Raw genomic sequence first — 41,018 nt, forward strand, 5'->3', positions numbered from 1 at the left:
TGTAAGGATACGACAGAGTCGAATGGTATTTATCCCGTCAAGATCCCTCAGTAATGACAATTAAAGCTTTAACCGACCGCAAAAATGTAAAGCGATAAACCTCTCACTCGTTAACAATCAAAACATTATAAACGGCATATAAATGTGATGACGATTGCATATTGTGTCCTTGTTTGATTTTTTCCATGTAAACGAGTTTTAACACACCAATGAACTGTGATATTCGTACGCCGATTTATTAAAGGCAAACAGGGCATTTAGGTAATTATATGGATACTGTCTCAACAGCAGAGAGTCAAAACAAATTATCTCTCCTACAACTCACCCGCTCAACAGGCCCGGGCATTATAATGGCGACTGCTGCTGTTGGGGGATCTCATTTGGTGGCTTCCACTCAAGCGGGCGCCACCTATGGCTGGCAGATCGCGATAGTCATCTTGCTGATTAACCTGCTAAAATACCCCTTTTTTCGCGCCAGCATCCAATATACCGCAGCAACTGGCGAAAGTTTGGTCGAAGGCTATGCAAAACTTGGCCAAGCGTTTCTTTGGTTATTTTTAGGTGTATGCACTATATCTGGCATAGTAACTGCCTCAGCCTTGGTGTTATTTAGTGCCAATTTACTTGGCCATCTTTTACCTTTCGAATTATCATTAAGCAGCCTATCCATCATCATTGTGCTCGCCTGTCTAATCGCGCTGTCTTCTGGGCGCTATCGTGTGCTCAATACAATATCCAAAGTCATTATGCTTGTTCTAATACTGTCATTGGTCGCGGCACTGGCGTTAGCGGCAACTCAAACTCTTGATCACCCCGCTAGGGTGCAAGAGCAGACACCATGGTCTATAACAGCGATAGGCTTTATTATCGCCGCCATGGTATGGATGCCAGCCCCAATAGAAATATCCAGCGTAACTTCAGTATGGTTAAAAGACCAACTATCTGAGAATAAGGTTAGCACTAACTTCGCTTTACGGGATTTTAATGTTCATTATCTAGTTACCCTAGTATTAGCACTGGCGTTTTTGGCGCTTGGGGTTATGGTGTTTTACGGTAGTGGGCTGGAGTTTTCTCAATCCGGCGTTGAGTTTTCTAATCAATTGATTGAGGTTTATACATCCAGAGTTGGGCAATGGACCTATTGTATTATCGCAGCGGCGGCCTTTTTTTGTATCTTTGGTAGCACAATTACCGTTATCGATGGTTATGCACGCACTATTGCGGAGGCTCAGCGTTTATTGCAAGAGCGCGAAGAAATCAATCACAAGACGTCGGTGATCTGGATGGTATTAATTGCCTTTGCGGCACTGGCTCTCATTTTGTTCTGGTTTTCTTCGGTATTGTCGATTCTCTATTTCAGCTTAACTCTTGCCTTTATTACCACGCCATTTTTTGCCCTACTGAACTTTATTCTGGTATCCAAAACAAATTTACCCAAACCTTTTGCATTAACTAAACCGATGAAATGGCTCTCGATAGCAGGGCTTATCTATTTGTTTGGCTTTTTGGCGATCTACTTTTGGTGGAATTGGTTGATATAACAGAATTAAACACAAAAGGCCTGATTCGAGACAATATCAAAATCAGGCCTTGTTTTTTTGTATAGGAAAAGCGCTTAGTTATGCGACACCACAATTAAGCGCAATGAATCAAGTTGATATTGAGCTTTAGCAATATAGGCTTCTAACTGAGTTATTTGCTCTTCTATCGCGCTTAGTTCCTCATCACGGATATTTGGATTGACGGCTTTTAAGGCCTGCAAACGTTCAAGCTCGGCATTCAAACTGGCTTTCATTTCAGTTTGCGCCTGATTGCGTATCGCAGTGACCTTATCAACCACGATGGATTCACCTGCTGTGATCATTTGGTGTATCTGCGGCTGAACAGATGACACCAACTTGGTCGCCATATGGCGCCCCACAGGACTAAGCTGACGGTTGAAACTTTCAAACTCAACCTGCTCAGACAAATCACTGCCCTTACCATCTAACATTAAACGAATCGGAGTGGCAGGCAAAAATCGGCTAATGCCACTGCGCTTTGGTGCTTGCGCATCCACTTTGTAAATCAGCTCAAGTAACATGGTGCCAACCGGCAATGCCTTGTTCTTAAGCAAAGAAACCGCTGCTGTGCCCACCCCTTCGCTCATCAGGAGATCAATTCCCCCTTGGATCATGGGGTGCTCCCAACTGATAAAGTTCATATCTTCGCGAGATAACGCCGTATTACGATCAAAAGTGATCGTCGCCCCTTCATAGGGTAGGCCAGGGTAACTTGGCACCATCATGTGCTCAGATGGCGTAACCACTATGGCGTTTTCACCTTTATCGTCCTGATTAAGGCCGATAGTATCAAACAGACTTAACGCAAAGGTGACCAGATTGGTATCCCCATCTGTTGCCGCAATGTTATCGACAATTTGCTGCGCTTTCTCACCACCATTTGAGTGCATTTCAAGTAAACGGTCGCGGCCTTGTTCAAGTTGTGACTTTAAGGTTTGATTCATGGCCGCAGATTGGCTGATCACGTCATCGAGTTCTGTGATATCACCTGATGCTAACATGTCAATTAAGCGACCTGAAAACTCATCATATACCGCTCGGCCAGTTGGACAAGTATCGGCAAACGCATTCAAACCTTCATCAAACCAGCGCGCTAAAATTGCTTGTGATGTTTGCTCCAAATAGGGAACGTGAATATCAATATCTCTGCTTTGACCAATGCGGTCAAGACGACCGATACGCTGCTCAAGCAAATCAGGATTAAACGGTAAATCAAACATCACCAGTTGGTTAGCAAACTGGAAGTTGCGCCCTTCAGAACCGATTTCACTGCAAATCAGCACCTGAGCTCCGCCCTCTTCCTGAGCAAAATACGCCGCTGCTTTGTCTCGTTCAAGAATCGACATGCCCTCATGAAACACGGTAGCACGAATACCTTCACGTTCACGTAGCGCCTGTTCCAGTTGCAGAGCCGTTGTCGCTCGCGAAGCAATCACTAGAATTTTTTCACTGCGCTTTTGCTTAATTTTTTCAATCAGCCAATTGACTCGCGAATCAAATTGCCACCAGCTGGCTTCTTCCCCTTCAAATTCTTGAAAAATTTCTTCAGGGTAGAGATTTTTCACAGCGCGCGCTTCTGGGCTTATTTTCCCGCCAATTAAACCAGAAACACGCATTGAAGTGGTGTATTGAGTCGGTATTGGCATTGGCAGTAAGTGGACATTGCGAACAGGGAAGCCCTTTATCGCTGCACGAGTATTACGAAACAGAACTCGACCTGTACCATGGCGATCCATAAGGTTATCGATCAGCTCTTGGCGCGCCTTGGCTTTTTCTGCTTCTTCAGTATCACTTTCAATAATACGGAATAACGGCTCCACATCTTGCTCTGTCAGCAGTTCAGTGATCTGATTTTTGGCGTCATTGGATAAAGACTCTCCAGAGAACAAGGCACTCACAGAATCCGCGACAGGGGCATATTGCTCCTCTTCCTCAACAAAAGCTTGGTAATCGTAAAATCGGTCAGGGTCGAGTAAGCGCAGACGCGCAAAATGGCTTTCGCGGCCAAGCTGCTCTGGGGTTGCCGTCAGCAATAACACTCCGGGTGTATTTTCAGCCAAGCCTTCAATTACTTGGTACTCGCGGCTTGGTTTTTCCGGACTCCATTCGAGATGATGAGCTTCATCGACAACCAGTAAATCCCACTCCCCTTCTAATGCCTGCTCAAAACGCTGGCGACTCTTGCGCAGAAAATCTAATGAACACAATACATATTGCTGGGTATCAAATGGATTGTCAGCATCAGCAAATGCTTCAATGCAGCGCTCTTCATCAAAAATAGAAAAATGCAAATTGAAACGACGCATCATCTCCACTAACCATTGATGCTGCAGTGTTTCCGGTACCACAATCAAAATACGTTCAGCTCGTCCAGCCAACACTTGCTGATGGATAATCATCCCAGCTTCAATGGTTTTACCTAAACCAACTTCATCTGCAAGCAGGACGCGCGGCGCATGTCGACGTCCTACTTCATGGGCAATATATAACTGGTGTGGAATCAAGCCAGCGCGCATACCACACAATCCGCGCATCGGACTCTTGTGCTGCTGATACTGATTTAGTAATGCTCGATAGCGCAACACAAAATTGTCCATTCGATCAATTTGGCCTGCGAACAATTTATCTTGTGGTTTGTTAAAACGAATTTGGTTGCTGAGCATAATCTCGCGCAGAGCAACCTCTTTTTCACCTGTATCTTCACGCGTTCCAAAGTAGGTATACAAACCTTGCTCTTCAACAACCCGCCCAACGTTAAGTGACCATCCTTCTTGACTATCTACAAGGTCACCCGTGTTAAATGTCACACGGGTGACAGGCGCATCGTTACGAGAGTAAACCCGGTTTTCTTCGGACGCTGCAAACATAAGTGTTACAGTACGATTGTCCAATGCAACCACAGTTCCTAAACCTAAATCGCTTTCCGTATCGCTGATCCAGCGCTGGCCCAAAGCAAATGTCATGAATCGACTACCTCACCTGTTGAATTCAAAAAATGGGTCTAATTATCTTAGTTATTCTTGCGCGACGTGACCGTTTGATAACAGGAAAATGATAACCCGTCATCACGCAAAAAAGGCCGCTAATATTACTTTAAGCTGTGATATTGGTCACGTACAAACACCTCAAAAAACAACAATTTTTTCTCCATCTTTTGCATGACATCAAACTGTAAGAAAAGAGTGGCAGTTCTGGAAGGGAGAGTTGCAGATCTGGATTATACTCAGAATTGATAGTGCAAAATTTGGCGTCAATTTTTCGACTGGCATAATAAATGCATTATTGATATGACGATCAACACGGGTTTGTAGCATAACAGCTAACCGACAGCGATCTCTAAGCGACTTAGCGTCTTGCTACAAGCCAACGCAAGTAAGCCAAAAAACAAGCGATTGTGATTGGCATTTTAGCCGTATCTCGGCAAGGAGACGCTTATGGGTGACACGGATCGGAAACTTTTTGTCCTAGACACCAACATCCTTCTTCATGAACCTTTAGCTATTTATTCCTTTCAAGAACACGATGTTGTCATACCTATGACAGTCCTTGAAGAACTCGACCGAATCAAGGACAGTAAACGCGATGTTGCTCGCGATGCCCGTGTGGCCATCAGAGCAATGGAAGCCATGTTCAAAGATGCCACCCCTGACGAAATTTCCGAAGGGATTCCAATTAACCGAGATAAAGAACGCACGGGACATATCTCCATTCTTGCCGACTTTGAATTACAGGAAACCGTCAAAGCCTTTGCCGATAAAGCCGGTGACAATCGTATCCTCAATGCGGTTTTGTACTTACAAAATAAACGAGCACCGCGAGAAGTGATTTTAATCACCAAAGACATCAATATGCGCTTGCGTGCTAAGGGCGCTGGCGTTCGTTTTGTGGAAGATTATCGTACCGACCAACTGATTGATGATGTCCAATACCTAACCAAAGGATTCCAACAAATTGAAGGCGATTTTTGGAGCAACGTTGATCAAGTTGAAAGCAAAACGCTTGCTGGTCACACCTATCACATACTCGACCGAGAACCCTTCGAACCAACCTACATTAATCAATACGTTATCGATGAGAACAGTGATTTTGCAGGACGTGTTGAAGATATAAAACCCGATAAGATCACCATCAAAGATCTGAGTCGAGAGCGAATGTTGAACCGCCGAGCATGGGATATTACGCCAAAAAATATTTACCAAGGGATGGCACTAGACGCTCTGCTTGATCCCGACATTGATCTCGTCATCATGACCGGTGCAGCAGGAAGTGGTAAAACTCTGCTTGCTCTCGCATCCGCCCTTGAACAAACCATAGAAAAAGGGATGTTCGATAAAATCATAGTCACTCGAAACACACCAGACATTGGTGAGTCCATCGGTTTCTTACCCGGCACCGAGGAAGAAAAAATGCTGCCTTGGCTTGCCGCCGTCACCGACACTTTAGAGGCCTTACATAAAAACGATCATTGTACGGAAGGGTCGCTAAAGTACATTTGCGATAAAGCCAACATACAGTTTAAATCGATTAACTTTATGCGTGGACGCTCAATTCAAAATGCTTTTGTACTGCTTGATGAGTGCCAAAATTTAACTGCTTCACAGATTAAAACCATTATTACTCGCTGCGGCGAAGGGACTAAAATCGTCTGCTCGGGTAACTTAGCGCAGATCGACTCTCACTACCTTACTCCAGTTACATCGGGGTTAACCTACATGGTTGAACGCTTCAAAAACTTTGAAGGAAGCGCTAATGTCCACCTCAACGGGGTGGTTAGAAGCCGCTTAGCGGAGTTTGCTGAAGAAAATTTATAACCTTCCATCGCGGGATACTCTAAGTATCCCGCAAATAATTATTCACAAATAGAACATATTTAGTTATAAATAGCCTTAGCGAATTTTACACTCTGGGGTTACCATGGCTTTCAACCTACGCAATAGAAATTTTCTCAAATTACTCGACTTCTCACCAAAAGAGATTCAGTTTTTAATCGATTTGGCCGCCGATCTTAAAAAGGCTAAGTATGCAGGCACTGAACAAAAAAAACTCAGCGGAAAAAACATCGCTTTGATTTTTGAAAAGGCCTCAACTCGAACTCGCTGTGCTTTTGAAGTCGCAGCCTTTGATCAAGGGGCTCAAGTCTCTTACATTGGACCATCTGGCTCTCAAATTGGTCATAAAGAATCGATGAAAGACACCGCTCGAGTACTGGGAAGAATGTATGATGGTATTGAGTACCGGGGTTTTGAACAAAACATTGTTGAAGAGTTAGGGCAATATGCGGGAGTTCCTGTCTGGAATGGTTTAACCAATGAGTTTCATCCTACCCAAATTCTCGCCGATTTGCTGACAATGATGGAACACAGTAGAGGTAAGCAACTGCATGAAATTAGCTTCGCTTATTTAGGCGATGCGCGCAATAACATGGGGAACTCATTACTGGTCGGCGCCGCTAAAATGGGGATGAACATTAGACTTGTTGCACCTAAAGCCTATTGGCCAGAAAACGATCTTGTGCAAACCTGTCAGCTGCTTGCTTTACAAACTGGCGGAAAAATCACCCTTACCGAAAACGTCGATGAGGGCGTAAAGGGTTGCGATTTTCTCTACACCGATGTTTGGGTCTCTATGGGCGAAGCACCACAGGCTTGGGATGAGCGAGTCACCCAACTGAAACCTTATCAGGTCAATATGGATGTCATAGAAAAGACTGGTAACCCAAATGTGAAATTTATGCACTGCCTACCGGCTTTTCATAATGACGAAACGACAATAGGTAAAGAAGTTGCCGAAAAATATGGTATGAGCGGGTTAGAAGTCACAGAGGAAGTCTTTGAATCCACATATTCCATCGTCTTTGATGAAGCAGAAAACCGCATGCACACGATTAAAGCTGTGATGGTTGCCACCTTGGGTTCGTAATCTCTACAATATTTGCACTTTCAGGCTTCGACGTAAACGCTTGCGTTGGTCTCTCTTCAGCGTATAATGCTGAGCAATTTGTCTGGAGGTAGTGACCAAATGCCACGTAAAGGTGCTCAACAAAGCGATTTACATAGGGTAAGCCCAAACGCTTACTGGTCTGGTCTTTTTGCTATTTCCACTGATTTTTAAAGCCTCCCTTTAGGGGGGCTTTTTTATTGCCTAACATGCAGATGGGACGATGATTATGACCAATACGCTTTACAACAAGCACATTATCTCAATTCCAGAACTTTCTCGTAATGAGCTGGAACTGATTGTCAAAACCGCAGGTCAACTCAAAGCAGAGCCAAACCCGACTCTGATTAAGGACAAAGTGATCGCAAGCTGCTTTTTTGAACCATCAACCCGCACTCGCCTCTCTTTTGAAACAGCAATACAACGTATAGGTGGTAGCGTTATTGGTTTTGATAACGGCGGTAATACTTCTTTAGCGAAAAAAGGCGAAACCCTATCAGACTCCGTTCAGGTTATCTCCTCTTACGTTGACGCCTTTGTTATGCGCCATCCACAAGAAGGTGCTGCACGCCTAGCTTCTGAGTTCTCCCATGGAGTTCCGGTTATTAATGCAGGTGACGGAGCAAATCAACACCCGACTCAAACTCTGCTCGATTTGTTCTCCATTGCAGAAACGCAAGGCAGACTAGACAACCTCAACGTTGCCTTTGTGGGCGATCTCAAATACGGTCGCACTGTGCATTCATTGACACAAGCTTTAGCAAAGTTCAATCATGTTCGATTCTACTTCATTGCTCCCGATGCCCTAGCCATGCCAGATTATATTTGTGAAGAGCTGGATGAAGCGGGCATCCAGTACAGTATGCATACCGATATGGAAAGTGTTATTCCTGAACTGGATATTTTGTATATGACTCGGGTGCAAAAAGAACGCTTCGATGAATCAGAATATGCCCATATTAAATCGGCCTACATTCTAACCTCATCATTGCTTGAAGGAGCAAGGGAGAACCTTAAAGTCCTTCATCCACTGCCACGCGTTGATGAGATTACAGTCGATGTGGACAAAACGCCACACGCCTATTACTTCGAACAAGCAGAAAACGGTGTTTATGCTCGTGAAGCATTACTTGCTCTTGTCCTCAACAAAACGCTGTAATCGGGAGAATTATCATGACAAAAGAAACTCAATTGCAGGTTGAAGCCATTAAGAACGGCACGGTTATCGACCATATCCCTGCTCAAATTGGTATCAAAGTACTCAAATTGTTTTCCATGCACAAATCTAAGCAGCGCGTCACTATCGGCTTGAACTTACCTTCGTCTGCTCTTGGACACAAAGATTTACTTAAAATCGAAAACGTCTTTATCAGCGAAGAACAAGCGAGCAAACTGGCTCTATATGCCCCTCATGCGACGGTAAATCAAATTGAAAACTACGAGGTAGTGAAGAAGTTGGCGCTCGATTTACCCGAACAAATTAACAACGTATTTGAATGCCCCAATAGCAACTGCATTACTCACAATGAACCCGTGGAAAGCAGCTTTAAGGTGTTTGAGAAAAAAGACGACATCCGTCTTAAATGTAAGTATTGCGAAAAAGTATTCTCTCGCGAGATAGTGACAGAGCGTTAATGTTCTTAACTGTCTGATGGCTTCACATCCCTGCTTTTTCGAGCAGGGATTTTTCTTTACGCCGTGATGCTTTCACGGCAGACTAAGTTTTTCAAACACGTTACACCCCTTCACAGATGGAATATAACAATGACTAAAGTACTTCATACAAATTCTGCCCCTGCCGCGATTGGCCCATATGTCCAAGGCGTTGATTTAGGTAGCATGGTCCTGACGTCGGGCCAAATCCCCGTTGATCCTGCAAACGGTGAAGTGTCTTCCGATATTGCACAGCAAGCTCTACAATCTTTGAATAACGTTAAAGCCGTTGTAGAAGCTTCCGGTTTGACTGTGTCTGATATCGTCAAAATGACGGTATTCGTTAAAGACCTTAATGATTTCGGAACCGTGAATGAAGTGTACGGTAAATTCTTTGACGACCACGACGTCGCGCACTACCCAGCTCGCTCCTGTGTCGAAGTCGCTCGTTTACCAAAAGATGTCGGCATTGAGATTGAAGCCATTGCAGTTCGCAAGTAAGCGATAGCATCAAACGCGAGCCAAATGGCTCGCTCTATTGACTAACCGTATTTGCTGCATCCTGCTTGGATCTGTAGTTCATCGATCAACTCACTGATCTCGGCCGAAAATTGGTAGTGAGAGGTCCGCTCTTCAAGTAACACTGTGTTGTTTTGCGCATCAATCGCTAGCACTTTGCCCACGCCTTGCGCAAACCCTACCCACATCCCTTTCTCAATGTCACCTATGTCCATACTTGTATCTCCTTATTCACTGACTTTTATACAGTTCAATAAATAATAAAGATCAAAAAAGGCCGACGAATGTCAGCCTTTGTCAGCGAAAATTGGGGCTCGCTTATTTAGCGAAATCAACACCAATTTGAATATCACCATTGAGTGTATCTAGCATGCCGTCAAGCGCACTTTTTTCAAACGCGCTCAATTCACCATAGCTCAATACCTCTTCTACGCCATTTTTGCCTAACTTGACTGGCTGAGCAAAGAATGTAGCATGTTCACCATTACCCTCAACGTACGCATAATCGATGACTTCTTCACCTTGAAGTGCCTTGACGAGAGAAAGACCAAATCGGCATGCCGCTTGTCCCATAGACAGAGTTGCAGAACCGCCACCAGCTTTAGCTTCAACCACTTCTGTTCCTGCATTCTGGATACGTTTTGTTAATGCTTCCACTTCGTCTGAACTAAATTCAACACCCTTAACTTGAGAAAGAAGAGGCAAAATAGTCACGCCTGAATGACCACCAATAACAGGTACTTTTACATCACTTGGTGCCTTACCTTTCAGTTCAGCAACAAATGTTTCTGAGCGAATAACATCAAGTGTAGTCACACCAAACAAACGTCTCTTGTCATAAACGCCTGCTTTTTTGAGTACTTCTGCTGCGATTGGAACAGTTGTATTAACAGGGTTAGTAATAATACCAACCAGAGCGTTAGGACAAACCTTGGCAATTCTTTCTGCAAGAGATTTAACAATACCCGCATTGACATTAAACAAGTCGGCGCGATCCATACCTGGTTTGCGAGCAACGCCTGCTGAAATAAGGACAATATCTGCACCTTCAAGTGCTGGCGTTGGATCTTCACCTGAATAGCCTTTTATGGAAACAGGTGTTGGGATATGACTTAAGTCAGCAGCAACACCTGGTGTAACAGGCGCAATATCATACAGAGCAAGATCTGAACCAGCAGGAAGATGGTTTTTCAGTAAAAGGGCTAAGGCTTGACCGATGCCACCAGCGGCACCAATAACGGCTACTTTCATCGTAGTTCTCCTTGAGATGGGATCTCTTTATAAGTCTTAAGATGCGTTGAAATCAATGCTGTCCAAAACTATAGCAATCACATACTGATTACAATCAATTAACGTCAGCTTTGCGACCTTGCGCAACACTGTCAAAGCCCGCTTGACACAAGCATTTTTGAGCTCCAGCTGCATTCTAAATCCTTGTATATAAATCTGAATTATACTCGCTGTAAATTACGCCAGTTTACAGTGATAGCTCAGACATAATTCAGTCTCAATATTGGCACATGGTGAATAGCTATGCGAGAATATGCACTTAATCTTTGTAATAACTAAGGCTGGATAAAAAATGCGCCACTCAGAAAAACAAGATAATCTCGTGCGAGCCTTCAAAGCCCTATTAAAGGAAGAACGTTTTGGATCACAAGGCGATATTGTGGAAGCACTTAAAAATGAGGGCTTTGATAATATCAATCAATCCAAAGTTTCGCGAATGCTAACAAAGTTTGGTGCCGTGCGTACCCGCAATGCAAAAATGGAAATGGTTTATTGCTTGCCAGCAGAACTTGGCGTTCCAACTGTGTCTAGCTCATTACGTGAGTTGGTGTTGGATATTGACCACAACATCGCACTTGTTGTTATTCATACTGGCCCCGGTGCGGCTCAATTGATCGCGCGTCTTCTCGATTCTCTCGGTAAATCTGAAGGTATCTTAGGCGTAGTTGCCGGAGACGATACTATCTTTATTACTCCAACGCTCAACATCACCACAGAACAGCTATTTAGATCTGTGTGTGAATTATTTGAATATAAAGGCTAAAAATTTTCATAAGAAAAAAATATGAGTCGCAAAGGCATATAACTGGCGTGACTCCAATCACATCTTAGGAAAATCTATTCTCATCAAAAAAAACCAATAAATATATGTTTTATATAGAAAAAAATATAAATAAAAAGCAAAAATATTGGGTGACAAAAATATAAACACACCATATTTTTTAACAATTATTAAATTGAAGACAAAATATTTGATATTATTTTGCCACTTTTTCAACACACGGATTGAAAAAGATGCCGTTTTCGTGACTCGAAAACTTCCGCGGCAATTTACCCTGCTGTAGGACAAATAATGTATAAAGGAAGGGAAATTCATGGCATTAAATAAATTGATTAAAGTTGGTGCAATCGCAGCAGCCGTAATCGGAACTGGTACTGTTAGCGCTCAAGAGTTTATCACTATCGGAACGGGCTCAGTGACAGGAGTTTACTACCCCACTGGCGGTGCTATTTGTAAACTCGTTAATAAGGGCCGCAAAGAGCATAATATTCGTTGCTCAGTAGAATCGACAGGTGGCTCAATATACAACGTCAATACCATTCGAGCAGGTGAACTTGACTTTGGTATTGTTCAGTCTGACTGGCAGTATCACGGCTATAATGGGACCAGTAAGTTTGCTGAGCAAGGCCCATACAAGAAGCTGCGCGCAGTGTTTTCTTTGCATACAGAACCTTTTAATATCATTGCGCGTTCAGATTCTAAAATTGACAACATTTCCGATCTCAAAGGTAAGCGCGTCAATATTGGCAACCCAGGCTCTGGCGACCGTGCCACTATGGGCGTTGTTATGCAGGCTATGGGATGGACAAATGATAGCTTTAAGCTTGCTTCTGAGCTAAAAGGATCTGAGCGTTCACAAGCATTGTGTGACAACAAGATCGACGCGTTCGTGTACGTAGTTGGACACCCAAACGGTTCTATAAAAGAAGCAACGACGTCTTGTGATGCAAAACTGATTTCTGTAACAGGCCCCGAGATCGACAAAATTGTTGCCGATAATCCATATTATGCCTTTAGCTCAGTACCTGCTGGTATGTATCGCGGTACAGACAAAGACGTCAACAGCTTTGGCGTTGCAGCAACTATGGTAACCACTTCTGATGTCTCGGATGAAGTTGCATACAACGTTGCTAAGTCTGTGTTTGAAAACTTTGATACATTCAAACGTCTGCATCCTGCATTTGCTAACCTGAAAAAAGAGGAAATGGTAAAAGCGGGGCTTTCTATCCCTCTTCACCCTGGTGCTGAAAAATACTACAAAGAAGTGGGTTTGTTGAAGTAACCGTTATGCTCAGCTAACAGCAAGTGTCTAGGACAAGACGTGACTTATCCCTAGGTACTGGTTCAACAAGAGGAGTTTCATATTTTTGAAACTCCTTCCTACTCTTACCTATCACAGCATAATATTCAGCACGTAAAAGTTGCTTAGCGTGCAAAAATAACAATACCAATTCAAACTCTTAATAATCATAAACAGACAGGCCATATATAATAAGGATTTAGTACATGTCGAAGACCTCTTCTCCGACTCAAGATGTGCAAGAAATGGTGGCTCAAGCCGATACTGGAGCTCGCTCTCCTAAAGGAATTTCGGCGCGCATCCTGTGGTTTACACCTCTATGTTGGTCATTATTCCAACTTTGGTACGCATCTCCTCTACCCTTCATCTTTGATTTTGGCGTACTCAATGACACCGAAGCACGTTCAATACATTTAATGTTCGCCATATTTTTGGCTTTTACCGCTTATCCGGCGATGAAAAGCTCTCCTCGCAACAGAATTCCGGTAACTGATTGGCTTTTGGCCTTGATCAGCAGTTTCTCAGCGGGATATATCTACATTTTTTATACCGAACTGGCTGGTCGTTCAGGTGCACCAACCACAGCCGATATCGTTATTGCCGTAGTCGGGATGATTCTGCTGCTTGAGGCTACTCGTCGGGCTCTCGGCCCTCCACTAATGGTGGTTGCCGCTGTATTTTTATTGTATGTCTTTGGCGGACCTTATATGCCAGATGTGATAGCGCATAAAGGTGCAAGTCTTAGTAAAGCCATGTCTCATCTATGGCTCACTACTGAGGGAGTATTTGGGGTTGCGCTGGGCGTTTCATCGTCTTTCGTCTTTCTATTCGTTCTTTTCGGCGCCATGTTAGAGCGCGCAGGCGCAGGTGCTTATTTCATCAAGGTTGCCTTTTCTTTACTCGGTCACATGAGAGGGGGACCAGCCAAAGCGGCTGTGGTCGCCTCTGGTCTATCAGGCATAGTATCAGGCTCATCAATCGCCAATGTCGTGACGACAGGTACATTCACTATCCCATTGATGAAAAAGGTAGGCTTTCCAGGAACTAAGGCAGGGGCCGTTGAAGTTGCCGCCTCAACCAATGGCCAGCTTACGCCTCCAATCATGGGTGCCGCTGCATTTCTGATGGTAGAATATGTTGGCATTTCTTACGTGGAAGTCATCAAAGCAGCCATTCTTCCAGCCTTAATTTCCTATATCGCACTTATCTACATTGTCCACTTGGAAGCTTGCAAGGCTGGTATGCAAGGTCTCCCGCGGCGTCACACACCAACCATAGTTCAAAGTCTACTGTCTTTCACTGGAACTATTTTGGGTCTATGTGTAATCAGCGCAGCCGTTTACTACGGGGTAGGATGGACGAAAAACGTATTTGGAGAGGCTGCAACTCCTATCGTCGTATTCATCTTAATTCTCACCTACATTGTGCTTATTAGTATTTCAGCCAAGAATGCCCATGAAGGAGAGCTGGACGTTAATGCAGAGCTAACCGAAGTTCCAGATCCTGGGCCAACCATTAAGTCTGGCCTCCACTATCTGTTACCCATTGTCGTTTTAGTTTGGTGCTTGACAGTAGAGCGCTTTTCACCGGGATTATCAGCATTCTGGGCAACGGTGTTTATGATCTTTATTATCATCACTCAACGCCCTCTCATGTCACTCATATCAAAACAAGGAAATGCAGTTGCAGAGACACGCGCAGGCTTTGTAGATTTATTAGAAAGCTTGGTATCCGGCGCTCGCAATATGATAGGGATCAGTGTCGCCACAGCTGCTGCTGGAACGGTGGTTGGTGCAGTAACACTTACCGGTATTGGCCTCGTCATGACTGACTTCGTCGAATTTATATCCGGCGGTAATATAATTTTGATGTTACTGTTTACCGCGGTCATTAGCTTGATTCTCGGTATGGGCTTACCAACAACCGCAAATTATATTGTTGTATCCACTCTTATGGCTCCGGTTATCGTCACATTGGGAGCGCAAAGCGGAGTCATCATTCCACTGATTGCGGTGCACTTATTTGTCTTTTATTTCGGGATCTTAGCGGATGACACACCGCCTGTTGGACTGGCCGCTTTTGCCGCTGCTGCAATCGCAAAATCCGACCCAATCAGAACGGGTATTCAAGGGTTCACTTACGATATTCGTACCGCCATTTTACCTTTTATGTTCATTTTCAATACTCAACTACTCTTGCTAGGTATTGATACATGGTGGCATCTGTTGCTGACCATAGCATCATCTATTGCAGCCATGCTTATTTTCTCAGCAGCAACTCAAGGCTGGTGGTTTACCAAAAATAAATGGTGGGAAACCATTCTATTACTGCTGCTCACCTTTACTTTCTTCCGCCCCGGTTATTGGTGGGATCACATTTATCCCGCCAAAGAAAGTCACCCTGGCACGGATATCCGACAAATTGCCCAAAAGCTACCTATCGGACAAGATATGGAGATTTTGGTTTCCGGGCAAAACCTCGAAGGTGAATCGGTGGCTAAAACAGTCCGTCTACCTTTTGATGATCAAGCTCAATCCGCAGATGATCGTATTCGCTCTATGGGACTTGTATTAAAACAAGTTGAAGATAAAGTCGTGGTTGATATGGTCGAGTTTGGTAGCCCAGCAGAAGCAGCTGGCGTTGACTTTGATTGGGAAGTACGTTCTGTCATCACAACAGCAGATCGACCAATGAAAGAATGGGTATTCGTCCCGGCACTATTGCTGCTTATTGGTTTGGCAATCAACCAAAAACGGCGCATACGCAAAGATGCACTTGCCCAAAGCGCGTGTTAAATAGGACGTCACATAATAATAATAACTTAAGCTACACTTACTACCGAGCCAAAGTAAACTCTTCGTTGGCTCGGTTTACATGAGAGAATACCCAATGTACAAACATGTTCTTGTTCCTGTCGACTTAAACGACAATGGTTTCTCAGATAAAGCACTTGAGGTTGCTATCTGGCACGCCAAACATTCTCCAGCAAAACTTCACTTACTTAATGTGTTGCCTGGCATTCACATGTCGATGGTGGCGACTTACTTTCCAAAAGATGCGGCAGCGAAAATGAAGCAAGATGTAGAAAAACAGCTTGAACAATTCGCCAGTACCCATATTCCAGAACATATTTCATATCAAACCCATGTGGTTGAAGGAAAGCCTTACTCCGCTATTATTGATTGCGCCAAGAAAGTTCAGGCTGAGCTCATTGTTATGCCAAGCCATAAACGTTCCAAATTAGACAAAGTGATGTTAGGTTCTGTCGCAAGCAAAGTTGTTGAAAACTCGCCAATCAACGTGCTTGTGATAAAACCACAGGGCTAAATAGCTTATTGAGCATGACGCTGACACACTTCATTTAATAGTTAATAACGATTAATAATATAGTTTCAATCAATTTTAACTAGTGAAAATAATAATCAATAATGATTCTATCGAAACCATGATGGGATCATTTGATGAAAAAAACATTAACTTTTGCCTCAATTCATTTCACCATCGCGTTTAGCGTCGCTTACGTTCTTACTGGTGATATTCTTATTGGCAGCCTAATTGCGATGATCGAACCCATGGTCAACACTGTAGCCTTTTACTTCCATGAGCGTCTGTGGCAGACAGTGAGCTATCTTAAGAAAAAGAACAGTGCGACAGGATTAAAAACAACCAGTTTTGCAGTCGTTCATTTTAGTGTCGCATTCACTGTTGCCTATTTGTTATCAGGAAGCTGGTTAGTAGGAGGCTTGATGGCTGCCGTTGAGCCAAGCATCAATACTCTGGCTTATTATTTCCACGAACGTGTATGGACTCGTAAACAAAGTCTTGTGAGCGCTAAGCAAGCTCTACAAGTGTAAACGTATTTAGACGGGAAAATGCGTTACGCAAAGATCTTCACTCAGCCCGATAGAAAATTTTTGCGTTTGTCCATCAAGAATGACTTCTAGAGAATACAGGTTATTCGACTGCGGATGATTAGCGTCAAAGTATATTGGCGCTTCAACCTGAAAAAGAGCACTCACATGGTTATTACGAACATCGATGGGCAATTGATAGCTCATGCCGTTGAATTTCACCATAGCGGATAACAATCCCGGAGCATAAGTTGTATAGTGTAAGTCAACCATAAATTCACAGCCTCCTCCGTGATGCCATATCTGCTCTGTGACCACATGTTCAAGACGAACATGGCGAATAAACTGCAAATAGGGTGCTTTCCAAATGCCAACTCTTGGATCACACTTCAAATAAACCGGCTCACCAAGCTGGCAAATATCAAGTTTATCTTCTTCAAGTAGCAGGTCATCATCCTCTTCAATGAGCAGAATCTCAAATCGGTTGCGACCAAGTTGCATGTGCGGGCGAATATCTTTTTTGTATTCAGTTTGCGAGCCATCACAATCAAATAAGGCAACCCCATTAAGCCGAACTTCCGCATGAGCATTGATACCGCCAAGTACCAAGTCAACCGATGGATAAGCCATCATCGCCTCATCAACGTCTATATCGTGCATGAGGTGCCATTCCTGAGCCGCTATGTCATCTTCAGACAGCGAGCTTGGCAGCTTATCACTCAGAGGAGCCGGAAAAAGGATGTCATCTTGCGGAATAGAAATATCCGTCAGTGGCGAAAGCTGCCAAAGACCAGCAAGTGATAACTGCATAAAACCCTATAGCCCGATCGTAAAAGGAGAATTATAAAGTAATTGAAAGTTGGACAATACTTAAAATCTCGCAAATAAAAAAAGAAAAACCAGCATTGGTGCTGGTTCTCGCCAAAAAATAAAAATTAATCTTCCTCGTCATCTTCAGGATACAGAGCATCTTCACCTTCGTAATAGGTACCCCAGCCATCATAGATAATGTCATATTTTTCAGCCAGATGAATGAGCTTTTCCACTTGGGAATCTATCGTTTCAGCATTTAATGCCGATTCCATAGTCGCATCACAACACAGCAGCTTATTACCATCTTCGTCTTCCGTTTCCTCAGCTTCTAGAACTTCAAAACCCATTTTAAACGCTTCAACCGCGGCTTTTTCTAACGTTTCAAAATTTTCTGCAAACAGATGATGCTCAATATCATATAGCGCATCTGGATCACTCCCATCTTCCAACAAAGCTTGGATGATATCGCGAGTTTCCTCCTTTTGAATCTCAATTAATTCTTCAACTGATAGATATTCGTCTTCATGAGACATAAGTCGGCTCCAGATAGTAACAGTATTGTTGGAAAGTTAATGGCAAGGAATATCGCATGGTTCTCGTCAAATTACTACCCACAATCATGGTGTCAAAGCAACTTGATTCGCCCGCTCAAGCGAGATTGGAACATAACCACCTCACAACCAGCAAAATTTAACATTTTTTTATCATCAACTATATTCAGAATTATCTACCGTTGCTTACTTGCCCTTATAAACCACTTAAATGCGTTTTTATATTTTAGTTGTGCATATATTCATTGAACCAACAAATGAATATAAATATAGTTTGATGTAAATTATTGCTTCAAGCTTGCATAGCTATGCTTAAATCATTTTTAATCTGTCAGCAATCACAATAAATAGCAACGAATATTGACGCATTGTTATCCCTGCTGTTTAAGCCATCATTATAGGTTTGAATGGTTAAAATACAGACCAAAATCAGCACATAAAACCAGAAAAAATCCTTAATATAGGTTTTATCTCCAACAATCGCACTTGCATCTTGATAACAAGCTTGTCATAAATAGATAATGGAAATTATTGTAAGGATGCAGAATGAGTAAGTTATATGTAGGTTCAGAAGTCGGCCAATTGAGACGAGTTCTGTTAGCGCGTCCAGAACGAGCGCTGACCCACTTAACACCTTCAAACTGCCACGAACTACTGTTTGACGATGTTCTTGCCGTAGAAGCGGCAGGAGAAGAGCATGATCAATTTGCACAGACACTAATAAATCAGGGTGTTGAGGTTCTACTTCTTCATGACTTATTGGTAGAAACACTGTCAGTAAAAGAAGCCAAAGAATGGTTATTAGATACCCAAATATCTGATTTTCGTTATGGTCCCACTTTTGCTAGGGATTTGCGCCATTATTTATCCGATATGGATAATGAACATTTAGCCACTGTCCTTTTAGGCGGCTTGGCATATTCGGAGTTACCTATTCATTCCGCTTCAATGCTACCTAAAATGCATCGCCCATTGGACTTTGTGATAGAACCTCTACCTAATCACCTGTTTACTCGCGACACCTCTTGCTGGGTGTATGGCGGTGTATCTCTAAACCCAATGATGAAGCCAGCAAGGCAGCGAGAAACGAATCATTTGAGAGCCATCTACCGTTGGCATCCTGTGTTTGCTGGGCAAGATTTCATTAAGTACTTTGGAGATGAAGACTTACATTACGACAATGCGAATATTGAAGGCGGAGATGTACTTGTCATCGGTAAAGGCGCTGTACTGGTTGGGATGTCGGAACGTACTACAGCACAAGGAATTGAAAACCTAGCGGCAAATCTATTCCGTCATGGCCAAGCAAAACAAGTGATAGCCATTGATCTGCCTAAACATCGCTCTTGCATGCACCTCGATACAGTGATGACACACATGGATATTGATACTTTTTCTGTCTATCCAGAAATTATGCGTAAAGATCTTGATACTTGGAGGCTCACACCAAAAGGCACCAATGAAATGACGGTTGAACAAGTGCCAAGTTATACCCACGCTATTGAGAAAGCATTAGGGGTTGATTATCTCAAGATCATCACAACGGGCGGTGATAACTATGAAGCAGAACGAGAGCAATGGAATGATGCTAACAACGTGTTGACGGTCAAACCTGGTGTTGTAATTGGCTATGAACGCAACGTTTATACCAATGAGAAATACGATAAAGCAGGTATTACAGTACTAACCATTCCTGGCAATGAGTTAGGTCGTGGTCGTGGCGGGGCTCGTTGTATGAGCTGCCCAATAGAACGAGATAGTATTTAGGCATAGCGATAAAAAAGAGGGAAAGTGGTGCTTTCCCTCTTTTTTTCGATGTCCTACTTTCAATTCCGTATCAAGCTTTTACACCCGCTTGCAGGTTCAACATTTCTACTTCTTTGTCTAACGACTTTAACTTTTCTTCCATTTGCTGATGACACAAATTGGCAAAGTCTCGAATATTGCCTTTATCAAAACCCTCTGAACTCACAGGAGGCAACATTTCCACAATAACATGACCGTTATTCCAACGATTAAGCTTAAGACCGTATGTTGAGCTACAGACAATGGGAACAACCGCAACTTTAGCACCGACAGCGGCATGAAATGCGCCCGTTTTAAATGGCAACAAACCCCGTCCACGGGAACGAGTCCCCTCAGGAAACATCCATACTGAGACTTCACTGGCTTTCATATTGTCAACAACTTGATCAATTGTACTTTTCGCCTTTGAGCGATTGGCTCGATCAATCAGTATGTTGCCTGTTAGCCAATACAATTGACCAAATAATGGCATCCAAGCGAGACTCTTCTTTCCTACGGTAACGACTTTCGGCGTCACAGCCGAAGAAACGGTGAAAAGATCCCAGTTATTTTGGTGATTAGCAATATAAACATGCTGCCCACGTTGGTAGGCATCATTAGGAATACGTAACTCCAATGTGATTCCAAATACACGAGACATCTTGCTAAACAGCCGACCAAAAGTAAAAACATGTTTGGGGTTTCGTGGACTAAGCAAACAATAACCACACCCAAATACAAACATAACAATGGCAAAAATCGCGATGGCCAATACACGGAATAGTGCAATCATTAGTTGTTCTCCAACAACAAAGTAGTCAGTAATATTTGTCCGAGACTCTAACGGATTTGGCCCTCATAAAAAAGCCGAAACTCCTGTTTCGGCTTGACCATGCGAGCTGCAATCAACGAGAATCGCTAAAGCGCTCTATATTTGCTCCAAGAGCAGATAACTTATCTTCTATCTTATCGTAACCGCGATCAATATGATAAATTCGGTCTACAATCGTTTCGCCTTTGGCAATACAGCCAGCAATAACGAGACTTGCAGAAGCTCGTAAGTCTGTGGCCATCACTTGAGCGCCACTTAATTCTTCAACGTCACCACAAATAACGGTATTGCCCTCAATTTCAGCCTTTGCGCCCATACGCATCAATTCGGGGACATGCATAAAACGGTTTTCAAAGATGGTCTCTGTAATCACACCGCCACCTTGAGCCATCATATTTAATAACGTAAATTGTGCCTGCATGTCGGTTGGAAAACCTGGATGTGGCGCTGTGCGAACAGTCACAGCTTTAAGCGTTCGATCGCGCATATCAACGGAAATCCAATCATCTCCTGTTTCCACTAGCGCTCCCGCTTCTTCAAGTTTAGCCAACACTGCTTCGAGTAAATGTGCTTTCGTATTACGACATACTACTTTGCCACCAGATACTGCAGCTGCAACGAGAAATGTCCCCGTTTCAATCCGATCAGCAACCACAGCATGTTGACCACCCCCAAGGTTTTCAACACCTTCAATAGTAATGGTGTCCGTACCTGCACCGGAAATTTTCGCGCCAAGTTTATTGAGAAATTCAGCCGTATCAACAATTTCTGGCTCACGAGCAGCATTATCTAACACCGTCGTTCCTTGTGCTAAAGTCGCGGCACACATAATCGTAATCGTAGCGCCGACACTGACTTTATCCATGACAATATGCGCACCTTGCAATCGCCCATCAACACTAGCCTTCACATATCCATCTTCTAATACAATTGTCGCGCCCAACTGTTCAAGGCCATTAATATGCAGATCTACGGGTCTAGCACCGATCGCACAGCCTCCCGGTAGGGATACTTGTCCCTGACCAAAACGCGCCACCAAAGGACCAAGAGCCCAAATGGAAGCTCGCATTGTTTTGACGAGATCATAAGGGGCACAAAACTCATTGATATTACTGGGGTCAACGTGCACAGAACCGTTACGTTCAACCTTAGCACCCAGACGCTTAAGAAGCTCCATTGTGGTATCAATGTCACGCAAGTGAGGCACGTTTGCCACTTCTACTGGCTCTTGCGCCAGAATAGAGGCAAATAAAATTGGCAAGGCGGCGTTCTTTGCTCCTGAAATTGTCACTTCACCATTAAGAGGAAGCTTAGAACCTATAACTCGAAACTTATCCATCATAGATCCTTATAGTGACATCAGTTTCTTATCTCGAGCCCACTCATCAGGAGAGTATGCTTTGATGGATAAGGCATGGATATCATTTCTTTGAATATACTCCATTAATGGAGCGTAAATTAGCTGTTGCTTTTTCACTCGACTCATACCATTAAAGCAGGCATCCACAGCGACAACTTCATAATGGCTGCCTTCACCTTTCACATGAAGCTCTTCTAAGTTAAGTGCTTGCTCTAAAATTTGCTGTACTTTGGCACTATCCACCACTTACCCCTGTTTAATTCTTGATATGCCCGTCAATACACTCTTCAACATTGCTCAACTGGAACAAAGTTAGCAGTTGTTTTGGCACGAAACTGAGCATTATATGACAGTTTTTAATTTTTGCATGTTCTATTAGATGAATTAGCATCACCATACCAGCTGAATCCACTCGTTCTACTGGCTCCAAGCTGATCTCAATCATCGAATGGTCGGGTTGCCACAGGGACAAACACTTCCATAGTTCAGGTACTGACTCTCTATCTAGCACTCCTGATAACTGATATTTTTCATCAGATATCCTTAACCATTGACCCGAATTCATTTTTCTTTACTCTCAAAACGAATCGGTCGAGACGCCAACTCTTCCAGATCTTTGGCAACTGCCAAAATCCCTTCTTGGCGTAACTGACTGCTCCATTCTGACTGCTTGCTAGACAACAGGCTGATTCCTTCAGCAATCATATCAAAAGCTAACCACTCTCCCGTTTTCTTGTCTTTTCGCAGCTTAAATTCAAGCTTAATATTGGGTCTTGGTGTATCAATAATGTCAACTTTCACACCGGCAATGGTTTTACTGTCATCTATCTTCGGTTCTGGGCCAAATTCAATCTTTTGATTCGTGTATTGAGTCAATACTTGTGCATATGAGCTGACCAAGTAAGCGCGAAAAGCAGCAATAAAATGACTCACATCTTCACGCTTAGCCCCTTTTAAATTTGGCCCCAACAATTTTAGTGCCGCATACTTTTCGTTGACGTAAGGCATCAGCTCTTGTTCAACAATCACTTTTAAATGATCAGGATTCTTGTGCACCGCATCTTGCTCGGATTTCAAACGATCGAATGCTTGCTGAGCAACTTGCTTCATCATTTGATAAGGTTGGGTTTTGTCAATTTCCGCGGCACCAGCTGTCAGCGTTACAGCAAACATTGTTAAACTCAGTAGTAACTGCTTAAACATGGTTATTCCTCTTCCTGATTTTTCGAGTCACCACCGACGCTATATAATACTTGACCAATTAGGTCTTCCAACACTAGCGCTGATTTCGTATCTTCGATGTAATTACCATCCACTAACATTTGCTCATCATCAAAAACAAATCCTGGCGTTAAACCTATGTATTGCTCACCAATCAAACCTGATGTGAGTATTTTGACACTCGATGTTTCAGGAAATTGGTCATAATCTGCGTTAATTGACATAGTCACAACAGGAAGAAGATTCTCTTTGTTGAGCCCTATGTCTGCCACTCGCCCAATAACCACACCACCCACTTTCACAGGTGAACGGACTTTTAAACTACCTATGTTATCGAACTCAGCTTTCAGCGTATAAGTATTATTCGCGCCGAGCCCTTTTACGTCAGCGACTTGAAAAATCATCACCAACACTGCGCAAATTCCAGCAATCACAAAAGTGCCGACCCATAACTCAATTTTTCTTGTTTGTTGCATAGTTAATTCCCAAACATCAGTGCAGTCAGTACAAAGTCTAAACCAAGTACTGCCAATGAAGAGTGTACGACGGTACGAGTCGTTGCTCGACTGATACCTTCCGAAGTCGGAATCGCATCATACCCATTGAATAATGCTACCCAAGTTACCGTGATAGCGAATACCAAACTTTTAATAAGGCTATTACCAATATCTTGGCCAAGCTCAACCGAAGCCTGCATAGCCGACCAGAAACTGCCGTGATCAATGCCTTTCCAATCAACCCCAACCAGCTGGCCACCCCAGATCCCAACAGCCATAAAAATCATCGCCAGCATAGGCATTGATATCACTCCGGCCCAAAAACGGGGGGCGATGACGCGCTTTAATGGGTCAACCGCCATCATTTCCATACTTGATAACTGCTCTGTTGCTTTCATCAAGCCGATTTCAGCCGTCAGAGCGGACCCTGCTCTACCGGCGAACAATAGTGCAGTCACAACCGGTCCCAACTCTCGCAGCAATGATAAAGCAACCATTTGCCCCAGTGCACCTTCTGCACCAAAATCGACCAAAATGACGTAACCTTGAAGACTCAGTACCATGCCTATAAATAAACCCGACAAAACAATGATGATCAGAGACTGAACACCAACGCTATATAATTGCTTGACTAATAGAGGAAGGTTTTTTATCGGTTGAGGGCGAGATATTAGAGCACCAAATACCATCAAACTTGCACGACCAAAAGACTCACACACATCTAATGTTCTGCGGCCTGTCGCGGCAATAAAATTTGCCAAGTCAGATACCATCAAAAAGCTCCTTAGTTAAAGCTTGTGCTGGATAACGAAACGGAACAGGCCCGTCAGCGTTGCCAAGAAGAAATTGTTGTACTTGTGGATCAGGATTGGCATGCAACTCTTCAGGCGTACCTTTAGCAATAATTTTTCCATTCGCTAAGATGTAAACCCAATCGGCTATACTCATCACCTCAGGGACATCATGAGACACCACAACAGACGTCACTCCCAAAGCTTGATTTAGATTGCGTATCAGTTCAACCAATACCCCCATAGTAATTGGGTCTTGACCAACAAAAGGCTCATCATACATGATAAGTTCAGGATCAAGGGCGATAGCACGCGCTAATGCTGCTCTTCTTGCCATACCACCAGACAGTTCACTTGGCATCAACTGTGATGCGCCTCTTAAACCAACCGCTTCCAGTTTAAGTAGGACTAATGTACGAATCAGTGTTTCGTCTAAACGCGTATGTTCACGAAGCGGAAAAGCGACATTGTCAAAGACGTTGAGGTCCGTAAATAACGCTCCAGACTGAAATAACATGCTCATTTTTTTACGCTTTTTGTATAATCGCTTGCGGTTTAACGTCGGAATATTCTCACCATCAAACCACACTTCACCTTTATCTGGGTAAAGTTGACCACCAATAAGACGCAATAAAGTTGTCTTACCTATACCGGATGGTCCCATAATTGCGGTGACTTTCCCACGAGGAACATTCAAGCTGATATCATCAAATATCCGCCTTTTCCCTCGAAAAAAAGTTAAGTTTTTAATGGTTACAAGATCCGAAGATGACATAGCATTCCCTGACTTAGCGCGTTGAATCGGCCATCATAAGCACATTGTGTAAAAATTTGAAGATCTGCCTATTTAATTATGGCTAACATTTTACTAAATAAAGCTCTTTTCATTTCCAAACATGATAAAGTCGATCAATTTAGTTGGTGAACGATTAATTACTTCCCTTTTTATACCTAAACCGTCAAAATTGATCGCTAAATTTGTCCCTTTATCCACTAATTAAGGATCATCATGTTTGAAGCGATTGCGTTTCTAGTTGTTGGATTAGTCTTTTTAGTATGGAGCGCTGATAAACTTGTCTTTGGTGCAGCAGCATTAGCTCGAAATATCGGTATTTCTCCCCTTGTGATAGGTATGACTATCTTAGCAATGGGATCTTCAGCTCCTGAAATGATGGTCTCAGCAACGGCGGCACTAGACGGCAAAACGGATACCGCGGTAGGGAACGTATTGGGTTCAAATATCGCCAATATTGCATTAATTCTCGGTATTACTGCAATGGTCAAACCCCTATCAATAAGTTCAGCTGTTTTGCGCAGAGAATTTCCCCTTATGATAGGCGTCACTATTCTTGCTGGCGTTGTACTGTGGGATAGCCGATTAGGTTTCCATGAAGGCGTGTTGCTGTTTGCTCTATTTGCGGTATTTATTTTGGCAATGCTACGCATTAGCAATAAAGAGAAAAAAAGTGGTCAGACAGACCCACTACTTGAAGAGCAAGAATCAGAAGTTCCTGAAGGGGTCAGTAATTTAAAAGCTTTGATGTGGGTGATACTTGGGTTAGTTATTTTACCCATATCAGCAGATACCTTAGTCGATAGCGCCGTCTATATTGCCCAATATTTGGGTATGAGCGATCTGGTTATTGGACTCACAATAATCGCCGTGGGGACGAGTTTACCGGAGCTTGCCGCGTCACTGGCAGGTGTGATGAAAGGTGAAGATGATATGGCGGTTGGCAATATTATTGGCTCAAATGTGTTTAACATACTCGCGGTCATGGGCATACCTGGTATTTTGAATCCATCCATTCTCAGTCAGTATGCCATGGGAAGAGATTTCTGGATAATGTTAGGTGTTTCACTACTATTGGTCGCAATGGCATTAGGTAAATCGCGAAGTATCAATCGTATTGAAGGCGCTGCGCTTCTATTGTGTTTTCTTGCCTATCAAGGCTATCTAGTCCTTAACATGACTGCGTAATTTTTTATTTACTGGGAGTTTGACATGTTTGATTTTCGCGCCGCTGCTCTTGAAGTGTTGAAAACTGAAATCGAGGCACTAGAGCAACTCGATCAATATGTTAACCAAGATTTCATTAACGCCTGTGAGCTGATCCTATCCAATCACGGAGGTAAAATCGCTGTCATGGGTATGGGGAAGTCTGGTCATATCGGTAAAAAAATTGCAGCCACATTAGCGAGCACAGGCACATCCGCATTTTTTGTTCATCCAGGAGAAGCCGCTCATGGCGATCTGGGCATGATTAAAGCCGGCGACATTTTATTAGCCATTTCAAATTCCGGTGAGTCTTCAGAAATATTGAGCCTATTCCCAGTTCTCAAACGGCTTAATATAAAAATCATAAGCATGACTGGCAAGCCTTCATCAAATATGGCTAAATTGTCCGATTATCATTTACAAATTTCTGTGCCCAAAGAAGCTTGTCCCCTAGGGCTGGCACCGACAGCCAGTACAACAGCAACCTTGGCCATGGGAGATGCATTAGCGGTAGCCTTGCTGCAGGCGCGTGGCTTTACAGCTGAGGACTTTGCGTTGTCTCATCCAGGTGGTGCGCTGGGACGAAAGCTCCTATTAAAACTCTCAGACATTATGCACACCGGAGACAAACTCCCTATCGTCACTCCAGATACACTGATTAGAGATGCGCTACTCGTAATCAGTCAAAAAGGACTAGGAATGACAGCTGTCGTCGACGGCAACCAGATGCTTGTAGGCATTTTTACCGATGGCGATCTGCGTCGCATTCTCGATAAACGTATTGATATACACAGCACTCAAATTGGAGAAGTGATGACAACGCATCCAACCGTAGCTCATCCTAATCTTCTGGCTGCGGAAGGATTAAATCTCATGCAGGACAAGGCAATCAATGGACTTATTTTATGTGACCACAAAAAGGTTGTTGGAGCCTTGAACATGCATGACTTACTCAAGGCGGGAGTCATGTAATGTCAACCATGATTGAAACTTTATATAAACCCGTGGAACAAAGTACATATAATATTGCCAAAACTATTAAGCTATTGATTTGTGACGTAGATGGTGTTTTTTCCGATGGGCTCATCTACATGGGCAACAATGGCGAAGAACTTAAGACTTTCCATACCAGAGATGGTTACGGAGTTAAGTCACTGATGAAAGCAGGTATTGACATTGCTATTATCACAGGACGAAAATCTGACATTGTTGAAAATCGAATGAAAGCCCTTGGTATTTCACTGATATATCAAGGTCAAGACGACAAATTGAAAGCATATGATGATATATGCAAAAGATTAAATGTTGCGCCTGAGCACACCGCTTATATCGGTGATGACCTAATAGATTGGCCTGTGATGGAAAAGGTTGCTCTAAAAGTATGTGTAGGCGATGGGCATCCACTGCTGGTGACGCGAGCAAATTATGTAACACAGACTCTAGGAGGCCACGGGGCTGTTAGAGAGGTCTGCGATCTCATTTTGCAATCACGTGACGAGCTCGAGTCCTACAAGGGTTTAAGTATATGAGTGTCCAGCGTATCGGCTATCTTATTCTGGCATTTATCATCTCTTGGTCAGCCTACTATTTGATTGAGAAAGGCCGAGGGTACGATATACAAGTAGAACCAAATACCGAGTTACCCATGTTTAGCGGTGAAGATTTAACCAACACGTCATTCGACGAACAAGGTGTTCGCAGCTATGTCATTACATCAGATAAACTGGATCATTTTGCCAAAAGTGGCGATACCATTTTTGACCACCCTGTCTTAAAAGTATACAAAGAAGGCACAACTCAAGAATGGGAAGTCACCGCTGAGCAAGGCGTTTTGAATAAGGACCATGTTTTGACGCTACAAACGAACGTCCTTGCAAAGAATTTACTACCTGATTCAGGTTTCGATATTCTATCGACTGATATGATGAATATTCAGTTAAAAAGTCGCAACTTTTGGGCTGACAACCAAGTGACTCTGATTGGCCCTCAATTTGAAACGGTAGGCCAAGCAATGAAAGGCAACTTTGCCGATAACAACGCAACCCTATACAATAGCGTACAAAGTAAATATGAAACTGTTACACCTTAGTCTAATTTCCTTTTTGCTGATTTCAGGACCAGCCTTAGCCTTGTCTAATGACCTTGAACAACCTGCTTACATTAACTCTGCCACTCAACAACTTGATATGCAGAGTAACAAAGCAACTTTTATTGGAGATGTAACACTGAAACAAGGCAGTATCAACATCAATGCTGATAAAGTTATTGTTACCAGAAACCCCAAAGATGGCTCAATTAGAGAAATAGAGGGTTACGGCGACCTTGCCACCTTTTCCCAACTCACTGATGACGGAAAGACACTTTATGGAGAGGCAAAAGAGCTTTACTACAAAGTCGCTGAAGATGAATTGATAATGATAGAGCAAGCAATGTTGTCACAAGATGACAGTGAAATACGTAGCAAAAAAATTCGTTACAAAATTTCAGCTCAGAAACTTATCGCAGACGGCAATCAAACTGGCGAACGTGTAAAAACGATTCTTCAGCCACAAACCATCCAAAACTAACTATGGCAAAACTCAAAGCAAAACACTTAGCAAAAACATATGGCAATCGACAAGTCGTTACCGATGTAAGCCTAGAAGTGACTTCCGGACAGATTGTTGGTCTATTAGGACCTAACGGCGCTGGTAAAACTACGTCCTTTTATATGATCGTAGGACTTGTCGCCCGTGATGAAGGTTCCATTACTATTGACGATAAAGACATCAGTATCTTGCCAATGCATAGTCGCTCTCGCATGGGGATAGGATACTTGCCGCAAGAAGCTTCTATTTTCAGGAAGCTTTCTGTTGAAGACAATATTATGGCGGTTCTGGAAACACGTGAAGAACTCACTCGAGAGCAAAGACAAGATAAATTGGAAGATTTATTAGAAGAGTTCCACATTCAGCACATAAGACACAGCGCTGGCATGGCACTCTCAGGTGGAGAGCGTCGGCGGGTAGAAATCGCCCGAGCACTAGCGGCTAACCCTCAATTTATTTTATTGGATGAACCTTTTGCTGGTGTCGACCCAATATCCGTTATCGATATCAAAAAAATCATCGAACACTTACGTGATCGCGGACTGGGCGTCCTCATTACAGACCACAATGTACGTGAAACATTAGATGTGTGCGAAAAAGCTTATATCGTCAGCCAAGGACACTTAATCGCTGAAGGTACGCCAGATCAAGTGCTTAACAATGAACAAGTAAAACAAGTTTATCTCGGTGAACAATTCCGTCTATGATTAAAATGAAGAACGGTAAGATTCTATAGCATCTAAGGCAAACAATACTGAATGAAACCCTCATTACAACTCAAGCTGGGACAACAGTTAGCAATGACCCCACAGTTGCAACAAGCCATTCGCTTGCTGCAACTTTCTACTCTGGATCTGCAACAAGAGATTCAAGAAGCTTTGGATTCCAACCCGCTTTTAGAAGTAGAAGATGGTTCAGAAGAAAGTCAAAATCTTGAAGAAAAATCCATCCACAGCGAAGAAAAGGACAGTAATTCTGAACTTACGGAGCCCGAAGTAAAAGACAGCTCTGAACTCATCGAAACATCAGAAATCAGTAATGAACTTGAAATTGATACGACTTGGGAAGACGTGTATAGCGCAAATACGGGTAGTACCGGCATAGCGTTAGATGATGACATGCCAGTCTATCAAGGAGAAACCACTCAATCCTTACATGATTACTTAACTTGGCAACTGGATCTCACCCCCTTTAGTGACACAGATCGAACCATAGCGATGGCTATTATTGATGCCATTGACGACTACGGTTATCTGACAATATCTACCCAAGATATTCTTGAGAGCTTTGACAATGAGGAAATCGAATTAGAAGAGATTGAAGCAGTTCGTAAGCGAGTTCAGCAATTTGATCCATTAGGCGTCGCGTCCAACAATCTACAAGACTGTCTACTGTTGCAACTTGCCGCTTTTCCTGAAGATACGCCTTGGTTAAAAGAAGCCAAACTCGTACTGACCAACCATATCGATCAGTTGGGTAATCGTGACTATAAAGTCATCATAAAAGAGGCAAGATTAAAAGAGTCTGAACTGAAAGAAGCTCTGAACCTTATCCAACAATTAGATCCCCGCCCAGGAAGCCGTATTGCAGCTGAGCATGCTGAATATGTCATTCCAGACGTATCTGTGTTCAAGGAACGTGGTAAATGGCTTGTAACCATAAATCCAGATTCAATCCCCAGATTAAAAGTCAATCAACACTACGCTGCGTTAGGCAAAGGCAGCAGCTCTGATAGTCAGTATATTCGTTCCAATCTTCAAGAAGCCAAATGGCTAATTAAAAGCTTAGAAAGTAGAAACGAAACCTTATTGAAGGTTGCCAAATGTATTGTTGAACATCAACGTGATTTCTTTGAATACGGCGAAGAAGCCATGAAGCCGATGGTCCTCAATGATGTGGCACTCGATGTTGATATGCATGAATCAACCATTTCGAGGGTCACTACCCAGAAATACATGCACACACCACGAGGTATTTTTGAGCTAAAATTTTTCTTTTCCAGCCATGTCAGTACTGATAATGGTGGGGAATGTTCATCCACTGCAATCCGGGCTTTGATTAAAAAGCTGGTTGCTGCCGAAAATAGTGCCAAACCACTCAGTGACAGCAAAATTGCAGCCCTACTTGCTGACCAGGGGATTCAGGTCGCTAGGAGAACAATAGCGAAATACCGAGAATCTCTAGGCATCGCCCCTTCGAGTCAGCGTAAACGCCTACTATAAGGCACCTAACCAAGAAGGAAAGTCTATGCACATCAATATAAATGGCCACCACATTGAGCTCACCGATTCAATGCAAGACTACGTAAACGAAAAGTTTCAAAAGCTTGAGCGCTTTTTTGACCATATAAATAACGTACATGTTGTTTTAAAAGTTGAAAAACTTCGTCAAATCGCGGAAGCTACCCTTCACGTCAACCAAGGCGAGATCCACGCTTCAGCAGATGAAGAAAACATTTATGCTGCCGTTGACTCTTTGGTCGACAAATTGGTTAGACAATTAAACAAACACAAAGAAAAGTTAAATACACATTAAATATCATGCAACTAAGTGAAATCCTCTCATTGGACTGCACCAAAAGTGCAGTCCAATGTACTAGTAAAAAGCGAGCACTTGAGATGATCAGTGAAATCGTCGCAACGCACACCGGACAGAATCCTACTGAGCTATTTGAGTGTATGCTCAGCAGAGAAAAAGTCGGCAGCACTGGTATAGGTAATGGTATCGCCATTCCTCATGCACGTATGCAATCGACGGATAAGGCTGTGGCCGTTTTACTACAGTGTGAATCGCCCATCGAGTTTGATTCTATCGATAATCGACCGGTTGATCTCTTGTTCGCTCTTTTAGTACCCGATGCACAATGTAAAGAGCATCTAAAAACCCTTTCAAGCATGGCAGAGCGATTAAATAACAAACAAGTTCTCAAACAACTGCGTAAGGCCAAGTCCGATCAGGAGCTTTACGATATCATGGTTAACCATTGATGCGTCTTATCATTGTTAGCGGGCAGTCTGGAGCAGGAAAAACCGTAGCACTTCGCGTACTCGAAGATTTGGGTTACTACTGTGTGGACAATTTACCTGTCGATTTACTGGATAAATTTATCAAGTCCGTCAAATCCAGCAAGCAAAATGTTGCCGTTAGTATTGATATTCGAAACTTACCTACAGAACCTAATTTGCTTATCGATACTTTGAGCAAACTGAAAAAATCCTCTGACGTAAGCATTCTGTTTCTAGATGCCAAGAAAGACACCTTACTTAAACGCTATAGTGAAACTCGGCGCATACACCCCTTAACTCTCAGCCAAGAGAACACCTCGTTAGAGCAAGCTATCGAAAAAGAGCGCTGTATTTTGTCTCCTCTCAAAGAACATGCTGACTTGGTCATAGATAGCAGTAACAAATCATTACATGAGCTAAGTGAAGTGGTCAGAATGCGTATTGAGGGCCGAGAGCGTAAAGACCTCGTTATGGTTTTTCAATCTTTTGGCTACAAGTATGGACTACCAAGTGACGCTGACTATGTCTTTGATGTACGCTTTTTGCCAAATCCTCATTGGGAGCCAGCACTGCGCCCCATGACAGGGCTAGATGCCCCTATTAAAGCCTTTCTCGAAAGTCACCAAGATGTGCTGAACTTAAAAAAGCAAATTGAAACATTCATCGAAAACTGGTTGCCCTTACTTGAAAAAAATAATCGTAGCTATCTAACGGTTGCTATCGGCTGCACGGGAGGCCAGCACCGCTCTGTCTATCTTGCACAACAAATTGGTGAGCACTTTGCCCAAATGGGGCATCAAGTACAAGTTCGCCATACCAGTTTGGAAAAGACACACAAGGAATAACCCATGTCTCAACGTAGAACTGTCCTTATCCAAAACCGATTGGGGCTACATGCTCGAGCTGCGGTAAAGCTTGTAGAGCTTGCTCAATCCTTTGAAGCCACTCTGACTATCCAAAATCATGATGGTAAAGAAGTGACTGCTGATAGTGTCATGGGATTGCTCATGCTTGAGTCTTCACAAGGCGAACATGTAACAATTACCGCTGATGGCGATGATGCCAAACATGCATTAGATGCTGTCTGCCATCTCATCGAAGACAAATTCGAAGAGGCTGAATAACTTTATCGCCCAAGATAAAAGAAAATCACTCCCTTTTATATTAACTTATTAAATAAACACTAAAATTAAGTTATTATTCGACATATTGTAAGCTTATAGAGTCAGGAGGAAAAAATGGCAGAGCAAATTGAATTCGATCAAGCTCACCAAGCCCTCCAAGAAGTTTCAGACGCTCTAGACAATGGTAGATTTGTTCATGTCCGGCGGCAACTTCAGGACATGGAACCGGAAGATATTGCCCATCTGTTAGAAGCCTCGCCGAGAAAAAGTCGTGATGTTCTCTGGCAACTTACTGATCCTGAAGACTATGGTGAGATCCTCGACGAATTAAGTGAGGATGTCAAAGATGCTCTAGTCTCTAAAATGGAACCTGAGGTACTTGCTGAAGCAACCGAGGGTATGGACACGGATGACGTAGCGTACGTTCTTCGTAGTTTGCCTGATGACGTATCACGTGAAGTCCTTTCACAAATGGATATCTCAGACCGTTTACGAGTGGAAGCGGCATTATCCTACGCTGAGGATACAGCAGGTGGACTGATGAATACTGACGTCATCACTATTCGTGCTGACGTTGACGTTGACGTTGTCCTACGATATCTGAGAATGAAAGGAGAGTTACCTCAAGCAACGGACGCGCTTTATGTCATTGATGAAGAGAGTCAACTTATCGGCCAGCTGCCTATTACCACCCTAATCACCACACAACCAGATGTGAAAGTCAGTGACGTTATGGCAGATGCTGATGAAGCCATCGAAGTGACGATGAGTGACTCTGACGTTGCTAGTCTATTTGAACGTCGTAATTGGGTTTCAGCTCCTGTGATTAACGAAAACAAACATCTCGTTGGTCGAATCACTATTGATGATGTTGTCGATGTAATCCGTGAAGACGCTGAGCATTCCATGATGAGCATGGCAGGTATGAATGATGATGAAGATACCTTTGCTCCTGTAGTCAAGTCTGCACGAAAGCGCAGTGTTTGGCTCGGAGCCAATGTACTTGCAGCCTTAGCCGCTGCCTCAGTCTCCAACATGTTTGAGGCTACGTTAGATCAAATGGCAGCCATCGCAGTCCTTATGACCATAGTACCGTCGATGGGAGGTGTCGCTGGTAACCAAACCGTTGCGCTTGTGATCCGTGGTCTAGCTCTGGGGCACATCGGTGATGCTAACAAACGTGAACTGCTAATGAAAGAGGCTGCCATAGGTCTAGTAAACGGCATCATGTGGGCACTGATCATTGGTGGTATCGTTGTCGCTTGGAAAGGAAATTGGATGTTGGGAGGAATTATTTCCGCAGCGATGCTAACCAATTTACTGGTTGCGGGTATCGCTGGAGTAACTATTCCTATCCTGTTGAAAAAAATGAATATAGATCCTGCACTTGCGGGAGGAATGGCACTGACAACTGTGACGGATGTTATCGGCTTATCTGTATTCCTTGGTTTGGCTACACTGATGATTTAGCCAAACCACAGTAATAAAAAAGCACAGCATTGGCTGTGCTTTTTGCTATATAAAGAAAAGTTAGTTGATATTAGGACCTAACCATTTCTCAGCTTCAGTATTGTCCCACCCTTTACGCTCAGCATAACTCTCGACTTGATCTTGCTGGATTTGGGCAATAGCAAAATAACGTGAATCAGGGTGTGAGAAATACCAACCTGACACTGAGGCGCCTGGCCACATTGCATAGCTAGTGGTTAAGGACATCTCTATGGTCTGCTCAACATTCAACAACTCCCACAAGGTCCCTTTTTCAGTATGCTCTGGGCAAGCTGGGTAGCCTGGCGCGGGACGAATACCTTGATACTTCTCTCGTATCAGTTCCTCATTTGATAGGCTTTCATCCTTTGCATATCCCCAGATATCTTTACGTACTCTCTCATGCAAGTATTCAGCAAAAGCCTCAGCAAGTCGATCGGCAACCGCTTGGATCATAATCGCGTTATAATCATCTCCATTAGCTTTATACTCATCAGCTAACTCACGTTCACCAATCCCACCAGTTACAGCAAACGCACCAATCCAATCCAATTTTCCAGAAGATTTAGGGGCAATAAAATCAGACAAACAATAGTTGTATCCTTTCGGTTTTTCAGTTTGCTGGCGTAAGTTATGTAATACTTTTTGTACTTGAGTACGAGATTCGTCAGTATAAACTTCAATATCATCGCCAATACTCGCGGCTGGAAAAAGAGCACACATACCGCGAGCTTTAAGTAATCCCTCTCTCTCTACTCTATCAAGCAATTCATTGGCATCTGCAAATAGCCTTTTCGCTTCATCGCCAACTTCTTCATGTTCCAAAATAGTGGGATATTTTCCAACCAAAGACCAAGTCATAAAGAATGGCGTCCAATCAATGTATTGACGTAAAGTCGCGACATCAAAATCATCAAACACGTGCACTCCATGTTTAGCTGGGACTGGCGGCGTATACTTGTCCCAGTCAATAGCCATCTTATTCGCGCGAGCTTGCTCTAGTGTTACTGGTTTTGTACGTGGCTTCTTGCGGTTATGCTGATCGCGAACTCGCACATAATCTGCATCAAGTTTTTCAACAAAGGGAGGCCGTAGTTCATCAGAAAGTAGCGAGGTACACACCCCCACAGCGCGAGACGCATTGTTCACATACACAACCGGATGGCGATAATTTTGCTCTATTTTTACCGCAGTATGCGCTTTAGATGTAGTCGCCCCGCCAATCAATAATGGTAGTTCAAAACCAAGCCGTTCCATTTCTTTGGCAACATGCACCATTTCATCTAAAGAGGGGGTAATCAAGCCCGATAAACCAATAATATCGACATTTTCTTCTTTGGCGACTTTAAGAATTTTTTCACACGGAACCATCACGCCTAAATCAATGATCTCGTAGTTATTGCACTGCAAAACGACGCCGACAATATTTTTGCCGATATCGTGAACATCACCTTTGACCGTCGCTAAAAGTATCTTACCGTTAGAAAACCCGGCTTGCTTTTCAGCATTGATAAATGGCTCGAGGTGCGCCACAGCCTGTTTCATTACCCGTGCAGATTTCACGACTTGGGGCAAAAACATTTTACCTTCGCCAAATAAGTCACCGACAACGTTCATGCCATCCATCAATGGACCTTCGATGACCTCTAACGGTTTAGCGGCTTGAACTCGTGCCTCTTCAGTATCTTCGACAATAAATTCGGTAATTCCCTTAACCAATGCGTGCTCTAAACGTTTTTCAACTGGCCAAGTCCTCCACTCCAAAGCACTCGCGTCTTCCTCTTTACCCACGCCTTTCTGCGCATAGTCAGCCGCAATATCGAGTAATCTCTCTGTTGCGTCGTTACGACGATTTAGCACGACATCTTCAACCGCTTCTCGAAGCTTTTCAGGAACATTGTCATAGATTTCCAATTGACCTGCGTTCACTATGCCCATGTCCATGCCATTGCGAAAACAATGGTAAAGAAATACTGCATGAATCGCTTCTCGTACGTAGTTGTTGCCCCTAAATGAAAACGAAACGTTGGATACGCCTCCAGAAATCATCGCGTGCGGGAGATCACGTTTAATATCGGCCACAGCTTCGATAAAATCGACCGCGTAGTTGTTGTGCTCTTCAATCCCTGTCGCTACTGCGAAGATATTAGGGTCAAAAATAATATCCTCTGCTGGGAAACCTACCTCATCCACCAAAATCCGATAAGCTTGCGTACAAATTTCAAGCTTACGTTGACGAGTTTCTGCCTGACCAACTTCGTCAAAGGCCATAACAATGACCGCGGCCCCATAACGGCGAATCAATTTAGCCTGTTCAACAAATTTATCTTTGCCTTCTTTCAATGAAATAGAGTTTACTATCCCTTTGCCTTGAATGCATTTAAGTCCAGCCTCAATGACTTCCCACTTTGAAGAGTCAACCATGATAGGGACTTTGGATATCTCAGGCTCAGACGCACACAAATTGAGGAAACGAACCATGCATGCCTCAGCGTCCAACATGCCCTCATCCATATTGATATCGATAATTTGAGCGCCATTTTCAACCTGTTGGCGAGCAACGTCTAACGCTTCATCATATAACTCTTCTTTAATGAGTCGTTTAAAGCGCGCCGATCCTGTGACATTGGTTCTTTCGCCAACGTTGACAAATAAGGTGTCTTTTTCGATTGTCAGAGGCTCTAATCCTGAGAGGCGACATGCAACAGCTAACTCAGGGATCTGGCGGGGTGCGATCCCTTCTACTGCCTTGGCCATAAACTGAATATGTTCAGGAGTGGTACCACAGCAGCCACCAATTAAGTTGAGAAAGCCACTTTCTGCCCATTCTTTAACATGAACAGCCATATCGCTGGGAGACAGATCATATTCCCCAAATGCATTGGGTAATCCAGCATTAGGATGCGCGGATACATATGACTCTGAAATACGAGAAAGCTCTTCTACATAAGGGCGAAGTTCATCTGGCCCAAGCGCGCAATTAAGACCAAATGAGATAGGTTTTACATGGCGAAGCGAGTTATAAAAGGCCTCTGTAGTCTGTCCGGATAATGTTCGTCCCGATGCGTCTGTAATCGTCCCAGAAATCATCACAGGCAAACTCAGACCTAATTCTTCAAATACAGTGTCAACTGCAAATGCACTGGCCTTCGCATTTAACGTGTCAAAGATGGTTTCAATGAGTATGAGGTCACATCCACCTTTTATCAAAGCTCTTGTAGATTCGGAGTAAGCGCACACCAATTCATCAAAACTCACGTTCCGATAGCCTGGATCATTTACATCAGGAGAAATAGAGCAAGTACGGTTAGTTGGTCCAAGCACGCCAGCAACATAGCGAGGTTTGTCAGGTGTCTTGGCTGTCCATTCATCGGCAGCTTCACGGGCCAACTTCGCTGCTTGGTAATTGATTTCCTCGCTAAGGCTTTCCATATCGTAATCTGCCATGGCAATAGTCGTGGCATTGAACGTGTTAGTTTCGAGAATATCAGCCCCAGCTTGCAAATATTCACAATGGATGGCTTTGATCAAGTCAGGCTGAGTGAGTACTAAAAGATCATTATTGCCTTTAAGATCACAATGCCAATTGGCAAACCGCTCTCCTCGATATCCCGATTCTTCTAATTTATGCCCCTGAATCATAGTGCCCATACCGCCATCAATCAGCAATATGCGTTGTTTTAATTGAGCGTCTATCTGTTGCCTTACATTACTTCCCACGGTACAGCCTCATCATTTTCCTTATTGACTCATCCTATCACAGTTAAAAAAGGAGTCTAGACGTCCAAACGACTAAATTTATCACTGAAGAATGACAAAAAAACGTTTGCTATTTAATCACGTCGAGAAGAAAATTCTCAGTCATAATTTGTCACACTCTGAGATCCCAATGTCGGTTTACTATACTCTCTGCTTTTTATCTGCAGCCGCCATGCTTATTGCTTTTATAAACAGTAAGATAGGCAAGATGCAAACAACAATTGCTATCACAGCAGGCTCAATGGTTTTATCTCTTCTGATTTTAATCGCTGGTCAAAACAATTGGTTCCACTTGAGCGAAATCGCTTCTGATACTGTATCGAGTATTAACTTTGAAGATTTTCTTCTCAAAGGTATTTTAGGGTTTCTTTTATTTGCAGGTGGTTTAGGTATCAAACTGCCGCACCTCAAAAATCAAAAGTGGGAAATTGCGGTGCTCGCCCTCGGCGCAACCCTCTTTTCTACCTTTTTCATTGGCTTCGTCCTGTATGGTTTCTGTCAACTACTTGGCGTGCAGTTTGACCTAGTATACTGCTTGCTTTTTGGCGCGCTAATCTCACCAACAGACCCTATTGCGGTATTAGCAATCGTCAAGAAATTGGACGCTCCAGAGCGTATCTCAACCCAAATCGAGGGAGAGTCACTCTTTAATGATGGATTTGGTCTAGTCATATTTGTCACCTTGTTCACTATCGCTTTTGGTACAGAGTCACCAACTGTAGGTAGCGTCTCTCTACTCTTTATTCAAGAAGCAATAGGAGGAATCGTGTACGGATTTGCTCTTGGTTTGCTTTTTCACTATCTAATTAGTTCGACTGACGATCACTCCATGGAGCTACTACTGACGATAGGCATACCAACAGCCGGTTATGCTTTTGCAGAAGTTCTGCATGTCTCTGGGCCGTTGGCTATGGTTGTGTCTGGTATCATGATTGGTAACTGGACTCGATTTATTGGCTTTTCGAAAGAAAGTGAAGATCACCTCGACCACTTCTGGGAACTGGTTGATGAGTTTTTAAATGGTGTGCTGTTCCTCTTAATTGGTATGTCTATGTTGCTATTTGAATTCCATGAGGAGGATTGGATTTTAATGGCGTTTTCAATACCTCTGGTGCTGGGTGCTCGTTATTTAAGTGTTTTCTTGGCTTACATTGGTTTTAAGCGCCATCGAAAATATAATCCTTGGTCAGTTAAGATCCTGACTTGGGGCGGTTTACGGGGTGGACTAGCCCTAGCAATGGCCCTTTCTATTCCCTCCGGCATTTGGGTCGTTCAAGACAAGCTTATCGACGTGAAAGAAATTATCCTCGTGATGACTTACTCTGTTGTTGTCTTTTCTATTTTGATTCAGGGTTCAACGATTACTCCTATGATAGAAAAAGCCAAACTTGCTGAAAAAGAGATGGAACGGGATAATAACTAAAGCTAGCTATCCTATATAAAAAGGCTCTTCTAAGAGCCTTTTTTCAGTCAATAACACCCAGATCCGATTTCCCACATCAAAAACTCAAAGCAGAAGCTTCAGTACAGTTAGTACAGTTAGTACAGTTAGTACAGTTAGTACAGTTAGTACAGTTAGTACAGTTAGTACAGTTAGTATCTAGAATGTTATCCTCTTTCGGTAACTCTCAACCTAAAAAGTATAAAAATAAGATCACCTTAGCAATAAAGGCTATTTTTGTGCTCTGTAAGCCTAGTACCAGCGCGCATGGTTGTTGATGCTTGGAAAACTTTGCCTATCAAACTCGGAAGAAAATGTATTTGCCGTGGGGCACTCGGGAGAATCTTAGTAAAAACCCACTAGATTATACAAATAAAAAAACCCCAGCATTGCTGCTAGGGTTTAGAAGAAGTGGCGGAGCGGACGGGACTCGAACCCGCGACCCCCGGCGTGACAGGCCGGTATTCTAACCAACTGAACTACCGCTCCGCACTGGTTAGACCTAAGTCTAAATATAAAGCCTGGCGATGTCCTACTCTCACATGGGGAAACCCCACACTACCATCGGCGCTATTGCGTTTCACTTCTGAGTTCGGCATGGAATCAGGTGGGTCCACAACGCTATGGTCGCCAAGCAAAATTTTGTATGGAACAAAATTTAACGCACTTTAGTGCGGCCTGTAGGGTCAACTACATGGACATAGTTGATAAATTCTGTCCAAAAACTTGGAAAGCTGTTTTGTGTTCTCTACACATTCAATGTTCTATTTGAGTCCACAACAAAACCCTTTGGGTGTTGTATGGTTAGGCCTCACGGGCAATTAGTACAGGTTAGCTCAACGCCTCACAACGCTTACACACCCTGCCTATC

The 41,018-nt window shown here is 43.3% G+C and carries 39 protein-coding genes, 1 tRNA gene and 1 rRNA gene; 25 read left to right on the top strand and 16 right to left on the bottom strand.

Translation table 11 applies throughout. The annotated features are described in order from the left end of the window. The first annotated feature begins 269 nt into the window (after positions 1 to 269). Positions 270 to 1,541 (top strand): NRAMP family divalent metal transporter, encoded by a 1,272-nt coding sequence (locus QQK21_RS10865; RefSeq protein ID WP_284192217.1) that lies wholly within the window; start codon positions 270 to 272, stop codon positions 1,539 to 1,541. A gap of 74 nt (positions 1,542 to 1,615) precedes the next feature. Here QQK21_RS10865 and rapA read toward each other — a convergent pair whose 3' ends face one another. After that, a complete protein-coding gene (gene rapA, locus QQK21_RS10870; protein WP_284192218.1) occupies positions 1,616 to 4,525 on the bottom strand; it encodes an RNA polymerase-associated protein RapA in 2,910 nt (969 codons plus the stop codon). Between the two features lie 471 nt (positions 4,526 to 4,996). Between rapA and QQK21_RS10875 the strand changes: the two genes are divergently transcribed. The 5 genes from QQK21_RS10875 (at position 4,997) to QQK21_RS10895 (ending at position 9,653) form a co-directional block, all read left to right on the top strand. Then, positions 4,997 to 6,373 carry a PhoH family protein gene (locus QQK21_RS10875; RefSeq protein ID WP_284192219.1) on the top strand — a complete coding sequence of 459 codons (1,377 nt, stop codon included), beginning with the start codon at positions 4,997 to 4,999 and terminating at the stop codon, positions 6,371 to 6,373. Positions 6,374 to 6,476: 103 nt separating this feature from the next. Next, positions 6,477 to 7,481, top strand: coding sequence for an ornithine carbamoyltransferase (locus QQK21_RS10880; protein ID WP_284192220.1), 1,005 nt, complete (start codon positions 6,477 to 6,479; stop codon positions 7,479 to 7,481). A 247-nt stretch (positions 7,482 to 7,728) separates the two neighbouring features. Further along, entirely contained in the window at positions 7,729 to 8,658 is a 930-nt protein-coding gene (gene pyrB / locus QQK21_RS10885; RefSeq protein WP_284192221.1) for an aspartate carbamoyltransferase, read from the top strand. A gap of 14 nt (positions 8,659 to 8,672) precedes the next feature. Continuing rightward, positions 8,673 to 9,134 carry an aspartate carbamoyltransferase regulatory subunit gene (gene pyrI / locus QQK21_RS10890; protein ID WP_284192222.1) on the top strand — a complete coding sequence of 154 codons (462 nt, stop codon included), beginning with the start codon at positions 8,673 to 8,675 and terminating at the stop codon, positions 9,132 to 9,134. A 129-nt stretch (positions 9,135 to 9,263) separates the two neighbouring features. After that, positions 9,264 to 9,653, top strand: coding sequence for a RidA family protein (locus tag QQK21_RS10895; protein ID WP_284192223.1), 390 nt, complete (start codon positions 9,264 to 9,266; stop codon positions 9,651 to 9,653). 41 nt (positions 9,654 to 9,694) lie between these two features. On the opposite strand, the gene QQK21_RS10900 is transcribed toward QQK21_RS10895, so the two are convergent. Then, entirely contained in the window at positions 9,695 to 9,886 is a 192-nt protein-coding gene (locus tag QQK21_RS10900; RefSeq protein ID WP_284192224.1) for a hypothetical protein, read from the bottom strand. A 103-nt stretch (positions 9,887 to 9,989) separates the two neighbouring features. Beyond that, on the bottom strand, positions 9,990 to 10,922 hold the full coding sequence (gene mdh, locus QQK21_RS10905; RefSeq protein ID WP_284192225.1) for a malate dehydrogenase: 933 nt from the start codon (positions 10,920 to 10,922) through the stop codon (positions 9,990 to 9,992). 331 nt (positions 10,923 to 11,253) lie between these two features. Between mdh and argR the strand changes: the two genes are divergently transcribed. From argR to QQK21_RS10930, 5 genes are all read left to right on the top strand, one after another. Continuing rightward, positions 11,254 to 11,724 carry a transcriptional regulator ArgR gene (argR, locus tag QQK21_RS10910; protein WP_284192226.1) on the top strand — a complete coding sequence of 157 codons (471 nt, stop codon included), beginning with the start codon at positions 11,254 to 11,256 and terminating at the stop codon, positions 11,722 to 11,724. Between the two features lie 331 nt (positions 11,725 to 12,055). Continuing rightward, on the top strand, positions 12,056 to 13,024 hold the full coding sequence (locus QQK21_RS10915; protein WP_284192227.1) for a TAXI family TRAP transporter solute-binding subunit: 969 nt from the start codon (positions 12,056 to 12,058) through the stop codon (positions 13,022 to 13,024). 224 nt (positions 13,025 to 13,248) lie between these two features. Beyond that, complete coding sequence (locus QQK21_RS10920) at positions 13,249 to 15,837, top strand: TRAP transporter permease (RefSeq protein ID WP_284192228.1); 2,589 nt, start codon at positions 13,249 to 13,251, stop codon at positions 15,835 to 15,837. A gap of 94 nt (positions 15,838 to 15,931) precedes the next feature. Beyond that, the gene (locus tag QQK21_RS10925) at positions 15,932 to 16,369 is read left to right on the top strand and encodes a universal stress protein (protein WP_284192229.1); all 438 of its coding nucleotides are present in this window, start codon (positions 15,932 to 15,934) and stop codon (positions 16,367 to 16,369) included. Between the two features lie 134 nt (positions 16,370 to 16,503). Beyond that, positions 16,504 to 16,896, top strand: a complete 393-nt coding sequence (locus QQK21_RS10930; RefSeq protein WP_284192230.1) for a DUF2061 domain-containing protein — start codon at positions 16,504 to 16,506, stop codon at positions 16,894 to 16,896. A 6-nt stretch (positions 16,897 to 16,902) separates the two neighbouring features. On the opposite strand, the gene QQK21_RS10935 is transcribed toward QQK21_RS10930, so the two are convergent. Continuing rightward, positions 16,903 to 17,703, bottom strand: a complete 801-nt coding sequence (locus QQK21_RS10935) for a glycosyl hydrolase 2 galactose-binding domain-containing protein (RefSeq protein WP_284192231.1) — start codon at positions 17,701 to 17,703, stop codon at positions 16,903 to 16,905. A gap of 125 nt (positions 17,704 to 17,828) precedes the next feature. Next, positions 17,829 to 18,239: a ribonuclease E inhibitor RraB gene (gene rraB / locus QQK21_RS10940; protein WP_284192232.1), complete on the bottom strand. Its 411-nt coding sequence runs from the start codon at positions 18,237 to 18,239 to the stop codon at positions 17,829 to 17,831. A gap of 564 nt (positions 18,240 to 18,803) precedes the next feature. On the opposite strand from rraB, the gene arcA reads away from it, so the two are divergent. Further along, positions 18,804 to 20,024: an arginine deiminase gene (gene arcA / locus QQK21_RS10945; protein WP_284192233.1), complete on the top strand. Its 1,221-nt coding sequence runs from the start codon at positions 18,804 to 18,806 to the stop codon at positions 20,022 to 20,024. A gap of 70 nt (positions 20,025 to 20,094) precedes the next feature. Here the strand turns inward: arcA and QQK21_RS10950 are convergent, their stop codons facing one another. From QQK21_RS10950 to mlaF, 8 genes are all read right to left on the bottom strand, one after another. Next, positions 20,095 to 20,835 carry a 1-acylglycerol-3-phosphate O-acyltransferase gene (locus QQK21_RS10950; RefSeq protein ID WP_284192234.1) on the bottom strand — a complete coding sequence of 247 codons (741 nt, stop codon included), beginning with the start codon at positions 20,833 to 20,835 and terminating at the stop codon, positions 20,095 to 20,097. Positions 20,836 to 20,947: 112 nt separating this feature from the next. Beyond that, complete coding sequence (gene murA, locus QQK21_RS10955) at positions 20,948 to 22,213, bottom strand: UDP-N-acetylglucosamine 1-carboxyvinyltransferase (RefSeq protein ID WP_284192235.1); 1,266 nt, start codon at positions 22,211 to 22,213, stop codon at positions 20,948 to 20,950. Positions 22,214 to 22,222: 9 nt separating this feature from the next. Continuing rightward, positions 22,223 to 22,477, bottom strand: a complete 255-nt coding sequence (gene ibaG / locus QQK21_RS10960) for a BolA family iron metabolism protein IbaG (protein WP_284192236.1) — start codon at positions 22,475 to 22,477, stop codon at positions 22,223 to 22,225. Between the two features lie 13 nt (positions 22,478 to 22,490). Next, a complete protein-coding gene (locus tag QQK21_RS10965) occupies positions 22,491 to 22,799 on the bottom strand; it encodes an STAS domain-containing protein (RefSeq protein WP_284192237.1) in 309 nt (102 codons plus the stop codon). Continuing rightward, a complete protein-coding gene (gene mlaC, locus QQK21_RS10970) occupies positions 22,796 to 23,437 on the bottom strand; it encodes a phospholipid-binding protein MlaC (RefSeq protein ID WP_284192238.1) in 642 nt (213 codons plus the stop codon). The genes QQK21_RS10965 and mlaC overlap by 4 nt, the downstream gene beginning before the upstream one ends. Before the next feature lie 2 nt (positions 23,438 to 23,439). Further along, on the bottom strand, positions 23,440 to 23,931 hold the full coding sequence (gene mlaD / locus QQK21_RS10975; RefSeq protein WP_284192239.1) for an outer membrane lipid asymmetry maintenance protein MlaD: 492 nt from the start codon (positions 23,929 to 23,931) through the stop codon (positions 23,440 to 23,442). A 2-nt stretch (positions 23,932 to 23,933) separates the two neighbouring features. Beyond that, a complete protein-coding gene (mlaE, locus tag QQK21_RS10980; protein ID WP_284192240.1) occupies positions 23,934 to 24,725 on the bottom strand; it encodes a lipid asymmetry maintenance ABC transporter permease subunit MlaE in 792 nt (263 codons plus the stop codon). After that, the gene (gene mlaF, locus QQK21_RS10985) at positions 24,715 to 25,518 is read right to left on the bottom strand and encodes a phospholipid ABC transporter ATP-binding protein MlaF (protein WP_284192241.1); all 804 of its coding nucleotides are present in this window, start codon (positions 25,516 to 25,518) and stop codon (positions 24,715 to 24,717) included. The genes mlaE and mlaF overlap by 11 nt, the downstream gene beginning before the upstream one ends. Positions 25,519 to 25,752: 234 nt before the next feature. Here mlaF and QQK21_RS10990 point away from each other — a divergent pair, with 234 nt between their 5' ends. The 12 genes from QQK21_RS10990 (at position 25,753) to mgtE (ending at position 34,929) form a co-directional block, all read left to right on the top strand. Beyond that, positions 25,753 to 26,724: a calcium/sodium antiporter gene (locus QQK21_RS10990; RefSeq protein ID WP_284192242.1), complete on the top strand. Its 972-nt coding sequence runs from the start codon at positions 25,753 to 25,755 to the stop codon at positions 26,722 to 26,724. Between the two features lie 24 nt (positions 26,725 to 26,748). Beyond that, a complete protein-coding gene (locus QQK21_RS10995) occupies positions 26,749 to 27,714 on the top strand; it encodes a KpsF/GutQ family sugar-phosphate isomerase (protein WP_284192243.1) in 966 nt (321 codons plus the stop codon). Next, positions 27,714 to 28,271, top strand: a complete 558-nt coding sequence (kdsC, locus tag QQK21_RS11000; protein WP_284192244.1) for a 3-deoxy-manno-octulosonate-8-phosphatase KdsC — start codon at positions 27,714 to 27,716, stop codon at positions 28,269 to 28,271. The genes QQK21_RS10995 and kdsC overlap by 1 nt, the downstream gene beginning before the upstream one ends. Further along, positions 28,268 to 28,831 (top strand): LPS export ABC transporter periplasmic protein LptC, encoded by a 564-nt coding sequence (lptC, locus tag QQK21_RS11005; protein WP_284192245.1) that lies wholly within the window; start codon positions 28,268 to 28,270, stop codon positions 28,829 to 28,831. Before kdsC ends, lptC begins: the two co-directional genes overlap by 4 nt. After that, positions 28,812 to 29,309 carry a lipopolysaccharide transport periplasmic protein LptA gene (lptA, locus tag QQK21_RS11010; RefSeq protein ID WP_284192246.1) on the top strand — a complete coding sequence of 166 codons (498 nt, stop codon included), beginning with the start codon at positions 28,812 to 28,814 and terminating at the stop codon, positions 29,307 to 29,309. Before lptC ends, lptA begins: the two co-directional genes overlap by 20 nt. 2 nt (positions 29,310 to 29,311) lie before the next feature. Then, entirely contained in the window at positions 29,312 to 30,037 is a 726-nt protein-coding gene (gene lptB, locus QQK21_RS11015) for an LPS export ABC transporter ATP-binding protein (RefSeq protein ID WP_284192247.1), read from the top strand. Between the two features lie 51 nt (positions 30,038 to 30,088). After that, the gene (locus QQK21_RS11020) at positions 30,089 to 31,552 is read left to right on the top strand and encodes an RNA polymerase factor sigma-54 (protein ID WP_284192248.1); all 1,464 of its coding nucleotides are present in this window, start codon (positions 30,089 to 30,091) and stop codon (positions 31,550 to 31,552) included. 25 nt (positions 31,553 to 31,577) lie between these two features. Further along, positions 31,578 to 31,865: a ribosome hibernation promoting factor gene (hpf, locus tag QQK21_RS11025; RefSeq protein WP_284192249.1), complete on the top strand. Its 288-nt coding sequence runs from the start codon at positions 31,578 to 31,580 to the stop codon at positions 31,863 to 31,865. Between the two features lie 5 nt (positions 31,866 to 31,870). Beyond that, positions 31,871 to 32,317 (top strand): PTS IIA-like nitrogen regulatory protein PtsN, encoded by a 447-nt coding sequence (gene ptsN / locus QQK21_RS11030; RefSeq protein WP_284192250.1) that lies wholly within the window; start codon positions 31,871 to 31,873, stop codon positions 32,315 to 32,317. Then, positions 32,317 to 33,180 carry an RNase adapter RapZ gene (gene rapZ, locus QQK21_RS11035; protein WP_284192251.1) on the top strand — a complete coding sequence of 288 codons (864 nt, stop codon included), beginning with the start codon at positions 32,317 to 32,319 and terminating at the stop codon, positions 33,178 to 33,180. The genes ptsN and rapZ overlap by 1 nt, the downstream gene beginning before the upstream one ends. A gap of 3 nt (positions 33,181 to 33,183) precedes the next feature. After that, positions 33,184 to 33,459 (top strand): HPr family phosphocarrier protein, encoded by a 276-nt coding sequence (locus QQK21_RS11040; RefSeq protein ID WP_284192252.1) that lies wholly within the window; start codon positions 33,184 to 33,186, stop codon positions 33,457 to 33,459. A 114-nt stretch (positions 33,460 to 33,573) separates the two neighbouring features. Further along, a complete protein-coding gene (gene mgtE / locus QQK21_RS11045; protein ID WP_284192253.1) occupies positions 33,574 to 34,929 on the top strand; it encodes a magnesium transporter in 1,356 nt (451 codons plus the stop codon). A 60-nt stretch (positions 34,930 to 34,989) separates the two neighbouring features. Here mgtE and metH read toward each other — a convergent pair whose 3' ends face one another. Further along, entirely contained in the window at positions 34,990 to 38,667 is a 3,678-nt protein-coding gene (gene metH, locus QQK21_RS11050; RefSeq protein ID WP_284192254.1) for a methionine synthase, read from the bottom strand. 169 nt (positions 38,668 to 38,836) lie between these two features. On the opposite strand from metH, the gene QQK21_RS11055 reads away from it, so the two are divergent. Continuing rightward, positions 38,837 to 40,129, top strand: a complete 1,293-nt coding sequence (locus tag QQK21_RS11055) for a cation:proton antiporter (RefSeq protein WP_284192255.1) — start codon at positions 38,837 to 38,839, stop codon at positions 40,127 to 40,129. A 430-nt stretch (positions 40,130 to 40,559) separates the two neighbouring features. On the opposite strand, the gene QQK21_RS11060 is transcribed toward QQK21_RS11055, so the two are convergent. Further along, positions 40,560 to 40,636: transfer RNA gene (locus tag QQK21_RS11060), tRNA-Asp, on the bottom strand. Positions 40,637 to 40,666: 30 nt separating this feature from the next. Continuing rightward, positions 40,667 to 40,782: ribosomal RNA gene (gene rrf, locus QQK21_RS11065) — 5S ribosomal RNA — on the bottom strand. Positions 40,783 to 41,018: the final 236 nt, after the last annotated feature.

Source organism: Vibrio zhanjiangensis (genome assembly GCF_030161235.1).
Taxonomy (GTDB): domain Bacteria; phylum Pseudomonadota; class Gammaproteobacteria; order Enterobacterales; family Vibrionaceae; genus Vibrio; species Vibrio zhanjiangensis.

What these genes read in the sequence shown, in the direction of transcription:
- QQK21_RS10990 (WP_284192242.1), top strand. Translation starts at nt 25,753, where the DNA reads ATGTTTGAAGCGATTGCGTTTCTAGTTGTTGGATTAGTCTTTTTAGTA.
- QQK21_RS10880 (WP_284192220.1), top strand. Translation starts at nt 6,477, where the DNA reads ATGGCTTTCAACCTACGCAATAGAAATTTTCTCAAATTACTCGACTTC.
- pyrI (WP_284192222.1), top strand. Translation starts at nt 8,673, where the DNA reads ATGACAAAAGAAACTCAATTGCAGGTTGAAGCCATTAAGAACGGCACG.
- rapZ (WP_284192251.1), top strand. Translation starts at nt 32,317, where the DNA reads ATGCGTCTTATCATTGTTAGCGGGCAGTCTGGAGCAGGAAAAACCGTA.
- QQK21_RS10965 (WP_284192237.1), bottom strand. Translation starts at nt 22,799, where the DNA reads ATGAATTCGGGTCAATGGTTAAGGATATCTGATGAAAAATATCAGTTA.
- lptA (WP_284192246.1), top strand. Translation starts at nt 28,812, where the DNA reads ATGAAACTGTTACACCTTAGTCTAATTTCCTTTTTGCTGATTTCAGGA.
- ptsN (WP_284192250.1), top strand. Translation starts at nt 31,871, where the DNA reads ATGCAACTAAGTGAAATCCTCTCATTGGACTGCACCAAAAGTGCAGTC.
- argR (WP_284192226.1), top strand. Translation starts at nt 11,254, where the DNA reads ATGCGCCACTCAGAAAAACAAGATAATCTCGTGCGAGCCTTCAAAGCC.
- rapA (WP_284192218.1), bottom strand. Translation starts at nt 4,525, where the DNA reads ATGACATTTGCTTTGGGCCAGCGCTGGATCAGCGATACGGAAAGCGAT.
- QQK21_RS10865 (WP_284192217.1), top strand. Translation starts at nt 270, where the DNA reads ATGGATACTGTCTCAACAGCAGAGAGTCAAAACAAATTATCTCTCCTA.
- mlaF (WP_284192241.1), bottom strand. Translation starts at nt 25,518, where the DNA reads ATGTCATCTTCGGATCTTGTAACCATTAAAAACTTAACTTTTTTTCGA.
- pyrB (WP_284192221.1), top strand. Translation starts at nt 7,729, where the DNA reads ATGACCAATACGCTTTACAACAAGCACATTATCTCAATTCCAGAACTT.
- mlaE (WP_284192240.1), bottom strand. Translation starts at nt 24,725, where the DNA reads ATGGTATCTGACTTGGCAAATTTTATTGCCGCGACAGGCCGCAGAACA.
- arcA (WP_284192233.1), top strand. Translation starts at nt 18,804, where the DNA reads ATGAGTAAGTTATATGTAGGTTCAGAAGTCGGCCAATTGAGACGAGTT.
- rraB (WP_284192232.1), bottom strand. Translation starts at nt 18,239, where the DNA reads ATGTCTCATGAAGACGAATATCTATCAGTTGAAGAATTAATTGAGATT.
- QQK21_RS11040 (WP_284192252.1), top strand. Translation starts at nt 33,184, where the DNA reads ATGTCTCAACGTAGAACTGTCCTTATCCAAAACCGATTGGGGCTACAT.
- QQK21_RS11020 (WP_284192248.1), top strand. Translation starts at nt 30,089, where the DNA reads ATGAAACCCTCATTACAACTCAAGCTGGGACAACAGTTAGCAATGACC.
- mlaD (WP_284192239.1), bottom strand. Translation starts at nt 23,931, where the DNA reads ATGCAACAAACAAGAAAAATTGAGTTATGGGTCGGCACTTTTGTGATT.
- QQK21_RS10875 (WP_284192219.1), top strand. Translation starts at nt 4,997, where the DNA reads ATGGGTGACACGGATCGGAAACTTTTTGTCCTAGACACCAACATCCTT.
- QQK21_RS10925 (WP_284192229.1), top strand. Translation starts at nt 15,932, where the DNA reads ATGTACAAACATGTTCTTGTTCCTGTCGACTTAAACGACAATGGTTTC.
- QQK21_RS10930 (WP_284192230.1), top strand. Translation starts at nt 16,504, where the DNA reads ATGAAAAAAACATTAACTTTTGCCTCAATTCATTTCACCATCGCGTTT.
- lptB (WP_284192247.1), top strand. Translation starts at nt 29,312, where the DNA reads ATGGCAAAACTCAAAGCAAAACACTTAGCAAAAACATATGGCAATCGA.
- murA (WP_284192235.1), bottom strand. Translation starts at nt 22,213, where the DNA reads ATGGATAAGTTTCGAGTTATAGGTTCTAAGCTTCCTCTTAATGGTGAA.
- QQK21_RS10895 (WP_284192223.1), top strand. Translation starts at nt 9,264, where the DNA reads ATGACTAAAGTACTTCATACAAATTCTGCCCCTGCCGCGATTGGCCCA.
- QQK21_RS10935 (WP_284192231.1), bottom strand. Translation starts at nt 17,703, where the DNA reads ATGCAGTTATCACTTGCTGGTCTTTGGCAGCTTTCGCCACTGACGGAT.
- QQK21_RS11055 (WP_284192255.1), top strand. Translation starts at nt 38,837, where the DNA reads ATGTCGGTTTACTATACTCTCTGCTTTTTATCTGCAGCCGCCATGCTT.
- mdh (WP_284192225.1), bottom strand. Translation starts at nt 10,922, where the DNA reads ATGAAAGTAGCCGTTATTGGTGCCGCTGGTGGCATCGGTCAAGCCTTA.
- QQK21_RS10950 (WP_284192234.1), bottom strand. Translation starts at nt 20,835, where the DNA reads ATGATTGCACTATTCCGTGTATTGGCCATCGCGATTTTTGCCATTGTT.
- QQK21_RS10995 (WP_284192243.1), top strand. Translation starts at nt 26,749, where the DNA reads ATGTTTGATTTTCGCGCCGCTGCTCTTGAAGTGTTGAAAACTGAAATC.
- QQK21_RS10915 (WP_284192227.1), top strand. Translation starts at nt 12,056, where the DNA reads ATGGCATTAAATAAATTGATTAAAGTTGGTGCAATCGCAGCAGCCGTA.
- QQK21_RS10900 (WP_284192224.1), bottom strand. Translation starts at nt 9,886, where the DNA reads ATGGACATAGGTGACATTGAGAAAGGGATGTGGGTAGGGTTTGCGCAA.
- mgtE (WP_284192253.1), top strand. Translation starts at nt 33,574, where the DNA reads ATGGCAGAGCAAATTGAATTCGATCAAGCTCACCAAGCCCTCCAAGAA.
- lptC (WP_284192245.1), top strand. Translation starts at nt 28,268, where the DNA reads ATGAGTGTCCAGCGTATCGGCTATCTTATTCTGGCATTTATCATCTCT.
- hpf (WP_284192249.1), top strand. Translation starts at nt 31,578, where the DNA reads ATGCACATCAATATAAATGGCCACCACATTGAGCTCACCGATTCAATG.
- kdsC (WP_284192244.1), top strand. Translation starts at nt 27,714, where the DNA reads ATGTCAACCATGATTGAAACTTTATATAAACCCGTGGAACAAAGTACA.
- mlaC (WP_284192238.1), bottom strand. Translation starts at nt 23,437, where the DNA reads ATGTTTAAGCAGTTACTACTGAGTTTAACAATGTTTGCTGTAACGCTG.
- QQK21_RS10920 (WP_284192228.1), top strand. Translation starts at nt 13,249, where the DNA reads ATGTCGAAGACCTCTTCTCCGACTCAAGATGTGCAAGAAATGGTGGCT.